The following is a 54,511-nucleotide window of genomic DNA, read 5'->3' as shown; positions in this document are numbered from 1 at the left end:
GACGCGCGTCGGGCCGCCGGCGAGACCCTCGGGCCGCTTGCCGGCGTGCCCCTGGCGATCAAGGACGTCCTCGTCACGACCGACCAGCCCACGACCAGCGGCTCGCGCATCCTCGAGGGGTATCGCTCGCCCTACGACGCCACGGTCGTCGCGCGTTCACGCGCCGCGGGACTGGTCCCGCTCGGCAAGACCAACATGGACGAGTTCGCCATGGGGTCCTCCACTGAGCACTCCGCGTACGGCCCCACGCACAACCCCTGGGACCTCGACCGCATCCCCGGCGGTTCCGGTGGCGGCTCGGCTGCCGCTGTCGCCGCATTCGAGGCACCGCTCGCTCTCGGCTCCGACACGGGCGGCTCGATCCGTCAGCCCGCGCACGTGACCGGCACGGTCGGCGTCAAGCCGACGTACGGCGGTGTGAGCCGCTACGGCGCGATCGCCCTCGCCTCCAGCCTCGACCAGGTCGGCCCCGTCTCGCGGACGGTCCTCGACTCCGGGCTGCTGCACGACGCGATCGGCGGCCACGATCCGAAGGACTCGACGTCGCTGCGCGATGCATGGCCCTCGTTCGCGGAGGCGGCTCGTGAAGGTGCGCGCGGAGACGTGCTCAAGGGTCTCAAGGTCGGCGTGATCCGGGAGCTGCCGGACAGCGGCTTCCAGCCCGGCGTCGCAGCCTCGTTCCGCAGCGCGCTCGCGCTCATGGAGGCGCAGGGCGCGGAGATCGTCGAGATCGGTGCTCCCCACTTCGAATACGGAGTCGCCGCGTACTACCTGATCCTCCCCGCGGAAGCGTCGAGCAACCTCGCGAAGTTCGACTCCGTGCGGTTCGGTCTGCGGGTCACTCCCGACGGCAACCCGACCGTCGAGGATGTCATGTCGGCGACCCGCGACGCCGGTTTCGGCGATGAGGTCAAGCGCCGCATCATCCTCGGTACCTATGCCCTGTCGGCGGGCTACTACGACGCGTACTACGGCAGTGCACAGAAGGTCCGCACGCTCATCCAGCAGGACTTCGCGAACGCCTTCGCCGAGGTCGACGTGATCGCGACGCCCTCGGCGCCGACCACGGCATTCAAGCTCGGAGAGAAGATCGACGATCCGCTGCAGATGTACCTCAACGACATCACCACGATTCCGGTGAACCTGGCCGGCGTCCCGGGCATCTCCATCCCCAGCGGTCTGGCCGATGATGACGGACTCCCCGTCGGCATCCAGTTCATCGCGCCTGCGCGCGAGGACGCTCGTCTCTACAAGGTCGGCGCCGCGCTCGAGACTCTGCTCGTCGACTCGTGGGGTGCGCCGCTGCTCACCCGTGCACCGCAGCTCGCAGGAGGGAAGCGCTGATGGCCGCCGCCAAGCTCATGGACTTCGACAAGGCGCTCGAACTGTTCGAGCCGGTCCTCGGATTCGAGGTGCACGTCGAGCTCAACACCAACACGAAGATGTTCTCCGACGCGCCGAACCCGGCGAACGAGGCTTACCACGCGGCGGAGCCGAACACTCTGATCGCGCCCGTCGACCTCGGTCTTCCCGGATCGCTGCCGGTGGTGAACGAGACGGCGATACGCTCGTCGATCAGCCTGGGCCTCGCGCTCGGCTGCTCGATCGCGGAATCGAGCAGGTTCGCCCGGAAGAACTACTTCTACCCGGATCTCGGCAAGAACTACCAGATCTCGCAGTACGACGAGCCGATCGCCTACGAGGGATCGGTCGAGGTCGAGCTCGAGGACGGCACGCTCATCACGATCCCCATCGAGCGCGCTCATATGGAGGAAGACGCCGGAAAACTCACCCACATGGGTGGGGCGACCGGTCGCATCCAGGGTGCCGAGTACTCGCTGGTCGACTACAACCGCGCGGGTGTTCCGCTGGTCGAGATCGTGACGAACATCATCTACGGCACCGAGCATCGCGCACCGGAGGTCGCCAAGGCATACGTGCAGGCGATCCGTGACATCGTCCGCGGTCTCGGAATCTCCGAGGCCCGGCTGGAACGCGGAAACCTGCGCTGCGACGCGAACGTCTCCCTGCGTCCGCGGGGCACCGACAAGCTCGGCACCCGCACCGAGACGAAGAACGTCAACTCCATGCGCTCCGTCGAGCGGGCCGTGAGGTACGAGATCCAGCGTCAGGCGCAGATCCTCGCCGACGGCGGCACGATCACGCAGGAGACGCGGCACTGGCACGAGGACACCGGCACGACGTCACCGGGTCGTCCGAAGTCGGATGCCGACGACTACCGCTATTTCCCTGAGCCCGACCTGCTGCCCGTGGAGCCGGCCGCCGCGCTGATCGAGGAGCTGCGAGCAGCCCTTCCCGAGCAGCCAGTGGCCCGACGTCGCCGTCTGATGACCGAGTGGGGCTTCACCGACCTGGAGTTCCAGGACGTGCGCAACGGCGGTCTGCTCGAAGTGGTCGAGGCGACCATCGCCGCCGGTGCGACTCCGGCGACTGCCCGCAAGTGGTGGACGGGGGAGATCTCCCGTCTCGCGAACGCGCAGGAGAAGGACGCCACCGAGCTGATCAGTCCGGAGAACGTCGCCGCACTGCAGCAGCTCGTCGACGCGGGTACCCTCACCGACAAGCTCGCCCGCCAGGTGCTCGAAGGCGTGATCGCGGGTGAAGGTACTCCGCAGGACGTCGTCGATGCCCGTGGTCTCGCTGTGGTGTCGGACGACGGCGCGCTCATCGCGGCGATCGACGAGGCCCTCGCAGCCCAGCCCGATGTGATGGCGAAGATCAAGGACGGCAAGGTCCAGGCCGCCGGCGCCGTGATCGGTGCCGTGATGAAGGCGATGAAGGGCCAGGCGGACGCAGCCCGCGTCCGTGAACTCATCCTCGAGCGCGCTGCCCAGTAGCGCGTGGCCCCGGGTCTCCTGTCGGAGGCCCGGGGGAGAATGGTCGTATGGGACACGGTGACGGCAGAGGGCGGATCGTCTCCGCCGCCGACGCCGACGACACCGGGACCCGCATCCTCCACGTCGACATGGACGCGTTCTATGCGGCCGTCGAAGTTCTCGACGACCCGTCGCTGCGTGGTCTGCCGTTGATCATCGGCGCGCCGGACGGCCGCTCCGTCGTCTCGAGCGCCTCGTACGAGGCCCGGCGATACGGCGTACGCGCAGCGATGCCGGTATCGCAGGCGATACGACTGTGTCCGTCCGCACGTATCGTGCCCCCGCACTTCCATCGCTACCAAGAGGTCTCCCGGCAGGTGATGGCGATCTTCGAGTCGTTCACACCGCTCGTCGAGCCGTTGTCCGTCGACGAGGCATTCCTCGATGTGCAGGGTGTGCGCCGTCTCTGGGGCAGCCCTGCGCACATCGCCGAGCTCATTCGCGCGCGTGTGCTCGATGAGGTCGGCATCACCTGCAGCGTCGGGGTCGCCGCCACCAAGCACGTCGCGAAGATGGCTTCGACGATCTCCAAGCCCGACGGCATGCTCGTCGTTGCCGCGAAGGACACGCTCGAATTCCTCGCTCCTCGCCCTGTCCGCGCTATGTGGGGAGTCGGACCGAAGGCGGCCGAGGCACTGGAGGCACGCGGCATCCGCACCGTGAGAGATGTCCGCGAAGCTCCGCGCGACCTGATCGAACGTGCCGTCGGTCCTGCCCTGAGTGCACGCCTTGCGCAGCTCGCGATGGGTGAGGATGCGCGAGCCGTCGATACGGTGCGAGTGGAGAAGAGCATCGGTCATGAGGAGACCTTCGACACGGACATCCTCGATCGTCCGTACCTCCGTGCGGAACTACTCCGACTCGCCGACCGTGTCGCCGCACGGCTCCGCCGCGCTGAGTGGGAGACGACGACCGTCGCCATCAAGATCCGGTTCGACGACTTCCGCACTCTGAGTCGATCTCAGACGCTCAGCGAGCCCACCGCAGTCGGGCAGCGCATCGGAGAGGCTGCGCAGTCACTGTTCGAGCAGATCGACCGGCGCGATCCGGTGCGTCTGGTCGGCGTCAGAGCCGAGAATCTACGACCGGCCGGCGGCGGCGGTCTCGGGCTCTGGGACGACGACGAGGACTGGCGCAGAGTCGAGGGCGCTATGGACGAGGCCGTGGCCCGGTTCGGCACGGCGACCATCAGCCGCGCGCGACACATCGGCCGTGGTGACGGTCGGGGCACCGCGCAGCACCCGAAGGCCCACGGCCTGGATTGATCCCACGCGCGCGCGGTTCCTCGACTAGCGTGGGGGTATGCCGAACATTGCACTGGAACTCGGAAAGCAAGCTGCGTCCTTCGGCGTGAAGAGCGCGTACGGAGAGCCGCAGGATGTCGATGGCGTGAGCATCACTCCGGTGGCGTTCACCTACTCGGGCTTCGGCGGTGGCAGCGGGGACGGTGCAGAGGGCGGTGGCGGTGGCGGTGTCTCCGTGCCGGTCGGCGTCTACGTGCGTCGCGAAGAGGGTCTGCGCTTCGAGCCGAACATCGTCACGCTGCTCGTGGTGGCGGTGCCGTTCGTCTGGGTCGCCGGACGGGCGCTCACTCGCATCATCCGTGCCCTCAAGAAGTGACGATCCGGTCGCGGCCGCGCTGGAGCAGGCCGCGACGCTGATCGAGCGGGATGTTCGCGCCGTTGCCGCTGCGAACCCCGTCGTGCTCATCGATGGCGGCAGCGGCGCGGGAAAGTCGTCGCTCGCTGCGCTGTTGGTACGTCGCTGGCCGGTGGTCGGTCACGTGCAGCTCATCGCACTGGACTCCATCTACCCGGGCTGGGATGGACTCGACGACGGCGCTGAGCGCGCTCTCGACTGGATCCTCCGTCCCCACGGCCGTGGCTATCTCGGCACCTGGCGGCGCTGGGACTGGGCGGCCGGCACCGAGGCGGAGAGTCACGCCGTCGACCCGGCTCTGGGAGTGATCATCGAGGGCAGCGGGATCCTCCGACCCTCGACTGCAGGCCTCGCCGACGTCAGGGTATGGGTGGAGTCGGCAGAGGCGTCGAGGAAGACGCGTGCCCTGGCGCGCGACGGCGACGCCTACCGGCCGCACTGGGAGCGGTGGGCGGCACAGGAACGCCGACACGTCGAGCGGGACAGCCCTCGATCCCTCGCCACGCGAGTCGTCGAGGTTCCTTAGAGGTTCCTATCGTCGTCGGCCTCGTCTGCGGCCTGGATGAGGAGTTCCAGGCGATACCCGAGCCAGTCGTACACGTCGTGGCGACCATCCGTCGAGGTCTGTTCGTCGGACGTGATCCCTAGCCGCGTCGCTATGACGAGGCGAATGGCGGTCAGCGTGCGGAGCCAGGCGTCGATATCCTCCACGAGCACGGCCATCTCTCGCGTCCGGCGCGCTTCCGCCTCGGCGAGGTCATCGCTGGGGAAGTCACCGAGACTCGCACGCGTCCGGCGTGCATCGGCGAGTCGTCGATCGAGGAGGTCATCCCGTGTGCTCTCGGCGAATCCGACGGCGGAGTCCGGGTCGTCGGGGTAGGGGGTGGGCGTGAGCCGGTCGATCGCGGGGTCGCCGACGGCTCTCGATGTGCCGAGCAGCTCGATGAAGTCATCGGTGAGCTTCGCGAGGTGGAGTTCCTCGATTCCGGTGATGGTGACGGTGATCGTGTCCCTGGTCACTGCGAGGCCTTCCTGACTGTCGCCCAGAGGCCGTAGTCGTGCATGGCCTGCGCGTGGACTTCCATGGTTTCGCGCGGACCCGTGGCCACGATGGCATGCCCGTCATGGTGGACAGCGAGCATGAGCGTCGTCGCGTGTTCGAGGGAGTATCCGAAGTACGTGCGGAAGACGCGGACCACGTAGCTCATCAGATTGACCGGGTCGTTCCAGACGACCACCTGCCACGGCTCGAGGGGAGCGGCGCTCAGGTCGGTCACCTCGTCGAGGTCGGGTACCGCGGCGGGGATCGTCATGCCCAGCCCATCTCGTGCAGCTGCGCGTCGTCGATGCCGTAGAAGTGCGCGATCTCATGCACCAAGGTGGTGTGGATCTCGTCGCGGAGGTCTTCCTCGGTCTCACACTGCGCCAGGTGCGGTTCGCGATAGACCACGATGCGATCGGGCAGCTCTCCCATTCCGTATTGGGTCCGGTCGGTCAACGCCAGTCCGTCGTAGAGACCGAGCAGGTCGAGGCTGCCGTCTTCCGGCCGGGCCTCCACCACGAACACGACGTTCTCCAACCCTTCGACCATGTCGTCGGGAAGTTGATCGAGCTCGTCGATCACGAGCGCTTCGAAGGCCGCGGCATCCATGTCCATTCCCTCCAGCCTAGGGCCGGCGGAAGGTCAGTGGAGGAGAACGAGGATCGCGGCCACGACGATGAACAGGGCGCCGAAGACGGTGTTGAGGATGCGCTGCCCGCGTGCGGTGCGCGTGAGACGACGGAACGGGCGTGCGGCCGCAGCGAAGAACCCCCACATCACGATCACGTCGACGACGATCACGGTGGCGATGAGCGTGAGGTACTGGGGGAGCGGCGGCTCGTCCAGCCTGACGAACTGCGGGATGAACGCCAGGAAGAAGACGATCGCCTTCGGGTTCAGGAGATTGACCCAGAAGCCGCGGCGGATCATCGACCAGTGGCTCTCACGGGTGTCGATCGGCACGGGAGCGTCGTCCACCACGACGGCGGGTTTCGTGAGGATGAGGCGGATCCCGAGGAACACCAGATAGGCCGCTCCGGCATAGCGGATGCCGTTGAACAGCACTTCCGAGCGAGATACCAGGAGCCCGACCCCGGCGGCCACGACGGCCACATGAACGATCAACGCGATCTGCTGACCGACGATGCCCCAGATCGAGCGCCGCCAGCCCTGATTCATGGCGTTGGACATCGTGTTGATCGCGCCGGCCCCCGGCGTGAAGCTGATCACGACGGACGCGGTCAGCAACGAGAACCAGACCGCGAGCGACACCTCGTCAGTCTAGGGCGTCGGGGAGGGGCGCTGGTCGGGGGCAGACGCGAAGAAGGCCCGAACCTTGCGATTCGGGCCTTCCTCAGGAGGGTGAGTAACGGGACTCGAACCCGCGACATCCGGCACCACAAGCCAGCGCTCTACCAGCTGAGCTATACCCACCATGTGCCCACCGGAGCGGGCAACCATACGAGTCTATTACATGTTCGGAGTGAACTCGGACACCGTGCGCGAAGCGATCTCACGAGCCTCGTCGCTGGAAGGTCCCGGCTCTTCGACGAACACCGCCTCTCGGTAGTAGCGGAGCTCTCTGATCGACTCGAGGATATCGGCGAGGGCACGGTGACCCCCGTCTTTGGGTGGAGCCTGGAAGAACACCCTCGGGTACCAGCGACGCGAGAGTTCCTTGATGCTCGAGACGTCGACATTCCGATAGTGCAGCCACTGATCCACCTGCGGCATGTACTTCGCCAGGAACATGCGGTCGGTGCCGATCGTGTTGCCGGCGAGAGGCGCCTTGCGCTCGAGCGGCACGAAGCGCTTGATGTAGGCCAGAGTCTGAGACTCGGCTTCTTCCAGCGAGATGCCCCCGGGTATCTCTTCGATGAGGCCCGATGTCTCGTGCATCTTCGTGACGAAATCGTTCATGTGCCCGAGAGCGGTTTCGCTGGGACGTATCACCACCTGAAATCCCGGATCGATGGGGTGGAGCTCGAAGTCGGTGACGACGACGGCGATCTCGACGAGTTCATCGACGGCGAGATCGAGGCCCGTCATCTCGCAGTCGATCCATACGAGACGGTCATTCTCGGACGCAGATACCATGTCGCCATACTATCGACGGGTCCGACATCGCCGACCGGAGCGTGCCTCGTGAATCGTCTGCGCGACCGCGATACTCTAGATCTGTGCGCCTCCGTAGCTCAGGGGATAGAGCAGGAGCCTTCTAATCTCTTGGTCGCAGGTTCGAATCCTGCCGGGGGCACTCCACAGGTTCGGCGATCGCCGAGTGCGATGCCTTTCGGAACGACCCCCGCGCTTCGCGGGCTGCGGCAGTCGTCAGGAATAGCGCAGCACCGCGACGGCGTCATCCGCACGCCAGAACTCGCCGACGACTCGAAACACGCCGGTCGCCAGATGCAGCCGCTCGGCGCGGTACCGGAGCCCGAGGGGGTCAGCGACGATGCGCAGATGACCGAGGACATGCTCTCTCTGGTCCTGGACCCGCCAGAGGTGATCGGCCGCGCGGACGAGATGCTCGCGCGCAGAAGAGAGTCGGGGGGTGGCGAAGGGGACTTCGGGGAGGGAGGTGATCAAGTTGTCGGACATCGGTGCTCCTTTCGTGATTCGAAGATATGACCGACCACCGACATTCGATCTCGCTTTCGCCCGACCCTCATCGGGGGTTTCTCTCCACAGACGAGATCTGGCTCGCTCTCTCCACCGTCTTCGTGTTCCGGGCTCCCCGCCTCCGCCGTGGTCATCCACGCTGGAGAGACCGGAAGGGATCCGGGGGATGAAAGGAAGAGCAACATGATCGACACGCTGACCATCGTGGGAAGAGTCGCCACCGACCCGACGCAGGTCCAGACCGCGGGAGGAGTGCCGGTCACGAACTTTCGTCTCGCCAGCACGCATCGACGATTCGACTCCGCCACCCAGGCATGGACGGACTCGGGGACCAACTGGTTCTCGGTGGCAGCGTTCCGGCAGCTCGGCGAGAACGCCAAGGCCTCCCTGCGGACGGGTGACGCCGTGATCGTGACCGGACGCCTGAAGATCCGCAGCTGGGAGAGCAACGGCAAACACGGCACCAGCGTCGACATCGAAGCTGAGGCGATCGGTCATGATCTGCGGTGGGGCACCACGGCGTATCGACCGCAGCCACGTCCACAGGCCGGAACCACGGACGCGAACCTGGAATCTCCGGAAGATCACACTGCGGAGGGAGGGAGCGAACCACCCGCCGCAGAGACGGCGTCCATGTCGCTCGACCTCGCTTGGGCGGAGCCGACATCGAGCGTGACGGCGGGAGGATGACGGGTCGGCTCCACAGGTCGTGAGTGCGCGGCCGGCTGGTCCGCGCCGGGACGGGAAGGCAGGCGACGTAGACTCGGCACGTGTTTCGTCGATCGGTCTCCTCACCGGCGCGTGCAGCCGGCATCCTGGCGGTCACGGCCGTCACCGCCCTTCTGCTCTCGGGTTGCACTCCGGGCCCTGCGCCCTCGGTGTCTCCGTCGAGCTCGCCATCTGCGGATGCGGAACCGACGACGCCCGCTGCGCCCGTGCTCGTGCCCGACGGCAGCGCAGAAGACAACCTGCCGGTGTTCACCGCGACCGCGGAAGGCATCTGGGCGACGGAACAGCGCGGTTCGGGCCGTGCTTACATCGACGCGCTGATCGGTGCGGGGTTCGATCGGGAGTCGATGCAGGTGACTCAGGACCAGACCACGGTCGGCAACCCTGCAGAGAGTCTGCAGTTCTCCGTGCGCTGGGGGCAAGACGAGTGCCTCGTCGGCCAGGTCGGCCCATCCACCGGGCAGGTCGTCACGGCGGTGCTCCCGCAACTCGCCGAGGGCAGATGCCTCATCGGCACCACACGTCCGATCGACTGGTGACGCGCCAGAGGGCCGGTAGGCTGGAGTGTCGATCTTCGACGCCAACAGAAGGAGCGGTTTTCGGTGGCTGAGTACATCTACTCGATGGTTCGTGCGCGCAAGGCAGTGGGCGAGAAGCTCATCCTCGACGACGTGACCATGGCGTTCCTCCCCGGGGCCAAGATCGGCATGGTCGGTCCTAACGGCGCGGGAAAGTCGACCATCCTCAAGATCATGGCGGGTCTCGACACTCCGTCGAACGGTGAGGCGAAGCTCTCGCCGGGGTTCACTGTCGGCATCCTGATGCAGGAGCCGGAGCTCGACGAGACGAAGACCGTTCTCGAGAACATCCAGGACGGCATCGCGATCAAGGCGAAGCTCGACCGCTTCAACGAGATCTCGGCGCTCATGGCCGACCCCGATGCCGACTTCGACGCGCTTCTCGCCGAGATGGGCTCGCTCCAGGAAGAGATCGACGCGGCCGACGGCTGGGATCTCGACTCGCAGCTCGACCAGGCCATGGACGCACTCCGCACCCCGCCGGGAGACGCGGCGATCGCTCCTCTCTCCGGTGGCGAGAAGCGTCGAGTGGCGCTGGCGAAGCTGCTCCTCCAGAAGCCCGACCTCCTGCTCCTCGACGAGCCGACCAACCACCTCGACGCCGAGAGCGTGCTGTGGCTCGAGCAGCACCTGCAGGCCTACAAGGGTGCCGTGATCGCGATCACCCACGACCGGTACTTCCTCGACCACGTGGCCGAGTGGATCGCCGAGGTCGACCGCGGTCGCCTGATCGGCTACGAGGGCAACTACTCGACCTACCTGGAGAAGAAGGGCGAACGCCTTGAGATCCAGGGAAAAAAGGACGCCAAGCTTGCCAAGCGCCTCAAGGAGGAGCTGGAGTGGGTGCGCTCGAGCGCGAAGGGCCGCCAGACCAAGTCGAAGGCGCGTCTCGCCCGCTACGAGGAGATGGCATCCGAGGCAGAGCGCACCAGGAAGCTGGACTTCGAAGAGATCCAGATCCCTGCCGGTCCTCGCCTGGGAAGCGTGGTCATCGAGGCCAAGAATCTCAAGAAGGGCTTCGATGGGCGCTCGCTCATCGACGGGCTGAGCTTCAGCCTGCCGCCGAACGGCATCGTCGGCGTCATCGGTCCGAACGGTGTGGGAAAGACGACGCTGTTCAAGACCATCGTGGGCCTCGAGCCGCTGGACGGCGGAGATCTGAAGATCGGTGAGACGGTAAAGATCAGCTACGTCGACCAGTCGCGCTCCAATATCGACCCGAACAAGACGCTGTGGGAGGTCGTCTCCGACGGTCTCGACTACATCACCGTCGGCAAGACCGAGATCCCGTCCAGGGCGTACGTCTCGAAGTTCGGCTTCAAGGGGCCGGACCAGCAGAAGAAGGCCGGGGTGCTCTCCGGTGGTGAGCGCAACCGCCTGAACCTCGCGTTGACTCTCAAGGAGGGTGGCAACCTGCTGCTCCTCGACGAGCCGACGAACGACCTCGACGTCGAAACCCTCAGCTCGCTCGAGAACGCACTGCTCGAGTTCCCCGGTTGCGCCGTGGTCATCACCCACGACCGGTGGTTCCTCGACCGCATCGCCACGCACATCCTCGCCTACGAGGGCACCGACGAGAAGCCCGACCAGTGGTACTGGTTCGAGGGCAACTTCGAGGCGTACGAAGAGAACAAGATCGAACGCCTCGGAGCAGACGCGGCCAAGCCGCATCGCTCGACGCACCGCAAGCTGACGCGCGACTGAGCATCTCGTGACCGCGACGCCGGGGCCCCGCCTGCACATCCCGATCCAGCTCCGCTGGGGAGATCTGGATGCGTTCAACCACGTCAACAACACCTCGATGCTGAAGCTTCTCGAGGAGGCTCGCGTGCGAGCATTCTGGCGTGCGGGCCCCGGCGAAGAGGCGCCGTCCACTGCGGTACTCGACTCGGGTATCGACGAGGGGATCCTCACCCTGATCGCGCGCCAGGAGATCGAGTACCTCGCACCCGTGCCCTATCAGCGACGTCCTCTCGAAGTGCAGATGTGGTTCGGCAAGCTCGGCGGATCCAGCGTCGAGGTCTGCTACGAAGTGCACAACGACCCCACGGCGGAGCCTCGTCAGATCTACGCGCGTTCGACGGCGATCATCGTGCTCGTCGATGCGAAGACGGGGCGCCCCACCCGACTCACGCAGGAGATGCGCGACGCGTGGGAGCCGTACGTCGGCGAATCGATCGAGTACAGCCACCGCTGAGGCTGCACGCACCGCTCCCCGGGGAGATGGTCCGACGCCGCTCCGACGGCGCGGGAGTGCCCGGGCCCCGGCGCCAGGGGCGACGGGGTCAGCCCTGGTCGTCGGGCACCCGGATCATGATCTCCTGGGCGACGCTTGCCACGAGCACACCGTCGCGGGTGAAGATCCGCCCGGTGGCGAGCCCTCGGCCGCCGCGGGCGTTGGGCGACTCCTGCACGTAGAGCAGCCACTCGTCGACGCGTGCAGGTCGATGCCACCACATCGCGTGATCGAGACTCGCGACCTTGAGGCCGGGGAGCGCCCAGTAGACCCCGTGCGCACGAAGAATCGATTCCTGGATCGTCATATCGCTGAGGTACGCAAGCGCGGCCCGGTGCAGACGCTGGTCATCGGGAAGCGGCGCGCGAAGGCGCATCCACACGGCCTGCTGCGGGGTGCGGGTGTCACCGCTCGGCAGATACAGCGGCGAATCGAGGTGGCGGATGTCGGCCGCACGTTCGCTCAGCATCCGAACGGTGCCCTCCGGGAGTCCGCTCACGCGATCCTCGTCCGGGGCGAGCGTCTCCGGCGCGGGGATGCCTTCGGGCATCGACGCCGCGTGCTCGACGCCGGGATCTGCATCCTGGAACGAGGCGATCATCGAGAAGATGGGTACCCCGTTCTGGTATGCCTGGGCGCGGCGCGTGGAGAAGGAGCGCCCGTCGTGGATCCGATCGACCGAGATCGTGAGCCCGTGGCTCGCATCGCCGGGGCGCAGGAAGTAGCCGTGCATGGAGTGCACCGCTCGGTCCTCAGGAAGGGTGCGTTCGGCGGCGAGGAGCGCCTGGGCGAGGACCTGTCCGCCGTAGATCCGCCCGCTCGGCATCGGGTGTGAGGAACCGGTGAAGATGTCCTCCGTTGTCCGTGCCTGGGTCGAATCGAGATCGAGTACCTCGAGCAGACGCTCGACGGTCTGGGTGGCGTGGTCTTCCGCGCTCATGGGTTCCTCTCCGCGCCCGGGGCGCCGCTCCGTTGGTAGTTTAGAACGCGTGCCGCATCACCTTCTCCTCGCCGACGCCGACACTGCGAAGGACGTTCTGACGTTCGTGGGTCGAGCCGTCAGAATCACCGACGAAGGGGTACGGCTGCAGGCGTCGGGGGGAGTGCTCGCTCTCACGACCGCCGCGCTTGCTCCTCACGGACTGTTCGATCAGACGCCGACGATCCTCGCGATGCGCATCGTCCACGCCGACCCCGAACTCGAGTGCGATGTCGTCGTCGACCAACTCACTCAGACCGATGTGCTCGAGCGCCTCACGCTCCCGGATACGGGCCTCTCTCCTGCCTGGGCCGGTATCGCTCCACCTCGCGGAGCGTGGGAGCCGACAGCCGTTCTCGACGCCTCGGTGATCGCCCAACGAGCGCAGTGGGGCATTTCCGCCGTGGCCCGCGGCGCGACCCCCGGCGCCGGGGAAGAAGCCGTGCGTGCGCTGCGTGCCGCGATCTGGGGAGAGCCGGACGACGACCTCGACGGGCTCCCGAGAGGTGTCGCCTTCGCTGCGGATGCGATGGGCTTCATCTCCGGCGAGGAGCAGGTATCGGTGACCCGCTCTGGTCGATGGACACGACTGGCCTTCCGACGCGGCCACGTGCTCTCCCGTGGACCGGTCGCCTCGGGACTCACGAGCGTGCGTCACACGGGCTCAGCCGTCTGAACCGCCGCACGCCTTCGCCTCCGCAACGGAGCGGGCACGACCCGCAGCGCGACGAGCCTGCTCACGAGAGCACTGATCCCACCCAGCACCAGCACGAGCCCGAGGACATCGAGAAGCGGGAACAGCCACAGGTCGATCACCCAGTACTTTCCATCGACGGCGCCTCCGAGCAATCCCGGAGTGAGCGGGACGAACACGCCGGCGACGATCACGAGCGTCAGGGGGATCGAACGAAGCCAGATCCGCGGTCTCCGTGCGGCTCGTCGCCGCACCGCCCATCGCGGAGCCCGGAGTGTGGCCACCAGGAGAAGGATCAGCGCGAGACCGGCGAGGGCCGACAAGATCCCGTTCACGATGTTCAGCTGATTCTCGTACGGCTTCGGCGCCACCCCGTCGGCACCGGCGATCAGGTTCTGCACCAGCTCGCCGGGGGAGCCGACGCTGTTGGTCAGCACTACCGCTGCGCGGCCCGTCTCGGGCACGAATGCCATCGCACCCGTGAACGTGGCCAATGTACCGCCGTGAGAAACGTAACCGGGGGCGTCGCCGCCGTCCGGGGCGGTGCGCTGCCAGCCGAGGGCGTATGAGCCGGCACCGGGTTGCGCGGCATGGAGTTCATCGAGCAGAGCACGGTCCAGGACGCTCGCCCCGACCTCTCCCTGCTGGAAACGGAGCCACCGCACCATGTCGGTGAGCGTCGACACCACGCCGCCGTTCCCTCCGCAGCGTCCTGGCATCTCCGGCATGACGTAAGCGAGTCCGAGCACGACGGAGAAGCCGGGCGCGAGCCGATCGACGGCCTGATCGCAGGCATCGACGCTCCGTGAATCGCGCATGCCGAGAGGGACGAAGAGGCGCTGTCGGAGGAAGTCGCGCAGCGACACACCGGAGACGACCTCGATGATGCGGGCTGCGATCGAATAGTTCGTGTTGTGATACTCGAATCGCGCGCCGGGGTCGGCCACCAGTTGCCGGTCTCCGAGTTCCGCCACGACCGCCTCAGTCGACCGCGGGGCGGGAAGCGCGAACTCGTCGTTGGTCCGCAGCGACAGCCCCGAAGTGTGGGAGAGCAGCTGGCGTATCGTGATGTCCTCGTGTCGCTCATCACGCATCGTGAACTCGGGCAATCGGTCGATTACGCGGTCGTCGAGGGTGATCTCCCCCTCCTGGACGAGCAGCATGATCGCCGTCGCGGTCATCGACTTGCTCATCGAGGCGATCCGGAAAGGCGTGTCCGGCGTGATCGCCCGTCCTTCACCGTCGCGCCCACGCACGGTCAGGTCGACCCCTTCATCAGTGAGCACGGCTGCCGCCACACCCGGTGTCGCGAACGCATCCACGTACGCACCTACCGTGCCATCGGAGGGTATCGGTGCGGTCGCGGCGACACCGGGGGCCGCGCTACTCAGGATCAGAGCCGACAGGAGTCCGAGCGTGGTGAGGAGGAGCACGACCCCACAGTAGGAACGAACACGATGCGATTCGAGTGAGGAGCACATCTCTTCGGGTTAGCCCGAACAGGCACGGGGGATGCCCGGAACGCCGTCACAGGGAAAGCAGGAACCGACGTTCTCGGACGGCGACTCAGCCCGAGAGAGCAGCGGCGCGCCCCGCCGTGCGACCGGAGAACAGGCACCCGCCGAGGAACGTGCCTTCCAGCGCTCGGTACCCGTGCACGCCGCCGCCGCCGAAGCCGCTCGCCTCGCCCGCGGCGTAGAGTCCGGGGATCGGCTCTCCGGCCGCGTTCAGAGCGCGGCCTTCGAGGTCGGTGTTGATTCCGCCGAGGGACTTCCGCGTGAGCACGTGCAGCTTCACTGCGACGAGTGGTCCGGCCGCGGGGTCCTGGAGACGGTGCGGTGCAGCGGTGCGGATCAGTCTGTCGCCACGGTAGCTGCGCATCGATCGGAGCATCCCGATCTGCGCGTCCTTCGTGAAGTCGTTCTCCATCTCGCGATCGCGGGCGATCACCTCGCGCCGGACGTTGTCGATGTCGAGGAGCTCGCCGCCCGGGTGTCGCTGCATCTGTTCGAGCAGCGTCTCCAGGTCGTTCTCCACGATGAAGTCCTCGCCCTCGTCGAGGAACGACTGCACCGGCCCGGTGGGTCCCTTGGCGAGGCGCGACTTCACCAGGAGCCCGACGTCCTTGCCGGTGAGATCGGGATTCTGCTCGCTCCCCGAGAGCGCGAACTCCTTCTCGACGATCTGGCGCGACGTGACGAACCACGAATGGTCGTGACCGGTCGTACGCAGATGCTCCAGCGTGCCGAGAGTGTCGAATCCAGGGAACAGGGGCACGGGGAGCCTTTTGCCGGTCGCATCGAGCCAGAGCGAGGAGGGGCCGGGGAGGATGCGGATGCCGTGTGACGGCCATACCGGGTCCCAGTTCGTGATGCCCTCGACGTAGTGCCACATCCGGTCGCCGTTGATCAGTCGGGCACCCGCGGCCTCGCTGACTCCGTGCATCGACCCGTCGACGTAGGCCGGCACGCCGGTGAGCATGTGCTCCGGCGCGGTTCCGAGGCGCGCGGGCCAGGCCGAGCGCACGAGGTCGTGGTTGCCGCCGATCCCGCCCGACGAGACGATCGTCGCCGTCGCAGTGATCTGGAACTCGCCGATGACCTCGCGGGAGGACAGCTCACCGCGCTCCGATCCGCTCGTCGCGAGGATGCTGCCGCGCGCCCCCGTGACCGTCCCGTCGGTGACGAGCAGTTCCGTGACGCGGTGGCGGGGGAGGACCGTGAGTCGTCCCTCCCGTTCACCCTGCTCGACGGCCGCTGCGAACGGTGCCACGATTCCCGGACCGGTGCCCCACGTGATGTGGAAGCGGGGGACGGAGTTGCCGGGACCGATGGCCCCGTACCCGCCGCGCTCCGCCCAACCCACGACGGGGAAGAAGCCGACGCCGCGCTCTCGCAGCCACGCGCGCTTCTCACCGGCAGCGAACTGCAGGTATGCCTCGGCCCAACGACGAGGCCATTCGTCTTCCTGTCGATCGAAGCCGGCATTGCCGAACCAGTCCTGGGTTGCGAGTTCGAGGGAGTCCCTGATGCCGAAGCGCCGCTGCTCGGGGGAGTCGATGAAGAAGAGGCCACCGAAGGACCACCATGCCTGTCCGCCGAGGTTGGTGCGTGGCTCCTGGTCGACGACGATCACGCGTCGACCGCCATCGAGCGCCTCCGCAGCGGCCACGAGACCGGCCAACCCCCATCCGATCACCAGGACGTCTGTGGACAGGGGCGTTGTCGTCATGAGTTCTCCGTTGATTCCTGACGTGAGCGGGTTTCGAGCGTGGGGCGGCCGCCGGGGCCGGCGCCGATGCCGGAAGGCTCGAGTGTGTTCACCATGGCATAGGCGGCGCGCTCCAGGTAGTCCCACAGCGTCGTTTCGTGCAGAGGAGACAACTGTGCCTCGTCCACTGCGGTCCTCATGTGACGAAGCCAACGATCGCGCGCGTCCGCGTCGATGTGGAAAGGCATGTGACGCATGCGGAGTCGAGGATGCCCTCGCGTCTCGCCATAGGTCGTTGGCCCTCCCCAGTACTGCTCGAGGAACATCCGGAGCCGGTCCTCCGCCGGGCCCAGATCCTCTTCGGGGTACATCGGCTTCATCACCGGGTCGAGTGCGACCTCGCGATAGAACACCGAGACGATCTTCCGGAACGTCTCGTGCCCACCGATCTCGTCGTAGAACGTCACTTCTGGCTGCTCCCGTCATCATTCGGCTTCTTGCGGCGCCAGATCCCGCGGTCGGGGATGATCGGCACGCCGGTGACCGCGTTCGGACGGGTCCTGGGCGGGTTGGCGCCGCGCACCCGGCGCGCGCCGTCGAGCCCCGTCGGCACCACATCGACCATCCGGGGTACGCCGATCTCCTTCTCGAGGAGCGCGGCCCGCAGACGGCGACGCAATTCCTGGGCGACGTCGTCCTTCGCGTTGGCGCGGGCTTTGATGACGATGCGCACGACGAGCGCGTCGCCGTCGATGGACTCGAGCCCCCACAACTCCGGCTTCTCGATGATGCGTGTGCGCCACTTCGGGTCTTTCGACAGACCCTGGGCGGTCTCGAGCATGATGTGCTCGACCTGTTCGAGATCGGAGTCGGCCGGCACCCCGATGTCGATGATGGAGCGCGCCCATCCCTGCGACATGTTGCCGATGCGGGTGACCTCGCCGTTGCGCACGTACCAGAGGGTCCCGTTGACGTCGCGTACCTGCGTGATGCGCACGCTGACGTACTCGACCACGCCGCTCGCGAGACCGAGGTCGACCACATCGCCGATCCCGATCTGGTCCTCGGCGACGATGAACATGCCGTTGAGCACATCTTTGACGATGTTCTGGGCGCCGAAACCAAGGCCGGCACCGACGGCCGCAGTCAGGAGGGTCAAGGAACCGAGGAGTGTCGGATTCAGAGCGTTGACGATGAGGACGATCGCGATCACGACCAGCATCACGTTGACGATGTTCTGCAGGATCGTCCCGAGAGTGCGGGTGCGCTGCACCAGCCGCATGTCGGCGAGCGGTGAGCGCTCGAGCGCCTGCGTGTCGTCGACGGATGCCTTGTTCTTGGCGCTGTCGACGATGCGATGCACGACGCGCCGGATGACCAGGCGGAGGATGAGCCCGATCACGATGCAGCTGGCGATGATGAGCGCCACAGTCAGGGCACTCATGCCGATACTTCCGAGCCAGGCGAGCAGCGCCATCACCCAGTCGGGCAGCGGCACGGGTTCAGGCGGAGTGTCTGTCGTGAAGGGGATCATCATCACCCCCGATCCTAGCGATCGGGCCTCTGTGCGGGCTGGGTGGAGGTGGTGCACGAAAACGGAGACCATCTGCCTCAGCTGTGGCATGTCGTGGTGTGGACACGCCCCGGGCGAGGCAGATGGTCTCCGTTTCGGGTGTTCTCCGGGCTCAGTCCTCGGCGTCGCGCGCCTGCGCGGCCAGCGCCCGCTCCACGTCGGCCAGGTTCTCGAGCACGAGTCGGCGCAGTGCCGGCGCAGCGTCCTGGTGGGCAGCGAGCCAGCCACGGGTCGCATCGCGCAGGGCGATGTCGGCCAGTGCCGTCGGGAAGAGTCCGACGATCAGGTACTGCGCGATCTGGTAGGTGCGCGACTCCCAGACGGGGAGCAGCATGTCGAAGTACGCGGGGACGAATTCGCCCAGCACCGCGGTTCCGGCCGGGTGCGTGAAGCCCAGCGCCGCCGAGCGGACGATCGTGTTCGGGGCGTCATCGCGCTCGATGAGTGCTGCCCAGGCCGCCTTCTTGGAAGCCGAGTCCGGCAGGGATGCGCGTGCCTGCGCGGCGAACTCCCCGCCCTTGGCGGTGTTGTCCGCGGCGAGAGCGGCATCGATCGTCGCGGCATCCGTCGCGCCGATCGTGGAGAGGCCCACAAGGAGCTGCCAGTTCAGGTCGGCATCGATCTCCAGCCCGGGCAGGGTGTCCTCGCCGGAGCGCAGACGACCGACGATGCCGGCGTGCTCGGGGGTGACCAGCGCGTTGGCGAAGGCGGTGACGAACTGCAGCTGGCTGTCGCTGCCCGGCTCGGCGGACTCCGCGAGGCTCCACAGGCCGTCGGCGATCTTCAGCCGCGCGGCTTCGCGGTCGGCCGGCGTGACGTACAGCGTCGCCGCGGTGCGCAGCTGGGCGAGCGTGGTGCGAACCGTCGTCGACTCGGTCTCTCGGCTGATGTTGCCCAGCACGAGGTCGATGTACTCCGACGCGCCGGTTTCGGCATCGCGCGTCTGATCCCATGCGGCGCCCCAGACGAGCGAGCGGGCGAGCGGATCGTGGATGTCGGCGAGGTGGGCGATCGCGGTGGCAAGCGACTTCTCGTCGAGGCGGATCTTCGCGTAGGCGAGGTCGTTGTCGTTGAGCAGCACCAGGTCGGGGCGGGCGAGCCCCTGCAGCTCCGGTACCTCGGTGCGGTCGCCGTCGACGTCGACCTCGACGTAATGAGTGCGCGTGAGCGAACCGTCGGTCAGCGTGTAGAAGCCGATTCCGAGCCGGTGCGGCCGGATCGTCGGGTAGTCCGCCGGCGCGGTCTGCGTGATCGCGAAGCGCGAGATCTTCCCGTCGTGGTCCTCGGCGATGACGGGCTCCAGCGTGTTCACGCCGGCGGTCTCGAGCCACTTCTTGGACCACGTGCTCAGGTCGCGACCGCTGGTGGCCTCGAGCTCCGAGAGCAGATCGCTCAGCTCGGTGTTGCCCCAGGAGTGCTTCTGGAAGTACTGCGACACGCCGGCGAAGAACGCCTCGATGCCGACCCAGGCGGCCAGCTGCTTCAGGACGGAGCCGCCCTTGGCGTAGGTGATGCCGTCGAAGTTCACCTGCACGTCTTCGAGGTCGTTGATCTCGGCCACGATCGGGTGGGTGGAGGGAAGCTGGTCCTGTCGGTAGGCCCAGGTCTTCTCCATGGCGTTGAACGTCGTCCACGCCTCGGTCCACTCGGTGGCCTCGGCGGTGGCGATGGTCGACGCCCACTCGGCGAACGACTCGTTCAGCCAGAGGTCGTTCCACCACTTCATGGTGACGAGGTCACCGAACCACATGTGGGCGAGCTCGTGCAGGATCGTGACGACGCGTCGCTCCTTGACCGCGTCTGTCACCTTGCTGCGGAAGACGTAGGTCTCGGTGAACGTGACGGCTCCCGCGTTCTCCATGGCGCCGGCGTTGAACTCCGGCACGAAGAGCTGGTCGTACTTGGCGAACGGGTAAGGAACGCCGAACTTCGACTCGAAGTAGGCGAACCCTTCGCGCGTCTTGTCGAAGATGTAGTCGGCGTCGAGGTGCTGCCACAGGCTCTTGCGGCCGTACACGCCCAGCGGGACGACGCGTCCGGAGGCGCTCGTCAGCTCCGAGAAGGTCGACTCGTACGGACCGGCGACGAGGGCCGTGATGTACGACGAGATCCGCGGGGTCGGCTCGAAGCCCCAGGTTGCGGTGACGTCGTCGTCATGCACGATGGGCTCGGGCGTGGGGGAGTTGGAGACGACCTTCCATGCGGCCGGTGCCGTCACGGTGAACTGGAACGTCGCCTTGAGGTCGGGCTGCTCGAAGACCGCGAACACGCGACGCGAGTCAGGTACCTCGAACTGGGAATACAGGTAGACCTCGCCGTCGACGGGATCGACGAAGCGGTGCAGGCCCTCTCCGGTGTTGGTGTACTCGCAATCCGCGTCCACGACGAGAACGTTCTCGGCCTGCAAGCCGGTGAGCGCGATGCGTGAGTCGGCGAAGACCTCGTTCGGGTCGAGCTGCTCGCCGTTCAGGGAGATCTCCCGCACGTCCCGGGCGATGAGGTCGATGAAGGTGAAGCCCTCGGGCGTCGCGGTGAAGCGCACAACGCTGCGGGAGCCGAACACTTCGGCGCCCTTGGTCAGATCGAGGGCGACTTCATAGGACTGAGTGTCGATGACGTCGCGGCGCTCTTGCGCTTCGATACGGGTGAGGTTCTCTCCAGGCACAGCTGTACTCCCAGGGGTGAGGGGATGTCACCGGGGCTGGGCGCAGTTGGCGCCGACGGCAACCCTGACAGCCTACGCCAGTGCGGCGGATGCCTTCTCGCATCGATGAGGGGAGGGAAACGGATTGAAACGGTCATTGCGCGCACGCCCGCACTCCGTCGAAGTGCGAGGATGGAGGGGTGACTGCGATCGAGCCGAATGTCGTTCCCTTTGCCTCGCCTGCTGCCTCCGGCGGTGCCCCCTTCGTGACCACGCCCGTGGCCTACGACGCGATCCTTCTCGCCGGATTCGGCGGTCCGGAGGGTCAGGAAGACGTGATCCCGTTCCTCCGGAACGTGACGCGCGGGCGGGGAATCCCCGACGAAAGGCTCGAAGAGGTCGCGCACCACTACCGACACTTCGGAGGGGTGAGCCCGATCAACGGGCAGAACCGCGTGCTCAAGCAGGCGCTGGAGAGCGCCCTGACCGAACGTGGCATCACGCTCCCCGTCTACTGGGGAAACCGCAACTGGGCCCCGTACCTGGAAGAAGTCGTGACCGAGGCATCGGCCAACGGTCACAACACGCTCCTGGCCTTCGCCACCAGCGCCTACAGCTCGTTCTCCAGCTGCCGCCAGTACCGCGAGGACTTCGCGCGCATCCTCGAGGAGACGGGCCTGGGCGACACCGTGACGATCGACAAGATCCGCCCCTTCTACGACCACCCCGGATTCGTCGAGGCCTTCGAGACGGGTGTGCGGGAGGCTGTCGAAGGCTTCCTCGCCGAGGGCATCGCGGCGACCGACATCCAGATCCTCTTCTCGACCCACAGCATCCCGACCGCCGATGCCGAGCGTTCCGGCGCACGGGACATCGATTGGGGTGAGGGCGGCGCGTATGCTGCGCAGCACCTTGCCGTCGCCGCCTGGGTGATGGATCGTGTGCGCCAAACGGTGCCCGCGGCAGCCGATGTGTCCTGGGAGCTCGTCTATCAGTCCCGTTCCGGCCCCGCCTCGCAGCCGTGGCTCGAACCCGATGTGTGCGACGTGATCGGCGAACTGCCCGGTCGCGGGCGCAAGGCGGTCGCCGTGGTCCCCGTGGGGTTCATGAGCGACCACATGGAGGTCCTGTGGGATCTCGACACCGAGGCGGCCGAGGCGGCAGAAGAAGCAGGTCTCTCCTTCACGCGCACCCCCACCCCTGGCGTGTCGCCGGCGTTCGTGACGGGCATCGTCGACCTGATCGAGGAACGTCTCCAGGGCCGCCCCAACGAGGAGCGCGCGCATGTCACCTCCCTTCCCGGGGGATTCGATGTCTGTCGCCCCGGGTGCTGCGAGAACATCCGCGCGGGCTTCAAGCCTGCCGCGGCCGGTGTCGCTCCGTGACCTCTCGGTGAAAGGCGCGCACTTCTAGGATGGGAGTCATGCGCATCCACATCGCCACCGACCACGCGGGACTCGACTTCTCCACGCAGCTGCAGGGACACCTGCGCGACTCCGGACACGACGTCGTCGATCACGGGCCGATCGAATACGACGCGGTGGACGACTACCCCGCGTTCTGCATCCGAGCCGCTCAGGCGGTCATCGCCGACCAGCGGGCAGGTGTCGAAGCGCTCGGTGTGGTCTTCGGCGGATCCGGCAACGGCGAACAGATCGCTGCGAACAAGGTCGAAGGTGTTCGTGCGGCGCTCGTCTGGAACCTCTCGACGGCCGAACTGGCCCGTGAGCACAACGACGCCAACGTCATCTCCATCGGCGCGCGTCAGCACACGTACGACGAGGTCACCTCGTTCATCGACCGCTTCATCGAGACGCCGTTCTCCGGCGACGAACGGCACGTGCGGCGAATCGGCCAGATCGCGGACTTCGAACGCGACGGCTCTCTTCTTCCGGACCCTCGGGCCTGAGATGCCCGAGGGTCATTCCGTCCACCGGATCGCTCGCCAGTTCGACCGCAACTTCGTCGGCAAGACGCTGAGCGCCTCCAGCCCGCAGGGGCGGTTCGCCGAAGGCGCGACGGTCCTCGATGGGCGCGCGGCAGTGAGCGTGCAGGCCGTCGGCAAGCAGATGTTCCTCGAGACCGAGGGCGATCTGTGGCTCCGCGTGCACCTCGGACTGTACGGGGCCTGGGACTTCGCGGGCGAGATCATCGTCGACCCGACGATCGCCTCGGCGAACGGGCGGATGGGCCAGACCAACCAGCGAGGTACCGTCCTCGATGAGCCGATCCTCGATGAGGCAGGGGAGAACTCTCTGGCGTCGATCGGAGCGCCTCGGCGTACGCGGGTGCATGTGCGCATGTCGGAGCAGACGAAAGGGCTGGCCGACGAAGGCACGCAGTGGCCTCCACCCGTCGTCGGCCAGGTGCGTCTGCGTCTGATGACCGACATCACCGCGGCTGACCTCAGGGGACCGACAGCCTGCGTGCTGCAGACCCCCGAAGAGATGCTCGCGACCGTCGCCAAGCTCGGACCGGACCCCCTGGTCGGCGATCCGGTCGAGAACGAGGAGCGGTTCGTGCGGGCGGTGCGGAAGAAGCCGACGGTCATCGCTCTGCTGCTGATGGACCAGTCGGTCGTCAGCGGCATCGGGAACGTGTATCGCGCGGAGATGCTGTTCCGGCAGCGCCTGAACCCGCACACCCCCGGCCGGGATGTCCCGGAAGACACCGTGCGCGCGCTCTGGCACGACTGGGTGCGGCTTCTCGCCGTCGGCGTCGAGACCGGGCAGATGATGACGATGGACGGTCTCACCGGCGCGGACTATCGGGCGGCGATGGCCAACCGGGACGACCGTCACTGGGTGTACCACCGCGCAGGTCTGCCGTGCCGCATCTGCGGGACGGAGATCGCTCTCGAAGAGATCGGCGCGCGCAAGCTCTACTGGTGTCCTCGTTGCCAGGCGTGATCACGCCCCCGACAGCGGCATCCGCATCCTAGGCTGATCGAATGCGACAGAATCCCAGCTTCACGCTGGCCGACGTGACCGAGATCCGCCGCGTGATCGAGGCGAATCCGTGGGCGACGATCATGAGTGCCGGCGATGAGGGACTCGTCGCCTCCCACTACGCCGTGCTGCTCGACGAATCGCGCGACGACCTCACCGTCGTCGGACACGTCGGCCGTCCCGACGACCTCCTACACGGACTGGGGCAGCGCGAGCTGCTCGTGGTCTTCCAGGGGCCGCATGGGTACGTCTCGCCGGGCTGGTACGGCGATGTCCCCGCCGTACCGACATGGAACTACATTGCGGTGCATCTGGCCGGCGTGCCCGAGATCCTGACGGCAGAGGACAACCTCCGTGTGCTCGATCAGCTCGTGGCACGCTTCGAGTCCCGCATGCCCGAGCCGCGACAGATGTGGGAGCGCCCGAATGACGACGCCTACGTCGAACGCCTCGCAACAGGGACGGTCGGCTTCCGGCTGACGCCGACCCGCGTCGTCGCCAAGAGGAAGCTCAGCCAGAACAAGCCACCCGAGACGATCGAGACGGTGATCGCCGCTCTGTCGACCGACGGGCCATACTCGAACCCGGCTCTCGCCGCGGAGATGCGGCGTGCGCAGGACGCGCGCCGAGGAGGACGACAGCAGTGACCGAAAGCGGAGCGGCGATCGACACCATCACGGCCGTGCGGATCGCAGGTCCGGGGCGCGAGTTCCTGATGGATGACGAGCCCGTGGACATCTTCATCGCCGATGGGCGCATCGCCGACATCGCGCCGACCGGTGCATTGCCGGCGCGGGGCGAGGTCATCGACGGTGACGGTGCGTGGGCCGTTCCGGGGCTCTGGGACAATCACGTGCACACGGTGCAATGGGCTCTGGCATCGGAAAGGGCACCGCTCGGTCACGCGGAATCCGCCGCCGCTGCCGCCGCGGCGATGAGCGGTGTGGCTCCGCTGCCCGACGGACGTCGTGTCGGCACCGGCTTCCGCGACGCCCTGTGGTCGGATCGACCGTCGCTCGCCCTGCTGGACGCGGCGACCGCCGACATCCCGACCTACCTCATCAACGCCGACGTCCACAGTGTCTGGCTCAACACCGCCGCTCTCGCTCGCGAAGGGTTCCGGAGCGACGACGGTGTGCTCCGCGAGACAGACGCCTTCGAGATCTCGCGGCGCCTCAACGCGGTCGACGCCGCCCACGGCGACCGCGCGATGATGCGCGCCGGCGAGCAGGCTGCCGCGCGCGGCGTCACCGGCCTCGTCGACTTCGACATGGCGTGGAGCGCGGAAGCCTGGCCCCGGCGGGTCCAGGCCGGTTTCGCCTCGCACCGTGTCGAGTTCGCGATGTATCCCTTCGACCTCGACCGCGCGATCGGTGCCGGTTTGCGCACGGGAGAACTGCGTGAGGAAGAAGACGTCCCGAGGCCCGGCCGCGGGCTGGTGCACGTGGGACCACTGAAGATCATCACCGACGGTTCCCTGGGCACCCGAACGGCCGCCTGCTCGCACTCGTACCCCGGTGACCCCGCCAATTTCGGAATGCTCACGGTGCCTTCGGACGAGCTCGTCGCGCTCTTGACCCGTGCGACGGGTGCAGGCCTGGGTGTGGCTGTGCATGCGATCGGCGACAGGGCGATCACGTCGGCGCTCGACGCCTTCACCGCCACGGGCGCCGTCGGATCGATCGAGCACGTGCAGCTCGTGCGGCACACCGATCTCGCGCGGTTCGCGCGCCTCGGGGTGATCGCCAGCGTCCAACCGCAGCACGCGGTAGACGACCGTGACCTGGTGGACCGCCATTGGGCGGAGCAGACCGCGATCGGCTACCCCCTGGCATCGTTGCGCGACGCCGGCGTGCAGTTGCGTTTCGGCTCCGACGCACCCGTCGCCGAGCTCGACCCCTGGCACGCGATCTCGGCAGCGGTGTCGCGCACCGACGACGAACGGACTCCCTGGCACCCCGAAGAACGGATCACCGTCGACCAGGCGCTCGAGGCGAGCGTTCGTTCGTCGCTCCGCCCGGGCGAGCCCGCCGACATCGTCCTCTGCGCCGCGGATCCTCGCACCGCGACGGGAGAAGGGTTGCGAACCATGTCCGTCCGCTCCACGCTGCTGGCGGGATACGTCACGCACAGCGTGTGATGCTCCGACGACACAGCGAAGGGGCGGCCCTCGGAGAACCGAGGACCGCCCCTTCCGAGGTCGATCGGATCAGGCGGCGATGTGCGAGACGAGGAACCAGCGGTCCTTCTCGAGGCCGCGCTGGATCTCGATCGCGACGTCCTGGCTGGTGAGGTCGACCTCGTCGAGGCCTTCGACGGCCGCCTTGACGTCGACGAGGATCGCGTCGATGTCGGAGATGACAGCGCGGATCAGCTCATCGGACTGGGCGAAGCCGGCCGAGACGGAGGTGGAACCCGCCTTTTCGGCGACGGCGCTCACGCGAGCATCGATCGGAAGACCAAGGGCGACGATCCGCTCTGCGGCGGTGTCTGCGAAGTCGCCGGCATGGGCGACGATCGTGTCGAGCAGCTCGTGGACGCCGATGAAGTTGGCGCCGCGGACGTGCCAGTGCGCCTGCTTGCCGTTGATCGTCAGTGCCTGGAGGCCGAGGACGACAGGGGAGAGGAACTGGGCCGCCCCTGCAGCCACGGTCGGGTCGATGGCGGTGGTGGAAACGGTCTGTGCCTTGCTCATCTTGTGCTCCTCCGGAACGGGTTCTCGTATCTGATGAAGACAACGCTACTCAGCCTCAGACATTCCGCAAGCAAGCTGAGGCTCGGCTCACTTCCGCGTGATTCCGCGGAAGTGAGGGTAGTCTCGCCTCATGAGCATCGCGCCAGGAGCCTCCGTCCTCGCACTGCCGAACAGCACGCCGTCGATCGACGCGACAGCTTTCGTCGCGGACGGCGCACGCATCGTCGGGGACGTGTCCCTCGCCGCCGGCTCCAGCGTCTGGTACAACGCCGTTCTTCGAGGCGACTCGGCGGAGATCGTCATCGGACCCGGCTCGAACGTGCAGGACAACGTCTCGGTCCATGTGGACGCGGGACACCCGGTCGTGATCGGCGCGAAGGTGTCGGTGGGACACAACGCCGTCGTCCACGGCTGCACGATCGGCGACGGCACGCTCATCGGGATGGGATCGGTGATCCTCAGCGGCGCTGTGATCGGCGCGAGCTGCCTCATCGCCGGAGGAGCCGTCGTGCTCGGCGGAACGGAGGTGCCGGCTGGTTCCCTCGTCGCCGGCGTTCCGGCGAAAGTGCGTCGGGCACTCAGTGAAGAGGAGCGCGCGGGACTCATCGCCAACGCCGACATCTATCTGGGGCACTCGCAGACGCACTCGTCGGCTACCTCGGCCTGACGGCCCCGGCCGCTAGGCTGGGAGGCGTACGGGGCGGTGGCCAAGCTGGTTAAGGCAGTGGGCTCATAACCCAACGATCGTCGGTTCAAGTCCGACCCGCCCTACTGCTCACCCACAACCGCTCCCGTTCTCCTCAGCCCGAGCATCAGCCGGCATTGCCGCGGGGAGACGAACGGATCCAACCGCTGCATCTCGAGCGGGCCGTCGCTGAGCCGGAGCACATCCCGGACGAGCTGGGCGTGAACGTCGCAGACCAGCGCCTGATCTTCCGCCAACAGCCCCTGATAGCGGCACGGTGCCAGGTCGAAGCGCATTGCCGATTCATCGACGACGGGGTCCAGACCGGCGTCGTCGAGGTGTTCGTAGAGGACGTCGACTTGACGCAGGGCGTCCTCCTCAAGCGCAGTCCGGGCATCGTCCGTCACGGCTCGGAGCATCCGCCCCCGCTCGCTCGCCCCGTCGACGCGCGTGCGGGCGACGGAGTTCGATGCCACGTCGCGAACGGGATGGAACACCACGGGCGGACGCCCCGGGCCGCCCGTGATCACGGTTTCGCTGTGGATCAGCCCCTCGTCCTCCAGCACGCGCAGGTGATCACGGACGGTGTTGAGCGGAATACCGGTCTCCTCAGCGAGCGCACCGGCACGATGCCCCGGCGTCTGCTGAATGGAGTGGAGCAGCCGGAGACGACGCGGCTGGGTGAGTCCTCGGAAGTCGTGGGCACGGCGGGGCATGTGGCGAGGATAGGCGGACCCGAAGAGTCCCGGGCTCCTTTCGACCGGAAAAAACCCGGTGGAAGAAGGAGCATGCATCGCCACTGCAGGAAAGGGTGGGAGAACCATGACGCAGAAGAGAAGGGAAATCATGAAACTCTCACCCGAGTCCGAGGCGGTCGTACGGACGACCGCCGGGGTCGTCGCACAGCACGCGGACGAGATCACGACGCTGTTCTACCGCGAGATGTTCGCCGCACATCCGGAGCTGCTTCATGTGTTCAATCGCGCAAACCAGGCGATAGGGGAGCAGCCCAAGGCACTGGCCGCTTCGGTGGTCGCCTTCGCGGTCCATCTCATCGACCCCGACGCCCCCGACTTCACGCCGGTCATGCGTCGGATCGCGCACAAGCATGTCTCCCTGGGCATCCAGGCACGCCAGTACACGATCGTCGGGCACCACCTCCTCGACGCCGTGCAGACGGTGCTGGGCGATGCCGTCACCTCCGCGGTCAGGGCCGCCTGGGACGAGGTGTACTGGCTCTTCGGCTGTTCGCTGATCGCGGAGGAGGCGAAGCTCTACGCGCAAGGCGGCACGGACCCCGACCGGCCGTGGCGCCCACACCGCGTCGTGGAGCGCGTGGTGGAGTCCGACGACGTCATCTCCCTACTTCTCTCGCCCGTCGAGGGAGAGGTCGCCTCGCACCGTACCGGGCAGTATGTCGCCATCGCCGTGGATCTGCCCGACGGATCCCGTCAGCCGCGCCAGTACACGATCTCCTCCGGGCCGCGCGGCGATTCGTTGCGTGTGACGGTCAAGCGGGTGCGCGGCGAGGGAGACTTTCCCGATGGCCAGGTCTCGACGTGGTTGCACGAACACGCCCATCCCGGCTCCGTGCTCGACGTGTCGCAACCCGCGGGGGACGTCGTGCTCGACGATGCGGAGCACCCTCTCGTCCTGGTGTCGGCCGGGATCGGCATCACTCCCATAGCCGCGATCGTCGAAGACCTGTCACGACGTTCCCCGGGGCGTACCGTTCGGCTCTTCCATGCGGACCGCGCCCACGACACGCACGCGCTGTATCCATCACTTCGTCGTCAGGTGCTCGCGATGGACGATGCCAAGGCGCAGAACTGGTACGCGACCGACGCCGACGTGGCCCCGACCCTGCATCCCGCACTCCCTGGGCGGATGGATCTGACCGACGTCGAGCTGCCGGACGACGCGGTCGTGTTCATGTGCGGGCCACTCGAGTTCATGCGGAACGCGAGAGCGACGCTCCTGCGTCGAGGAGTGCCCGCTGAGCGGATCGCCTACGAGGTGTTCGGTCCCGATCTCTGGCTGCAGCAGCCCGCGTCCGACGCCGCCTGAGGTCGCCGGCACCGGGAGAGGGGCACGGCCGCGCGGATGTCAAGCCCCTCCTCGGCGGTACCGCGCCACGCCATGCTTTCGATGTGCGGCACCGCGCCGCAGAACGGGAGGCACCATGAGCATCGGCAGCGGAATCGCGCTCTTCGTGATCGGGGCGATCCTCGTCTTCGCGATCAACGTCGACGTTCCCTGGGTCGACCTCGACATGGTCGGCTACATCCTGATGGGGGCCGGCGTCGTCGTCTTCCTCATCGGCATCGTGCTGCTCGCACGTCGGCGTCGCACCGAGACGGTGTCGCGCACCTTCGTCGATCCCGCCACCGGAGAGCCGACGACTCGTCGCTCCGTGAGCACCAGCGGCGACGAAGCGGTGTGAGCCCAGCCGCTGACGGCGTCCAGCTCGGAGGGTGACGGGCGCCGTCAGCCGGCGGTGACACTCTCGAGATGTTCCTCGACGAGCGTGATACCACCGCTCGAGCTCGCGGAGTGCGCGAGTTCTTCGATCCATCTCCTGCTCAGCTCGGGCGTCTGCGCATCCTGGAACACGAACCGCAGCGGGATCGAGGGGTGCAACCACAGCGTCGAGCGCCCTGGCGCATCGCCTTCGGGGTGTCGCCAGGAGAGCGTGAAGCTCTCATTCCGTCGCAGCTTGGTGGCGACGACCACCTTCAGATGTGCCAGGGCACGGTCGTCGATGTGAATGGGAGTCTTCGCGTCGCCGTAATAGAGACTGCCCATCAGCAGAGGCACGATTCGGCGGTGTGCGGGGTAGGGACCATGGTTCTCCTCGACGGCATGCTCGAAGGACCGAGAAGGCGGTCCGGGGGTAGTCGAACTCTAGCCAAGGAAGGCTCCGGCGATCGGCACGGAGGCTCGACCCGCCGCACGATGCGAACAGAGTCTTCGTTCCCTGTCAGAGAGGGGGCAGGTGGGGGGTAGCCCCGTAAGCCTCACGGTACGCCGCAACGAAGCGGGAGGAATTGCTGAACCCCCACCGCCGAGCGATCTCGCCCACGGACCGGCCATCGCCGGCGCGGAGATCGCGATGGGCGCCGTCGAGCCGTGCCCGACGCACGGCATCGGCGGGCGTGATGTCCAGAGCGCGCCGGAATGCATACTGCAGCCCCCGCGTGGAGATGAAGGACGCGGCGGCGACATCGTCGATCGTGATGGCGAGATGCGCATTCGCGTCGATATAGGCGAGCGCTCGGCGAACAGTCGCGGGAGCACCGGCACGCTGCGCCGGACGACGCAGCGATTCGGTGAACGTCGTCGGAAAGGCGGCGAGCGTGACCGTCAATGCATGGCGTTCGAGTTCGGCGAGGATCAAGGGTTCGGTGCCCTCGTCAGCGAGAGACCGATCGAGGTATGCGAACATCCGTTCCCAGCGCTGAGAGTCCGTGGCGGAGTGCGGCACGAGTCCCGTGGTGCGGAGTTCGCGTCGATCGTCGCCGGTGATCTGCTGCGCCCGCCGCTGCGCGGAGTGATGATCGAACACGACGGCTCGCACGCGTGCCGCTCGGTCCCACTTCGCTTCCACCTCGGTGCCGTCCGACATCCACACGGATTCCGCGTCCAGGGAATCGCGTCCAGACCACACCCGCGCGTCCGGTGCGTCGACGCGGCACACGAGGAGCTACTCCTGCGGCTCGGCTCGTGAGTGCACCTGCGCCGCGAGACGGTAGTCGATCAGCGACGCCGTCTCGAGTTCCTCGGATCGCCAGTCGAAGCGGAAACTCCGCGGATCCGCGTTCCTGAGTGAGGACGAGGGGACGAACTGCTGCCATGTGGACTCGACCCGTTCGAGATCGACGGACGTGAACTGCATGGGCTGCTCCTTGTGCCTCGCGCCCTGATCCCACTCGAAGGCGCACCATCTGGAGCGTATCCCACGACACCTGTTCCGAGCGGCGCAGCGGCTTCGCATCCGATGACGTCGTCAGTCCGGTACGGAGCCGGCAGCCCGCACCGGCCGGCTCCGTCGAGTACCTCTTCGGGGTCGAGCCGACCGATGCTCACGGAGTACTCGGCGAGCTCGGCCGCGGACGTTCAGGAGAAGGCTCACGGCGACTCGTAGACTCGGAGCATGACCGTGCCTTCTCCGTATGCGGAGCGTCTTCGTCGTCTGCCCGTGCAACGTCATGAGGTCGAGGTGCGCGGGGCGAGCACGGCGTACTGGGCGTACGGTCCTGATGATGCCGAGACCACCGTCATCGCGGTGCATGGGTTCCGCGGTGAGCACCACGGCCTCGAACCGGTGCTCGCATACCTGCCCGAGGTGCGAGTGATCGCGCCCGACCTCCCTGGCTTCGGCGAGTCGGGTCCGCTGCCCGGGCGCCGCCACGATCTCGACGAGTACGCCGGATGGCTCACCGACTTCGCCGCCGAAGTCTCACCCGGTGCTGTCATCCTCGGCCACTCATTCGGATCGATCGTGACGGCTGCGGCAGTGGCGCGCGGATTGCGGACTCCACGCCTGATCCTCCTGAACCCCATCGGAGCGCCCGCGCTCGAGGGCCCCAAGGGGCTCATGACGCGCCTGGCCGTGTTCTACTACGCCCTGGGCGCCCGGCTGCCGGAGAGACTCGGAACCGCACTGCTGCGCAATCGCATCATCGTCCGCGTCATGAGCATCACGATGGCCAAAACGAAGGATCCCGACCTCCGCCGGTTCATCCACGACCAGCACGACACCTACTTCTCCCGGTTCTCCGATCGCGACGTGCTCCGCGATGCGTTCGTCGCGAGCGTCTCGCACGACGTCCGCGAGTTCGCGCCCGATATCGACGTTCCGACGCTGCTGGTAGCTGCCGAACGCGACGACATCACGCCGATCGAAGCCGAACGCAAGCTCGCGACGCTCTTCCCGGACGCGGGATTGGTCGAGATCGCCCACGTCGGGCATCTGATCCACTACGAGACGCCGGCGGAGGCCGCCGGCGCCATCCGGCGCTTCCTCAGGATTCCCGTCGCGCGAGGCCGATGAGCCCCGCCACACGGAACGGGATCACCTCGCCCATGGCGAGTGAGGTCTCGGTGCGTTCCACGCCTTCGATCGACAGGATGCGCGCGTCGGTGTCGAAGAGGTGACGTGCGTCTCGACAGGCGACACGTGCGAGCAGATCGATCGATCCACTGAGCCCATGCGCCTGCACGACTTCGGGAATCCGAGCGAGCTCGTTGATGATGCGGGGAAGCTCGGTCTGACGGACGCCGATGCTCACGAATGCCTGCAACGGGAATCCGAGCACGTCGGGCGAGAACGATCTCTCGTAAGACAGGAAGATCCCACTCTGCTCCAGGCGCGCCATCCGCGCCTGGATCGTGTTGCGGGACAGGCCCAGGTTCTCCGCCAGCGCGACGATGGTGGTCCTGGGGTCGTCGGCGAGTGCGGCGAGAAGCTCGAGATCGATGCGGTCCAGTCCTGGCATAGTGCCAAACCCTAGCAGGGTCGCTCCGACGCAAATTGAGCAACATGCTCAAGCCGTCTCAGAATGCTTGAGCGAGGTGTTGAGCAGACGTACTCTCAGACCATGCCGGTGATGACGCCGGCATCAGTGCGCGGAGCCTCATGAGGGCCGCCGAGGACGAGGAGGACGACGATGTCACCGCAGATCACCCCCATCGCAGACACCGCCCAGGATCTGGAGCTCTCGGAGCGCATCCTGAACCCGGACGGGAGTCGCATCGCGAACCCTCGGCTGGATCCCTTCGTCGCCGACGTCGACGCCGCACAGCTGCGCGCACTGCTCAGGGACATGATCATCCTCCGCCGGATCGACACCGAAGGCGTCGCTCTCCAGCGACAGGGCCAGCTCGGTCTGTGGGCCCCGTGTCAGGGGCAGGAGGCGACGCAGATCGGCACCGCCCGCGCCATCGCGCCCGAGGACTACGTGTTCCCGAGCTACCGCGAGACCGGGGTGATCTACGCGCGCGGTGCACAGCCCGGCGACTATGTGCGCATGTGGCGCGGAGAAGAGGGCGCCGCGTACGATCCGGCCACGCTCGGAGTCGCACCCCTGCAGATCATCATCGGTGCGCAGACCCTGCACGCGGTCGGGTATGCGCTGGGCATCCAGCACGACGGGGCCGACGAGGTCGCGGTGACGTACTTCGGCGACGGTGCCACCAGTCAGGGCGACGTCAACGAGGCGATGATCTTCGCCGCCTCGTACCAAGCCCCGGTCGTCTTCGTCTGCCAGAACAACCACTGGGCGATCTCGGAGCCGGTCGCCGTGCAGTCGCAGTATCCGATCGCCGGTCGGGCGCCGGGCTTCGGCATCCCGAGTGTCCGTGTCGACGGGAACGATGTGCTCGCATGCATGGCCGCCATGCGCTGGGCGCTCGATCACGCGCGTTCGGGCAAGGGGCCCGCTTACATCGAGGCTGTCACGTATCGCATGGGCCCGCACACCACGGCCGATGACCCGACGCGCTACCGCGACCAGGACGAACTCGAATCCTGGCGTCGCCGCGACCCGATCGCACGGCTGGAAGCCTACCTGCGCGCGACGGGAGAGCTGACCGACGAGCACCTCGCCGAGAACCAGTCGGCAGCAGACGAGGTGGCAAAAGAGATGCGCGCCGCGTGCCTGGGCATGGTGACGCGTCCGGCCCTCGCGGTCTTCGACGGCGTCTACGCCGAACCGCACACCGGGCTCGAGCGTCAGCGCGGTGAGTACGCTGCGTACCTCGCATCCTTCGAGGGCGAGGCCGGCGCATGACCGAACTGACCCTCGGAAAGGCGCTCGGCGCGAGCCTGCGACAGGCGATGCGCGATGACGACAAGGTCGTGCTCCTCGGAGAGGATATCGGCAAGCTCGGCGGCGTCTTCCGCATCACGGACGGCCTGCTCGACGAGTTCGGAGCCGCTCGCGTGATCGACACGCCCCTTGCGGAGTCCGGCATCGTCGGGATGGCCGTCGGGCTCGCCTTCCGCGGCTATCGCCCCGTGGTCGAGATCCAGTTCGACGGCTTCGTGTATCCCGCGTTCGACCAGATCGTCGCCCAGGTCGCGAAGCTGCACTACCGCACGCAGGGCCGTGTGAAGATGCCGATCACCATCCGGATCCCGTGGGCGGGCGGCATCGGCGCCGCCGAGCACCACTCGGAGTCGCCCGAGGCCTACTTCGTGCACACGGCGGGGCTCCGAGTGATCGCGGTGTCGAACCCGGAGGACGCGTATCGCAGCCTCCGGCAGGCGATCGCCTCGGACGACCCGGTGATCTTCTTCGAGCCGAAGCGGCTCTACCACCACAAGGGGGAGGTCGACCTGGAGGCCCCGCTCGCCGATGCGCCGCCGATGGGGTTGGCCCGCGTCGTGCGCGCCGGGACCGATGCGACGCTCATCACCTACGGGGCGATGGTGGCCACCGCGCTCCAGGCAGCAGACGCCGCCGAAGACGAGGGCATCGCCCTGGAGGTCATCGATCTGCGCTCACTCTCTCCCGTGGACTACGACTCGGTCGCCGCGTCGGTGCGCAAGACCGGTCGCGTGGTCGTCGCGCACGAGGCCTCTCGTGAGGCCGGCGTCGCGGCAGAGGTGATCGCGAGCATCACGGAGCGCTGCTTCGAATACCTCGAGTCCGCGCCGTTGCGCGTCACCGGACACGACATCCCGTACCCGCCCGCAAAGCTCGAGAAGTATCACCTGCCCGATCTCGATCGGCTGCTCGACGCCGTCGACCGGGTGCTGGACCGACCGAACAGTCTGACGGGAGCAGAAGCATGATCGCGGAGTTCCGCCTTCCGGACCTCGGAGAGGGACTGACCGAAGCCGAGGTGGTCACCTGGCTCGTCGCCCCTGGTGACGCCGTCACGCTCAACCAGACGCTCGCCGAGGTCGAGACGGCCAAAGCGGTCGTCGAGCTGCCGTCGCCGTACGAGGGCACGGTGTCCACGCTGCACGCCGAGGCCGGCCAGACGGTCGCCGTCGGCGCGCCGCTGATCGCCTTCGACGTGGTGGGGGAGAGCGACGATGCACCCACTCCCACGTCGGAATCCGACGAGAAGGCACAGCCGAACCTCGTCGGCTACGGCGCAGCCCCCACGGCCGCAGGCCGGCCTGCGCGACGGGCGCGGCGCATCGGAGGAACACCTGCGCCGGTCGACACTGCAGTTCTCGAGGCCGCACCGCACGACGCCACCCCATCGGCAGCCGTGGATGCGGTGATCGAGCGCCCGCGCTCCACCCCGCCGGTGCGCGCTCACGCCAAGCGTCTCGGCATCGACCTCGTGCTGGTCGCTGCCGAGGTGGGGGATCGAGTCATCACCCGCAGCGACGTCGATGCGTACGCGGAACGGATCGGCGGCCGAGCGGCACCTGCCGACGATGTTCCGGAACTGCCGATTTCCGCCTTGTCGACGCCCACCCCGTCGAACGCGTCAGCGCTCACCGACGCCGAGCGGGAGACCCGCATCCCCATCCGCGGCGTCCGCAAGCACACGGCAGCGGCGATGGTGCAGAGCGCCTTCACGGCACCCCATGTCACGGTCTTCCACACCGTCGACGTGACCGCGACGATGGACCTGCTGTCGAGTCTTCGCGATGATCGCGCGCTCGACGCGCATCGGATCGGTCCGCTCGCGGTGGTCGCGAAGGCCGTCTGCCTCGCTCTCGGACGCACTCCCGGGCTCAATTCGCGCTGGGACGAGGCGGCCGGCGAGATCGTCCAGCACAACTACGTCGACCTGGGGATCGCCGCCGCGACGGACCGGGGTCTCATCGTCCCGATGATCCGTGATGCGGAGCGGTTGACCCTGATCGGTCTCGCAGACGCCGTGAAGTCGCTGGCCGAGGTGGCCCGTTCGGGGAAGACCTCGCCGGCGGAGCTCGCGGGCGGCACGTTCTCGATCTCGAACATCGGCGTCTTCGGCGTCGACGCCGGCACTCCCATCCTGCCTCCTGGGCAGTCGGGGATCCTGGCTGTCGGAGCGGTGCGTCGTCAGCCGTGGGAGCACCACGGCGAGATCGCCCTGCGGCAGATGATGACGCTCAGCCTCTCGTTCGATCACCGACTGGTCGACGGCGCCGAGGGGGCGAGATTCCTCAAGGACGTCGCCGACATCCTCGAAGAGCCCGGGCGCGCGATGCTGCTCAGGTAGTCGCACGCAATGCTGCATCCGCCATCGCGACCAGCACGGTCGCGGTGGCGGAATGCCGTCTGGCGGCGGCGCGTGTGCTGTGCGGGGTCGAGTTGATCAGGCCGAAGCACGCCTGTACCCGCAATCGCAGCTCGTCCTGATCGGCGCCGCCCGGCTTCACGTGCAAGGGCGACAGGGCCGCCATCCACAGCTCGATGTATGCGCGCTGGAGGCGGCGGACCTCGGCGCGATCACCCTCGGAGAGGAACGCGACATCGCGATCCTGCACCTGGATGACCTCGGCATTGCCCAGCGCGAACTCGACATGGAAGCCGATCAGCGCGCGCATCCGCTCATCGGGGGTCGGTGATTCCTCGGAGACCTGCCGTCCACCGCGGATCAGATCCTGGCTCACCTTGACGAGCACCGCTCCGAGCAGTGCCTGCTTGCCGGCGAAGTGACGGTAGACGGCCGGTCCGGACACGCCGACGGCAGCCCCGATGTCCTCCAGACTCACGCCGCTGTAACCGCGCGCGGCGAAGAGCCGCGCGGCAGCGTGCAGGATCGCATCCGACCGCTCAGCCTTGGCACGGTCTCGGGCGGTGACCGGGCTTGTCATCTCAGTTAATCCTCGCTAACCTGAATCAACGGGTTAGTGAACACTAACCGAAAGTGCATGCACCGCGCCAGGGTTCGCCCTCGCGGACGTGGGTCGAGGAGGACGTCACGATGCCGGCAACCCAGGAGTCTCTCGCGCAAGACCTGCGAGACCGCCTCGCGACCGCGGCGCGCGGCGGACCGGAGGCGTCACGAGAGCGCCACGTCGCGCGCGGCAAATTGCTCCCGCGAGACCGCGTCGCTCGGGTGCTCGATGAGGGCAGCCCGTTCCTGGAAGTCGCCCCCCTCGCGGCCGACGGCCTGTACGGGGGCGAGGCGCCCGGTGCCGGGGTGATCGCCGGGATCGGACTCGTCCACGGTCGCCACGTCATGGTGGTCTGCAACGACGCGACGGTGAAGGGTGGCACCTACTACCCCCTCACGGTCAAGAAGCATCTGCGTGCGCAGGAGATCGCCCTCGAGAATCGCCTGCCCTGCCTATACCTCGTCGACTCCGGAGGTGCCTTCCTCCCGAAGCAGGACGAGGTCTTCCCGGATCGGGAGCACTTCGGCCGGATCTTCTTCAACCAGGCGCGAATGTCGGCCGAGGGAATTCCTCAGCTCGCCGCGGTGCTCGGGTCGTGCACAGCGGGCGGCGCGTATGTCCCCGCCATGAGTGACGAGAGCGTCATCGTGCGCGGCCAGGGGACGATCTTCCTCGGGGGGCCGCCCCTCGTGAAAGCCGCGATCGGAGAGGTCGTGACCGCTGAGGAGCTGGGCGGGGGAGAGCTGCATGCACGACGCAGCGGCGTGGTCGACCACCTCGCGGAAGATGACGAGCATGCCCTCGAGATCCTGCGCGACATCGTCGCCACGCTTCCCCCTCCCGCGGCTCCTGCCTGGGACGTGGTGAGCAGCCGCCCGCCGTCAGAGCCATCCAGCCTGTACGACGCGGTTCCCGTCGATGTCAACGCCGCGTACGACGTGCACGAGGTCATCTCGCGCCTCGTCGACGGCGACACCTTCCTCGAGTTCAAGCCCGAGTACGGCACGACCCTGGTCACCGGCTTCGCCCGACTCCACGGGCATCCCGTCGGTATCGTCGCGAACAACGGCGTGCTGTTCAGCGAGTCCGCGCTCAAGGGCGCCCACTTCATCGAGCTGTGCGACCAACGCGGTATCCCGCTGTTGTTCCTGCAGAACATCACGGGATTCATGGTCGGCTCCGACGCCGAGGCCGGAGGCATCGCGAAGGACGGCGCGAAGATGGTCACGGCGGTCGCGAGCACGCGAGTGCCGAAGCTCACGGTCATCATCGGAGGCTCGTTCGGGGCAGGCAACTACTCCATGTGCGGCCGCGCCTACTCGCCCCGATTCCTGTGGACCTGGCCGGCGAGCCGCATCTCCGTGATGGGCGGCGCGCAGGCGGCGTCGGTGCTGGCCACCGTCAAAGAGGATCAGCTGACCGCGCGAGGCGACTCCTGGAGCGGCGAGGACCGTGCGGCGTTCGAGACGCCGATCCGCGAGCAGTACGAGCACCAGGGCGAGCCCTACTACGCCACGGCCCGCCTGTGGGACGACGGGATCGTCGACCCGGCACAGACCCGCGACCTCCTGGGGCTCTCCCTCGATGTCATCTCCCGCAGCCCGCTGCCCGAGCCACGCTTCGGCGTCTTCCGGATGTGAGTGTCTTGTCCATGACCACGACGCCGTCGTCGAACACCGTTTCGTTCCACACCGTTCTCGTCGCCAATCGGGGAGAGATCGCCCGGAGGGTGATCCGCACCCTCCGGGCTCTCGGCATCCGCAGCGTCGCCGTCTACAGCGACGCCGATGCCGCGGCACCCCACGTGCGAGAAGCCGATGCCGCCGTGAGGATCGGGCCGGCTCCGGCCGCGCAGTCCTACCTCGACATCGATGCCGTCATCGCGGCGGCGCGCCGCACCGGCGCGCAAGCCATCCACCCGGGTTACGGATTCCTCTCCGAGAGCGTCGGACTCGCCGAGGCCTGCGCCGAGAGCGGCATCGTCTTCATCGGGCCCTCGGTGAAGTCCTTGCAGATCATGGGCGACAAGGCACGCGCTCGCGAGCATGTGCTGCGCCACGGTGTTCCGGTCGTCCCCGGTTTCGACGCCAAGGGCCTGTCCGACCTCGAGATCGCCGAGGAGGCTCAGAACGTCGGCTATCCGCTGCTCGTCAAGCCCAGCGCCGGCGGCGGCGGGAAGGGAATGGAGGTCGTCGCCGACTCCACGGGGCTGCGCTCTGCGCTCGCTTCGGCCCGACGAGTGGCTGCCGCGGCGTTCGGGGACGACTCGCTCATCCTCGAACGCCTGATCAGACGCCCGCGGCACATCGAGGTGCAGGTCTTCGGAGACGTGCAGGGCACTGTCATCGCTCTCGGCGAGCGGGAGTGCACGCTGCAGCGACGACACCAGAAGGTCATCGAGGAGGCGCCGTCGGCAGGGATCCCCGCGCACACCCGGGAACGGCTGCTCGCGGCGGCTGTCCTCGCGGCCGAGAGCGTCGAGTACGTCGGGGCCGGCACGGTCGAGTTCCTCATCGACGCCGATGAGCCGGAAGAGGTGTTCTTCATCGAGATGAACACCCGTCTTCAGGTGGAGCATCCGGTCACTGAGGAGGTCACCGGACTCGACCTCGTCGCTCTTCAGCTCCGCGCGGCCGACGGGCTTGCGCTCGATGTCACGCCCCGTCTGCGCGGTCACGCGGTCGAAGCACGCGTGTATGCGGAGTCACCCGGGCGCGGCTTCCTCCCCTCCACGGGGAAGGTGCTTCTGTTCGAGCCCCCCATCGGTGTCCGGGTCGACGCGGCGATCGAGACCGGAAGCGAGGTGACCGGCTTCTATGATCCGATGATCGCGAAGGTGATCGCGTTCGCGGACGACCGCGCCACGGCCCTCTCGCGGCTCGACGAGGCACTCGCGCGCACGGTCGTGCTGGGCGTCGAGACGAACATCGCGTTCCTGCGGACCCTCTGCCAGGACGCGCGCGTGATCGCGGGTGATCTCAACACGGGGCTCATCGAGACCCTGCTTCCCCTCGACGCACAGACGCCGTCGACCGCGCAGCTCGCGGCCGCGAAGGATGCGGTCTCAGAGCTCCGCGAGCCGGTGCGGACCAGCCCGCTGTGGCGAGAACTTCCTGGTTGGCGCCTGGGGGCCGAGGACGCGGTGGATGCACCGTTCGTGGCGCTCACGGACGACGACGAAGAGGTCGAACTCCACGACGACGCGAACGCACGATCTCGAGCATCCGTGCGTGCCGCCGTCGACGGCGACGGCGCGGTCTGGGTGGTCGAGGACGGACGCACCGTCCGCCTGCGTCCCCTCGACAGGAAGCAGCGGATGCGGCGTCGGCTGTCCGCTCGCGAGGCGGGATCTGCGGCGACGGAGCCGGAAGGCCGGGCCCCGATGCCGGGCAGCGTCGTGGCGGTCCACGTCGCCGACGGCGAGAGGGTGTCCGCCGGCGACCCGCTCGTCTCGATCGAGGCGATGAAGATGGAGCATCCGGTGCTCGCACCGCACGACGGTGTGGTGCACCTGCTGGTCGCGGTTGGCGATCAGGTGCGGCGCGACCAACCGGTCGCCCGTGTGACGACGGAGGAGAGTTGAACATGGAAGATCTGTCCGAGGAGGAGCGCGAGCTCGCCGCCATGGTGCGGGAGTTCGCGGACAGCGTCGTCGCGCCACAGGCCTACGAGGCCGACCGCACGCATACGCTGTCGATGGACGTCGTGGCGCAGATGGGCGATCTCGGACTGTTCGGTCTGCCGTTCCCCGAGGAGTACGGCGGCCAGGGCGGCGACTACATGGCGCTCGGCATCGCGATCGAGGCACTCGGCCGCGTGGATCAGTCCATCGCGATCACGCTCGAAGCGGGGGTCAGTCTCGGGGCGATGCCGATCTTCCGTTTCGGCACCGAGGAGCAGCGCCGGGAGCTGCTGCCCGATCTGCTCGCCGGACGGGCGCTGGCGGGCTTCGGGCTCACCGAACCGGAGGCGGGCAGCGACGCCGGCGCGACCAGGACCACCGCCCGACTCGACGGCGACGAATGGGTGATCGACGGCTCCAAGCAGTTCATCACCAACTCTGGCACCCCGATCACGCGCTTCGTCACCGTCACGGCCGTCACGGGGAACGAGAACGGGCGCAAGGAGATCTCCACGATCATCGTCCCCAACGGCACCCCGGGGTTCACGGTCGAGGCCCCCTACGACAAGGTGGGGTGGAACGCCTCCGACACGCATCCGCTGACCTTAGACGGGGCGCGGGTGCCCGCCTCGAACCTGCTGGGTGCACGGGGGAGCGGCTTCCGCAGCTTCCTGAGCATCCTCGACGAAGGCCGCATCGCGATCGCGGCTCTCTCGACGGGTGCGGCGGAGGGCTGCCTGGAGGCGGCCGTGGACTACGCGAAGAGCCGCACGATCTTCGGTGCCGCCTTGAGCACCCGCCAGAACGCCCAATTCACCTTGGCGCGAATGCGCGCTCGGGTGCACACCGCCCGGCTCGCCTGGCGTCACGCGGCGCGGCTGCGGGATGCGGGCAAGCCGTTCGCCGAGGCAGCTGCCATCGCGAAGCTCGTCGGAGGAGAGGCCGCGATGGACAACGCCAGGGATGCGACGCAGATCTTCGGAGGAAACGGCTTCATGAACGAGTTCCCCGTCGGACGCCACTACCGCGACTCCAAGATCCTCGAGATCGGCGAGGGGACCACCGAGGTGCAGCTCCTCGTCATCGCGCGCGGTCTGGGACTCGCCGGGTAGCGTGGCGATATGACGACGCACGACATCCTCCAGCGGGGGCTGTACTACGAGGAGTTCGCGGTCGATGCCCGCTACCTGCATCGCCCCGGACGCACGGCGACCGAGGCCGACAACGTACTGTTCACGACGCTGACCATGAACACCCAGGCGCTGCACCTCGACGCCGCGTTCGCCGACGCTCAGGATCCGTTCCGCGCGCGACTGATGAACTCGATGTGGACGCTGTCGACGATGGTGGGCTCATCGGTCGCGCAGTTGACGCAGGGGACGCTCGTGGCACAGCTCGGTTTCGGCGACGTGACCTTCCCTCATCCGCTGTTCGCCGGTGACACGCTCTACACCGAGAGCGTCATCGTGGAGAAGCGGCTCTCCTCGTCCCGACCGGGGCAGGGAATCGTGAAGATCGCGCACACCGGACGCAACCAGGACGGGACGGTCGTCGCCACCGCCGTGCGCTCGGTGCTCGTGCACTGCAACCCGGAAGGATCCGCATGACCTTCGACCTCGGGCCGGCTCTGCTGTTCTGCCCTGCCGATCGCCCCGAGCGCTTCCGGAAGGCCGTCGAGCGCGCGGATGCGATCATCCTCGATCTCGAGGATGCAGTGCTCCCTGAGGCGAAGGATGCTGCGCGCCGGAACATCGTCGAGGCCGATCTCGACCCCGCCCGCGTGATCGTGCGTGTGAACGCCCTGGACAGCGAAGCCTTCGCGGCCGACCTCGCGGTACTGGCGCAGACGGAGTTCCGCACGGTCATGGTGGCCAAGACCGAGAGCGTGGAGAGCCTGTCGGCGTTCGATGAGCGGTACTCGCTGATCGCCCTGTGCGAGACCGCCGTCGGCGTGCACGCGGCAGACCGCATCGCCGCGCACCCACGGGTCTCCGCGATGATGTGGGGGGCCGAAGACCTCGTGGCCTCACTCGGAGGCACCGCGTCGCGGAATGCCGAGGGCGTCTATCGCGACATCGCCCGCTACGCCCGCGCGCGCATCCTCCTCGAGGCGGGAGCGCACGGGAAAGCCGCCATCGATGCGGTGCACATCGACCTCGAAGACGCCGAAGGGCTCGAGCGCGAGGCCACGGATGCCGCGGCATCGGGCTTCCGCGCGACGGCGTGCATCCATCCGAGCCAGGTAGCGGCGATCCGAGCGGCCTACCGGCCGGACGACGAGACCGTTGCCTGGGCCCGAGCCGTCCTCATCGCAGCAGAAACCGAACGTGGTGTGTTCCGCTTCCAGGGGCGCATGGTCGACGAACCGGTGCTCCGGCACGCGCGTTCGGTCGTCTCCCGCGCCGGCTGACCACCGCCTCCGCTGATCAGAGAAGCATCTGATCAGAGGACCGGAGACTCCTCGAGCAGCCGAAGATATCCGGGGGCTGCGACGAAGCGATGCGCCGAGCCGTTCTGCAGGACTTCCCCCTCCCGGGGGAGCGTGCCGCCCGAGACGTGGTCGATCACGGCGCGGATCACTCCACCGTGGGCGACGACGATGACCGACTCCGCCCGAGGGGTCGACCGTCGACGTGCCTCGCGTGCGATCGCGTGCAGCGCCGCGATCGCGCGTTCCCCGACCTCGTGCAGGGACTCGGCGCCGGGGACCTCCGCATGCCAATCCCCGTAGGTCCTGATGTAGTCCGGAACGAGCATGCCCTCGCCCTCGCCGAATTCGCGCTCCCGGATGTCGGGGACGACTCCGGCGACCTCCAGCCCCAGCCGATCCGCGATGATCTCCGCGGTCTCCTTCGCCCGCAGCAGCGGGCTGGTGTAGACGGCATGATGGGTACCGGCGGCGAGCTTCTCCGCCGCCCACCGGGCGTCTTCACGGCCGGTCTCGTTCAGTGGGATGTCGGTGGAGCCCTGGATGCGCTTGGCGAGGTTCCAGTCGGTCTGACCGTGGCGGACGAGGGTGAGATGGGTCACGAGAGGAGTTCCTGGAGTGCGGGGAGCACGTCGCTGGTGCCGGCGGCGATGGTGACATGCGCCCAGGCATCCGCGCGCGTCGGCTCACGGTTGACGATGATCAGCGGGATGTTGCGGCGGCGGGCACGCTCGACCAGGCGCACACCGGAGTTCACGACCAGCGACGAGCCGGCGACGATCAGCGCACTGCTGGAGCGCAGCAGCGACTCGGCAGCGCGGAAGCGGTCCTGCGGCACGTACTCGCCGAAGAAGACGACATCGGGCTTGAGCATGCCTCCGCAGACCGTGCACGCGGGAACGATGAACCCCTCGGTGCTCTCGGGGAGAACGTCGCCGTCGGGCGCGAGAGCGACGTTCTCCGGCACCGTGATCCACGGATTGAGCTCCTCGATCTGCACGGCCACGTCGCGACGGTCGAACACCTGGCCGCACCGGAGACACAGCACGCGACGCATGGTTCCGTGCACCTCGATCACGTGCGAGCTCCCGGCTCGCAGATGCAGGCCGTCGACGTTCTGCGTGATCACTCCGGACACCGTGCCGGCCGCTTCGAGCTGTGCCAGCGCGATATGTCCCGCGTTCGGCTCGGCACTGGCGAAGGCGCGCCAGCCGAGGTGACCTCCGACCCAGTACCGTCTGCGCGCGGCCTCATCGCCCAGGTACGTCTGTATCGTCATCGGGTCGCTGCGGGTCCTGGCACCTTCGCCGCGATAGGCGGGGATGCCGGAATCGGTCGAGATGCCGGCACCGGTGAGGAGTGCGATGCGCTTCTCGCGCAACAGCTCGGCGGCGTGGGCGACGGTGGCCGACAGCTCGGCGGGATTCGACACGCTCACAGGACCTCCTCGAGCGAGTCTACGGTGCGGGGACGAGGGGCGCTCTCCTCGACGGTGTCGCCGGGGGGACTCGGTGCGATGCGATCCGCGGGCGATGGCAGAGTGGACCTGTGGAACTGCTGCCTGTGACCGAAGCCGACGACCGACGCCTCGACGACTACCGCGGACTCACCGATACCGCCCTTCGCGCTCTGTCCGAACCGGCGGGCGGTCTGTACATCGCAGAGTCGACGAAGGTGATCGCCCGTGCGGTGGCGGCCGGCCATCGTCCGCGCTCCGTCCTGGTGCAGGAGCGTCGGGTCGAGGACATCCGGAAGATCGTGGGCGACTTCGACATCCCGGTGTACGTCGTCCCGGATGAGATCGCGGAAGACGTGACGGGCTTCGCCGTGCACCGGGGGACGATCGCATCCATGCATCGCCCGGAGTTGCCGTCGGTACGCGATGTCATCGAGGGCGCATCCCTGGTCCTGATCCTCGAGAACCTCGGCGATCACACCAACGTCGGCGCGGCATTCCGCGCGGCTGCCGGGCTCGGCGCCGATGCGGTGCTGGTGTCGCCGGGGGGAGCGGACCCTCTCTATCGTCGCAGCGTGCGCGTCAGCATGGGGACCGTGTTCCAGGTGCCGTGGACACGTATCCCCGACTGGGATTCCGCCATCGCGGACCTTCACGCCGCGGGTTTCGACATCGCGGCGCTGGCGCTGCGTGACGACGCAGTGACGCTCGACGCCTACGCCGCCGATCGTCCGGCCCGCGTCGCCCTGGTCATGGGTTCGGAGGGCGACGGCCTCTCGCGGGAGGCGATGGACGGTGCGGACACCGTCGTCACCATCCCGATGTCCGGCGGGGTGGACTCGCTCAACGTGGCGTCGGCCGCCGCGGTCGCACTCTGGGCGATGAAGGCCTGACCCGCTCAGTCCTTCTCGGGAAGGCTCTGCTCGGAAAGGAACACCGGCGAGGGCTCCGGACGCTTCGCTGCGAGGTTGTCGCCGGATGATTGGTGCCGCAGCCGCCGGAGCACCCACGGCACCAGGTGTTCACGCGCCCAGCCGAGATCCTCCGCCCGCGCCTCGCGCCACGTCCGCAACGGGAACGGTTCGGGCTGCATGGCCTCGAGATCGTTCGGCACGTTCAGAGCGCGCAACGCCATGCGGGCCACTTCGTGGTGCCCGAGCGCGTTGTAGTGCAGGCGGTCGTCGTCGAAGAAGCGCATGTCCTGCACGACCTTGAGCGCCCACTGATCGGCGACGATGCAGTCGTGCCGTTCGGCGATGGCACGGACGTTCTCGTTGTAGATGGCGACCTTCCCGCGGAATGCGCGGAACACCGGGGTGAAGCCCGTGTCGATGCCGGTGAAGAGCAACACGGCCGCTCCGGTCGATGCCAGGCGGGCCACGGCGTCTTCGAGCTGGCTCGCGATGGCGTCTGGGTCGGTGCCGGGGCGGATCACGTCGTTGCCGCCGGCGCAGATCGACACCAGGTCGGGGCGCAGCGCGACGGCGGGCTCGATCTGGTCGGCGACGATCTGAGCGATCAGCTTTCCACGCACCGCGAGGTTGGCGTAGGCGAAGTCGTCGACCTGTGCGGCGAGAACCTCGGCCACGCGATCGGCCCAACCGCGATGGCTGCCCGGATGGGCGGGATCCGGGTCGCCGATGCCCTCCGTGAACGAATCGCCGACCGCGACGAAACGTCGCCACGGGTGTGCGCTCTCGTTCGGCACGTAGGGGGTCCGAGTCGAATCCTGGTCGGTCATCCAGCTCTCCTTCGCGAACGTCGTGCGCGCGGTGGTGACCCGCGGCGCAGTGTCAGAGCCTACCCGCACGCATGCGTGCGGGGGAGGGGCACGCGCGGGAACCGCGGCGAGTGATCCGGTGTCCCCGGCAGCGATTATCGTGGACTCGATGCTCTCTCCGTCCTTTCCTCAGCGTGCCCCTTGGGGAACCGCGAACAAGCTGCGCGCCTGGCAGCAGGAGGCCCTCGAACAGTACTTCGCAGCGGATCAGCGCGACTTCCTCGTGGCCGCCACCCCGGGCGCGGGAAAGACCACCTTCGCCCTCACCCTCGCGGTCGAGCTCATGCGCATGGGCGAGGTCAACCGCATCATCGTGGTGGCGCCGACCGAGCATCTCAAGACGCAATGGGCCGATGCGGCCGCCCGCGTGCACATCCGTCTCGACCCCCGTTTCCGCAACAGCGACTGGGCGCCGGCGCGGCACTACCACGGCGCTGTCGTGACGTACGCGCAGGTCGCGGCGAAGTCGTCGGTGCACCGGCATCTCACCGAAGACGCGAAGACGCTGGTGATCCTCGACGAAGTCCACCACGGTGGCGATGCGCTCAGCTGGGGCGACGCCATTCGCGATGCCTACGGTCCCGCCAAGCGGCGCCTCCTGCTCTCCGGCACGCCGTTCCGCAGCGACACGGCTCCGATCCCTTTCGTCGAGTACCACCCCGACGAATCCGGTGCACGGATCTCCCGCACCGACTACAACTACGGCTACGGCCGTGCGCTGGCCGACGGCGTCGTCCGCCCCGTCCTGTTCCACATGTACGCCGGCAAGATGCGCTGGCGCACCACCACGGGCGACGAGCTCGAGACGCACCTGGGTCAGGACAACACGAAGGATGTGACGTCGCAGGCCTGGCGCACCGCACTCGATCCCGAGGGTGACTGGATGCCGGCCGTGCTGTCGGCTGCGGACCGGCGCCTCACCGAGATCCGCCACCACGTCCCCGATGCCGGCGGTCTCGTGTTGGCGACCGATCAGACCGTCGCACGCGCGTACGCCAAGATCCTGCACAGCATCACGGGGCAGCAGGCGACGGTCGTACTCTCAGACGATGCGACCGCCTCGGAACGCATCGAGAAGTTCAGCGCGAACGACTCCCGCTGGATGGTGGCTGTGCGCATGGTGTCGGAGGGTGTGGACGTTCCGCGCCTCGCCGTCGGTGTGTACGCGACCTCGTCATCGACTCCGCTGTTCTTCGCGCAGGCCATCGGGCGATTCGTGCGAGCCCGACGCCGTGGCGAGGCAGCCAGCGTGTTCCTTCCGCAGGTCCCCGTGCTCATGGGCCTCGCGAACGAGATGGACAAGCAGCGCGACCACGCACTCGACCGCCAGTCGAAGGAAGACGACGGCCTGGAGGACTCGCTGCTCGAGAGCGCGAATCGCGAGGAGGAGACCTCCGACGCGCTGACCCAGGAGTTCAGCTATCAGGCGCTCTCGTCCGTCGCGCACTTCGACAGGGTGGTGTTCGAGGGGCAGGAGTTCGGGCAGCTCGCAGAACCCGGCACACCGGAAGAAGAGGAGTTCATCGGGTTCCCCGGTCTTCTCGAGCCCGAGCACGTCCACGAACTGCTCATGCAGCGCCAGTCCCGCCAGTCACGTCTACGCGAGGCACGGGAAGCCTCGGCGGAGCCGACAGACACGACGACGCTGCCCGCACCCCTGCACCGCACCCTCAAGGAGCAGCGACAGCTTCTGAACAGCCTCGTCGGCCTCTACGCACGGCAGAAGGGCGAGCCCCACGGCGCGGTGCATGCCGAGCTGAGGCGGATCTGCGGCGGGCCCGCGGTCGCGCAGGCCACCGTCACCCAGCTGCAGTCGCGCATCGAGGTTCTCCGCAAGCGCGTGCGTTCGTGACGATGTTGTCGGCGGTGTCTCCGCACCCATAGAGCATCGTGCTTCGGATCCCCGAAATGCTGTCAATCCGCGTCTGAGCAGGGTCCCTGCGATCCTTCGGAGCTAGCGTTGAACGGTTGCCCGCGCACGGGCACCGTCACTTCTGGAGGATCCATGACAGCCCCCGCTGCAGTCGACCCGACGCCCGCCGATCGCCGGCGCTGGGCGCGCTATCTCGTCGAGGAGCGTGCCGAGGGCGCCGTCTATCAGAAGCTCGCCGCGCGCCGAGAAGGCGAGGAGCGCGACATCCTGCTCAGTCTCGCCGAAGCCGAACGCCGCCATGAGCAGCACTGGCTCGATCTCCTCGGCGCGGAGCCGAAGCGACTTCCCCGAGCCGGGGTGCGCTCGCGTCTCCTCGGCTGGATGGCCGGTCGCTTCGGGTCCATCTTCGTCCTCGCCCTCGCCCAGAGCGCCGAGGCTCGCTCGCCCTACGACGCGGAGCAGTATGCCACTCCCGCGATGCGGGCCGATGAGAAGGTCCACTACGAGGTCGTCCGGGGACTCGCCGCGCGAGGCCGCAGACGCCTCTCCGGCTCTTTCCGGGCCGCGGTCTTCGGAGCGAACGACGGTCTCGTGAGCAACCTCGCTCTCGTCCTCGGTATCGGCGCGACGGGCGTGAGCTCCGGCTTCGTGCTCTTCAGCGGCATCGCCGGACTCCTGGCAGGAGCATTGTCGATGGGGGCAGGCGAGTTCGTCTCGGTGCGTTCCCAGCGCGAGCTGCTCGCGGCCACCGAGGCGAACGAGGACGCCCATGCGGCCGCCGGCGATCTCGATATCGACGAGAACGAGCTCGCACTCGTCTACCGCGCACGCGGAATGGAGCAGGAGGAATCACTGGCACGCGCCAGACGCATCGTGACCGCTGCACAGGCCGGTGTCCGCCAGACCGCGACCGGGCCGGTCAATCTCCAGGGCGGCGACGACCACGAGATCGTCGGCAACGATTGGACCGCCGCGATCTCGAGCTTCCTCCTGTTCGCCTCCGGAGCGATCATCCCCGTCCTGCCGTGGATCTTCGGACTGCAGGGAACGACGGCCGTCGTCGTCGCCCTCGTCCTCGTCGGCATCGCGTTGCTGAGCACCGGTGCGATGGTGGGTGTCCTCTCGGGCGGGCCGCCTCTGCGTCGCGCTCTCCGTCAGCTCGCCATCGGTTTCGGCGCAGCGGCCATCACGTACCTGCTCGGCCTTCTGTTCGGAGTCAGCGCAGCCTGATCGTCGCGGGTGGGGGTGCGCGCGTGCCTCCACCCGCTGCCGCATCCGCCGCAGACGACGAAGCCCGCCGACAAACGAAGAAGGCCCCGGATCAGTGGATCCGGGGCCTTCTTCTTCCTGTGCGCGGAGGGGGACTTGAACCCCCACGCCCTTACGGGCACTACGACCTCAACGTAGCGCGTCTACCATTCCGCCACCCGCGCAGGTTTTGGATGATCGTTGCCGACCGAAGAATGACATTACCACGTCCCCGGCGGCCTCTCGAACCGAGGCGCACGCCCGGGCGTGGCGCGCGCTTTCGATAGCCTGGACCCATGACCGATCCGACTCTTGCGGAGGTCGTCCGCATCGCGAGCGACCTGATCCGCTTCGACACCTCCAACTTCGGAGGAGGCAACGCGAAGGGCGAGCGTGAGGCCGCGCAGTACGTCGGGGCCTACCTGGAGGAGCTCGGACTCGACGTCGAGTACTACGAGCCGATCCCTCGCCGCACCAATGTGATGGCGAGGGTGCCCGGGCGCGACAGGGACAAGCCGGCCCTCGTCGTGCACGGCCACCTCGACGTCGTTCCCGCCATGGCCGAGGACTGGAGCGTCGACCCGTTCGCCGGCCTCGTGCAGGATGGAATGCTGTGGGGCCGCGGCGCCGTCGACATGAAGAACATGAATGCGATGATCCTCACCTCGGTCGCCGAGATCCTGCGCGCGGGGGAGCAGCCGGAGCGCGATCTGGTGCTGGCGTTCTTCGCCGACGAGGAGAACGGCGGTGTCGAGGGGTCGGCGCTCGTCGTGCAGAACCACCCGGAGTGGTTCGAGGGCGCGACAGCCGCGATCAGCGAAGTCGGCGGCTACTCGATCACGGTCGATGACCGACGTGCGTATCTGCTGCAGGTGGGGGAGAAGGCCCTGATCTGGATCCGGCTCGTGGCGAAGGGCCGCGCGGGCCACGGAAGCCGTCTACACGATGACAACGCCGTCACGAAGCTCGCTGAGGCGGTGGCGGCGATCGGACGCACCCGGTGGCCGATCCGACTGACATCGACGACCAGGGCCCTGCTGGAAGGCCTGAGCGACCTCACCGGACGCAGCGTCGACGATCCCGATGCCCTCGCCTCGGCCGCGGGCCCGGCCGAGGCCTTCCTCCGGTCCTCTTTCCGTACGACGACGAACCCGACGGCGTTGACGGCGGGCTACAAGCACAACGTGATCCCCGAGCGCGCCGAGGCGCTCATCGACGTGCGCGTGATCCCCGGCACCGAAGACGATGTCCTCGCCGAGTTGCAGCAGATCGTCGGCGACGAGATCGTCATCGAGACGGTCGTCCGCGACATCGGAATGGAGACGCCGTTCGAGGGCGAGTTGGTGGAGGCGATGGTCGCCAGCATCGGCCGTCACGACCCCGGGGTACCGGTCATCCCGTACCTGCTCGGCGCCGGCACCGACAACAAGGCTCTGGCGTACCTGGGCATCACCGGCTACGGCTTCGCACCGCTGAAGCTCCCGGCCGACCTCGACTTCACGGGTATGTTCCACGGAGTCGATGAGCGAGTACCCGTAGAATCGCTTGTCTTCGGCCAGCGGGTGCTGACCGATCTGCTGCGCACGTACTGAGCGCCGCGCGCTCCGTGCCTCCCTGAACTGAAAGCTCTCCATGCACCTGCTCGAAGCACTGATCCTCGGCATCGTCCAGGGACTCACCGAGTTCCTTCCGATCTCCTCCAGCGCTCACCTGCGCATCCTCGGAACGTTCCTCCCCTCGGGGGAGGACCCGGGGGCCGCGTTCACCGCGATCACCCAGATCGGCACCGAGGCCGCCGTGGTGGTGTTCTTCTGGCGTGACATCGTGCGCATCGTCACGCAGTGGTTCCGGTCGCTCGTCGGCAAGGCTCCGCGCAACGATCCGGACGCCAGGATGGGCTGGTTGATCATCATCGGCAGCATCCCGATCGTGGTCCTCGGACTCCTGTTCCAGGATCAGATCGAGACCGTGCTCCGGTCGATGTGGATCGTCGCCGTCATGCTGATCGTCTTCGGCATCCTGCTCGGCGTCGCCGACTACGTGGGTGCGAAGCGCCGCAAGCTCGACGACCTCACCTACCCGCACGGCATCGCCTTCGGATTCGCGCAGGCGCTGGCCCTGATCCCCGGGGTCTCCCGCTCGGGCGGCACCATCACAATGGGGCTCTTCCTCGGCTACGAGCGTGCGGCTGCGGCGCGCTACGCCTTCCTGTTGGCGATCCCCGCGGTCTTCGGCAGCGGGTTCTATCAGGTGTTCAAGAGCTGGGACGAGCCGTCGTTCTTCTCCTTCGGCGACACCCTCGCCGCGACCGGAATCGCCTTCGTGGTGGCACTGGGCGTGATCGCGTTCTTCATGAACTGGATCTCGAAGCGCAGCTTCCTGCCGTTCGTGATCTACCGCATCCTGCTGGGCACCGTGCTGTTGGTCCTGCTCGGCACTGGCGTGATCGCCGCCTGACCCGCGCTCAGCGCTTGCGGTCGCCCGGGCCGTCGTCCCGGCGGCGCAGATAGCGCTCGAACGCCTGGGCGATCGCATCGCCAGATGCCTCGGGGGAGTCCCACGTGTCGCGGGTGCGCTCGAGCTGACGGATGTACTCGGCCATGTCCTCGTCCTCGGACGCGGCGGCGTCGATCGACGCCTCCCACGCCGCGGCCTCCGTGCGCAACGCCGTACGATCGACGTCCACCCCCGTGAGCTCCTCGAGCCGATCGAGGAGCGCGAGCGTCACCTTCGGCGAGGGGGTCGCGCTGGCGACGTAGTGCGGCACGCTCGCCCACAGGCTCGCCGTGGGAATGCCGGCGTTCTCGGCGAAGTGCTCGAAGACGGTGAGGATCCCGACCGGACCCTCATACAGCGAGCGCTCCAGCCCGTGCGCCTCGCGCACCTGCTCGTTCTGGCTCGAGGCGAAGATCGAGATGGGCCGCGTGTGCGGCACGTCGGACAGCATCGCTCCGAGGGTCACGAGAGCGGTGATGTCGTCGCGCAGGGCGATGTCGATGAACTCGGAGGCGAAGGCCTGCCAGGTACGCGCGGGTTCGGCGCCGGTGAGCAGCCAGAACTCGGGGCCGGGGCCGGGATCGCGGGGACGCCAGAGTCCTGCCTCCGGCCAGGTCAGTTGGCGACGGCCTTCCGCATCCATCCGCGTCGAGGGACGCGTGTACTGGTAGTCGAAGTACAGCTCGGGGTCGACGGAATGCACGAGATCGTACTCCGACGAGGAGCGCAGCGCCTCGATGGCGCTGCTGGCCGCTTCACCCGCGTCGTTCCAGCCGTCGAAGGCGGCGATGACGATGCGCGGACCGAGAACATCCATCGAGGGCTCCCTTCGAGATCGCGGTCGTGATCCTTCCAGGCTAGTCCGCGAAGGCGGGATGCGGGCGGCACCACGGCTAGCATGGGTTCAGTGAGCAGAAAGCCCAGCGCGGTCCTTTGGGACATGGACGGAACACTCGTCGACACCGAACCGTATTGGATGGCGGCCGAGACGGCGTTGGTCGAAGCGTTCGGCGGTTCCTGGACCCACGAGGATGCTCTGCAGCTCGTCGGCAGCGGTTTGATCGACAGCGCCGTGATCCTGCAGAACGCCGGTGTCGCGATGGAAGCCGAGGCGATTGTCTCCCACCTCACAGACGTCGTGCAGGAGTCTCTCCGCACGCAGGGCGTCCCGTTCCGCCCCGGTGCGCGCGAGCTGCTCCGCGACCTCCGCGAGGCGGGCATCCCGACCGGGCTCGTGACGATGTCGCTGCGTCGGATGGCGTTGAACGTGGTTGATCTGATCGACTTCGAGGCGTTCGACATCGTCGTCGCGGGAGATGACGTCGACAACCCCAAGCCGCACCCGGAGCCGTACCTGCAGGCCGCCGCCCTCCTCGACGTCGACATCGCCGAGGTGATCGTCATCGAGGATTCACCCACCGGCGTCCGTGCCGGCCTCGCGTCCGGAGCGCTCACTCTCGCCGTTCCGCACATCGTTCCGTTGGATCACCTCGGCGCTCACGAGCTGTGGTCGACGCTCGCCGGCAGAGGCGCCGCCGACCTCACCGATCTCTTCGACAGCAGCACCGCCGCGACAGGAGCCACCCGATGACCGATTCCCGAGTACCGCGGCCGAGCGGCCCGTTCCGCGCCGGCGATCGCGTGCAGTTGACGGGACCGAAAGGCCGTCTGCACACCGTGACTCTTCGCGAAGACGGCGAGCTCCACACACACCAGGGCGTGCTCCGTCATCGCGATCTGATCGGACTGCCCGACGGCTCCGTCGTCGCGAACAGCTCTGGCCATGACTATCTGGCACTGCGTCCCCTGCTGCGGGACTTCGCGATGTCGATGCCGCGCGGCGCAGCGATCGTGTACCCCAAGGACGCGGCTCAGATCGTGATGCAGGCCGATATCTTCCCGGGGTCGGTGGTCGTCGAGGCCGGCGTCGGATCCGGCGCCCTCTCGCTCTCGCTCCTGCGGGCAGTGGGTCCGGCGGGAAAGCTCATCTCATTCGAGCGTCGCGAGGACTTCGCCGACGTGGCGCGTGGCAACGTGGAGACGTTCTTCGGCGAACACCCCGACACCTGGCGCGTGGTCGTCGGTGATCTCGTCGAGGCTCTGCCGAAGGAATCCGCTCCGGCCTCGGTCGATCGCGTGGTCCTCGACATGCTCGCGCCGTGGGAATGCATGGATGCCGTCGCCGAGGCCCTCACCCCGGGCGGAGTCGTGCTCTGCTACGTGGCGACCGCGACGCAGCTCTCCCGCGTGGCCGAGTACATCCGCGGTACGGGACTCTTCACCGACCCCGATGCCTCCGAGACCATGGTTCGCGGCTGGCACGTCGAGGGTCTCGCCGTGCGCCCCGACCATCGCATGGTCGCGCACACAGGGTTCCTTCTCACCGCGCGCAGACTCGCGCCGGGCGCCGTCGCCCCATCGGTGAAGCGGCGGGCTTCCAAGAGCAGTTACGGCGACGAAGACGTGGAGGCGTGGACCCCCGGCGCCGTCGGCGACCGCGAGATCAGCGACAAGAACCTGCGCAAGCGCGCGCGGGAAGCGGAGAAGGCCGCCGAAGGGGCGCGCCTGGCTGCCGCATCGCGCGATTCCGGGCACGTGACGGAATAGACTGGAGCGCGTGCGTA

Annotated in this window: 58 protein-coding genes and 4 tRNA genes (2 of these 62 only partly in view); 37 read left to right on the top strand and 25 right to left on the bottom strand. The window is 67.7% G+C overall.

Annotation, left to right across the window (positions count from 1 at the left end; all coding sequences use genetic code 11):
* The 5 genes in view from gatA to ACIQLD_RS02780 are tightly spaced (at most 47 nt apart) and all read left to right on the top strand, a layout consistent with a single transcriptional unit that may run on beyond the window.
* A protein-coding gene (gene gatA / locus ACIQLD_RS02800; RefSeq protein ID WP_402604728.1) for an Asp-tRNA(Asn)/Glu-tRNA(Gln) amidotransferase subunit GatA crosses the window boundary here: on the top strand, positions 1–1,344 show its 3' portion. It extends 174 nt beyond the left edge of the window; only the last 1,344 of its 1,518 coding nucleotides appear in the window; the start codon falls outside the window, past its left edge; its stop codon occupies positions 1,342–1,344.
* A complete protein-coding gene (gene gatB, locus ACIQLD_RS02795; RefSeq protein WP_402604725.1) occupies positions 1,344–2,858 on the top strand; it encodes an Asp-tRNA(Asn)/Glu-tRNA(Gln) amidotransferase subunit GatB in 1,515 nt (504 codons plus the stop codon). The genes gatA and gatB overlap by 1 nt, the downstream gene beginning before the upstream one ends.
* A gap of 47 nt (positions 2,859–2,905) precedes the next feature.
* Positions 2,906–4,162, top strand: coding sequence for a DNA polymerase IV (gene dinB / locus ACIQLD_RS02790; RefSeq protein WP_402604722.1), 1,257 nt, complete (start codon positions 2,906–2,908; stop codon positions 4,160–4,162).
* 37 nt (positions 4,163–4,199) lie between these two features.
* Positions 4,200–4,517, top strand: coding sequence for a hypothetical protein (locus ACIQLD_RS02785; RefSeq protein WP_031206169.1), 318 nt, complete (start codon positions 4,200–4,202; stop codon positions 4,515–4,517).
* Positions 4,501–5,082 (top strand): hypothetical protein, encoded by a 582-nt coding sequence (locus ACIQLD_RS02780; protein WP_402604719.1) that lies wholly within the window; start codon positions 4,501–4,503, stop codon positions 5,080–5,082. Before ACIQLD_RS02785 ends, ACIQLD_RS02780 begins: the two co-directional genes overlap by 17 nt.
* Here ACIQLD_RS02780 and ACIQLD_RS02775 read toward each other — a convergent pair.
* The 6 genes from ACIQLD_RS02775 to orn all read right to left on the bottom strand — a co-directional run bounded on the left by ACIQLD_RS02775 (position 5,079) and on the right by orn (position 7,695).
* A complete protein-coding gene (locus tag ACIQLD_RS02775) occupies positions 5,079–5,576 on the bottom strand; it encodes a DUF2017 family protein (RefSeq protein WP_402604717.1) in 498 nt (165 codons plus the stop codon). The genes ACIQLD_RS02780 and ACIQLD_RS02775 overlap by 4 nt on opposite strands.
* A complete protein-coding gene (gene clpS, locus ACIQLD_RS02770) occupies positions 5,573–5,869 on the bottom strand; it encodes an ATP-dependent Clp protease adapter ClpS (protein WP_402604714.1) in 297 nt (98 codons plus the stop codon). The genes ACIQLD_RS02775 and clpS overlap by 4 nt, the downstream gene beginning before the upstream one ends.
* Positions 5,866–6,213: a metallopeptidase family protein gene (locus tag ACIQLD_RS02765; RefSeq protein WP_402604712.1), complete on the bottom strand. Its 348-nt coding sequence runs from the start codon at positions 6,211–6,213 to the stop codon at positions 5,866–5,868. The genes clpS and ACIQLD_RS02765 overlap by 4 nt, the downstream gene beginning before the upstream one ends.
* 27 nt (positions 6,214–6,240) lie before the next feature.
* Entirely contained in the window at positions 6,241–6,870 is a 630-nt protein-coding gene (locus ACIQLD_RS02760; protein WP_402604710.1) for a LysE family transporter, read from the bottom strand.
* Between the two features lie 89 nt (positions 6,871–6,959).
* Positions 6,960–7,032 (bottom strand) — tRNA-His (locus ACIQLD_RS02755).
* Between the two features lie 36 nt (positions 7,033–7,068).
* Complete coding sequence (gene orn, locus ACIQLD_RS02750; RefSeq protein WP_402604708.1) at positions 7,069–7,695, bottom strand: oligoribonuclease; 627 nt, start codon at positions 7,693–7,695, stop codon at positions 7,069–7,071.
* Between the two features lie 87 nt (positions 7,696–7,782).
* Here orn and ACIQLD_RS02745 point away from each other — a divergent pair.
* Positions 7,783–7,855, top strand: a tRNA-Arg gene (locus ACIQLD_RS02745).
* Positions 7,856–7,929: 74 nt separating this feature from the next.
* On the opposite strand, the gene ACIQLD_RS02740 is transcribed toward ACIQLD_RS02745, so the two are convergent.
* Positions 7,930–8,199, bottom strand: coding sequence for a hypothetical protein (locus ACIQLD_RS02740; protein ID WP_402604705.1), 270 nt, complete (start codon positions 8,197–8,199; stop codon positions 7,930–7,932).
* Between the two features lie 204 nt (positions 8,200–8,403).
* On the opposite strand from ACIQLD_RS02740, the gene ACIQLD_RS02735 reads away from it, so the two are divergent.
* The 4 genes from ACIQLD_RS02735 (at position 8,404) to ACIQLD_RS02720 (ending at position 11,724) form a co-directional block, all read left to right on the top strand.
* On the top strand, positions 8,404–8,910 hold the full coding sequence (locus tag ACIQLD_RS02735) for a single-stranded DNA-binding protein (RefSeq protein WP_402604703.1): 507 nt from the start codon (positions 8,404–8,406) through the stop codon (positions 8,908–8,910).
* Positions 8,911–8,990: 80 nt separating this feature from the next.
* Complete coding sequence (locus ACIQLD_RS02730) at positions 8,991–9,488, top strand: DUF6993 domain-containing protein (RefSeq protein WP_402604701.1); 498 nt, start codon at positions 8,991–8,993, stop codon at positions 9,486–9,488.
* Between the two features lie 63 nt (positions 9,489–9,551).
* Positions 9,552–11,231: an energy-dependent translational throttle protein EttA gene (gene ettA / locus ACIQLD_RS02725; protein WP_017830677.1), complete on the top strand. Its 1,680-nt coding sequence runs from the start codon at positions 9,552–9,554 to the stop codon at positions 11,229–11,231.
* A gap of 7 nt (positions 11,232–11,238) precedes the next feature.
* Positions 11,239–11,724, top strand: a complete 486-nt coding sequence (locus ACIQLD_RS02720; RefSeq protein WP_402604699.1) for an acyl-CoA thioesterase — start codon at positions 11,239–11,241, stop codon at positions 11,722–11,724.
* Positions 11,725–11,812: 88 nt separating this feature from the next.
* Here ACIQLD_RS02720 and ACIQLD_RS02715 read toward each other — a convergent pair whose 3' ends face one another.
* Positions 11,813–12,703, bottom strand: a complete 891-nt coding sequence (locus ACIQLD_RS02715; RefSeq protein ID WP_402604697.1) for an acyl-CoA thioesterase — start codon at positions 12,701–12,703, stop codon at positions 11,813–11,815.
* A 49-nt stretch (positions 12,704–12,752) separates the two neighbouring features.
* Between ACIQLD_RS02715 and ACIQLD_RS02710 the strand changes: the two genes are divergently transcribed.
* Complete coding sequence (locus ACIQLD_RS02710; RefSeq protein WP_402604695.1) at positions 12,753–13,418, top strand: hypothetical protein; 666 nt, start codon at positions 12,753–12,755, stop codon at positions 13,416–13,418.
* Here the strand turns inward: ACIQLD_RS02710 and ACIQLD_RS02705 are convergent.
* The 5 genes from ACIQLD_RS02705 to pepN form a co-directional block, all read right to left on the bottom strand.
* The gene (locus ACIQLD_RS02705; protein ID WP_402604693.1) at positions 13,397–14,869 is read right to left on the bottom strand and encodes a serine hydrolase domain-containing protein; all 1,473 of its coding nucleotides are present in this window, start codon (positions 14,867–14,869) and stop codon (positions 13,397–13,399) included. The genes ACIQLD_RS02710 and ACIQLD_RS02705 overlap by 22 nt on opposite strands.
* 133 nt (positions 14,870–15,002) lie before the next feature.
* Positions 15,003–16,667: an FAD-binding dehydrogenase gene (locus ACIQLD_RS02700; protein ID WP_402604691.1), complete on the bottom strand. Its 1,665-nt coding sequence runs from the start codon at positions 16,665–16,667 to the stop codon at positions 15,003–15,005.
* Complete coding sequence (locus ACIQLD_RS02695; RefSeq protein WP_021200519.1) at positions 16,664–17,113, bottom strand: globin; 450 nt, start codon at positions 17,111–17,113, stop codon at positions 16,664–16,666. The genes ACIQLD_RS02700 and ACIQLD_RS02695 overlap by 4 nt, the downstream gene beginning before the upstream one ends.
* Positions 17,110–18,183, bottom strand: a complete 1,074-nt coding sequence (locus tag ACIQLD_RS02690; protein WP_402604689.1) for a mechanosensitive ion channel family protein — start codon at positions 18,181–18,183, stop codon at positions 17,110–17,112. The genes ACIQLD_RS02695 and ACIQLD_RS02690 overlap by 4 nt, the downstream gene beginning before the upstream one ends.
* Before the next feature lie 148 nt (positions 18,184–18,331).
* A complete protein-coding gene (gene pepN / locus ACIQLD_RS02685) occupies positions 18,332–20,884 on the bottom strand; it encodes an aminopeptidase N (RefSeq protein ID WP_402604687.1) in 2,553 nt (850 codons plus the stop codon).
* 179 nt (positions 20,885–21,063) lie between these two features.
* Here pepN and ACIQLD_RS02680 point away from each other — a divergent pair, with 179 nt between their 5' ends.
* The 5 genes from ACIQLD_RS02680 to ACIQLD_RS02660 are packed head-to-tail and all read left to right on the top strand — an operon-like array spanning position 21,064 to position 25,951.
* A complete protein-coding gene (locus ACIQLD_RS02680; protein ID WP_402604685.1) occupies positions 21,064–22,248 on the top strand; it encodes a ferrochelatase in 1,185 nt (394 codons plus the stop codon).
* Positions 22,249–22,286: 38 nt separating this feature from the next.
* Positions 22,287–22,772: a ribose-5-phosphate isomerase gene (locus tag ACIQLD_RS02675; RefSeq protein WP_402604683.1), complete on the top strand. Its 486-nt coding sequence runs from the start codon at positions 22,287–22,289 to the stop codon at positions 22,770–22,772.
* A gap of 1 nt (position 22,773) precedes the next feature.
* Positions 22,774–23,772: an Fpg/Nei family DNA glycosylase gene (locus tag ACIQLD_RS02670; protein ID WP_402604681.1), complete on the top strand. Its 999-nt coding sequence runs from the start codon at positions 22,774–22,776 to the stop codon at positions 23,770–23,772.
* A gap of 41 nt (positions 23,773–23,813) precedes the next feature.
* Complete coding sequence (locus ACIQLD_RS02665) at positions 23,814–24,458, top strand: FMN-binding negative transcriptional regulator (RefSeq protein ID WP_402604679.1); 645 nt, start codon at positions 23,814–23,816, stop codon at positions 24,456–24,458.
* A complete protein-coding gene (locus tag ACIQLD_RS02660; RefSeq protein ID WP_402604677.1) occupies positions 24,455–25,951 on the top strand; it encodes an amidohydrolase in 1,497 nt (498 codons plus the stop codon). Before ACIQLD_RS02665 ends, ACIQLD_RS02660 begins: the two co-directional genes overlap by 4 nt.
* A 69-nt stretch (positions 25,952–26,020) precedes the next feature.
* On the opposite strand, the gene ACIQLD_RS02655 is transcribed toward ACIQLD_RS02660, so the two are convergent.
* A complete protein-coding gene (locus ACIQLD_RS02655) occupies positions 26,021–26,506 on the bottom strand; it encodes a Dps family protein (protein ID WP_402604675.1) in 486 nt (161 codons plus the stop codon).
* Positions 26,507–26,636: 130 nt separating this feature from the next.
* Here ACIQLD_RS02655 and ACIQLD_RS02650 point away from each other — a divergent pair, with 130 nt between their 5' ends.
* Positions 26,637–27,173: a gamma carbonic anhydrase family protein gene (locus tag ACIQLD_RS02650; protein ID WP_402604673.1), complete on the top strand. Its 537-nt coding sequence runs from the start codon at positions 26,637–26,639 to the stop codon at positions 27,171–27,173.
* 30 nt (positions 27,174–27,203) lie between these two features.
* Positions 27,204–27,277, top strand: a tRNA-Ile gene (locus ACIQLD_RS02645).
* On the opposite strand, the gene ACIQLD_RS02640 is transcribed toward ACIQLD_RS02645, so the two are convergent.
* Complete coding sequence (locus ACIQLD_RS02640; protein ID WP_402608478.1) at positions 27,275–27,985, bottom strand: helix-turn-helix domain-containing protein; 711 nt, start codon at positions 27,983–27,985, stop codon at positions 27,275–27,277. The genes ACIQLD_RS02645 and ACIQLD_RS02640 overlap by 3 nt on opposite strands.
* Positions 27,986–28,013: 28 nt before the next feature.
* Here ACIQLD_RS02640 and ACIQLD_RS02635 point away from each other — a divergent pair, with 28 nt between their 5' ends.
* Positions 28,014–29,258 carry a globin domain-containing protein gene (locus ACIQLD_RS02635; RefSeq protein WP_402604671.1) on the top strand — a complete coding sequence of 415 codons (1,245 nt, stop codon included), beginning with the start codon at positions 28,014–28,016 and terminating at the stop codon, positions 29,256–29,258.
* 115 nt (positions 29,259–29,373) lie between these two features.
* Positions 29,374–29,634 (top strand): DUF6458 family protein, encoded by a 261-nt coding sequence (locus tag ACIQLD_RS02630; protein WP_021200531.1) that lies wholly within the window; start codon positions 29,374–29,376, stop codon positions 29,632–29,634.
* Between the two features lie 44 nt (positions 29,635–29,678).
* Here the strand turns inward: ACIQLD_RS02630 and ACIQLD_RS02625 are convergent, their stop codons facing one another.
* The 3 genes from ACIQLD_RS02625 to ACIQLD_RS02615 all read right to left on the bottom strand — a co-directional run bounded on the left by ACIQLD_RS02625 (position 29,679) and on the right by ACIQLD_RS02615 (position 31,086).
* Positions 29,679–29,996, bottom strand: a complete 318-nt coding sequence (locus ACIQLD_RS02625; RefSeq protein WP_402604669.1) for a hypothetical protein — start codon at positions 29,994–29,996, stop codon at positions 29,679–29,681.
* Positions 29,997–30,171: 175 nt separating this feature from the next.
* Positions 30,172–30,816: a helix-turn-helix transcriptional regulator gene (locus ACIQLD_RS02620; protein WP_402604667.1), complete on the bottom strand. Its 645-nt coding sequence runs from the start codon at positions 30,814–30,816 to the stop codon at positions 30,172–30,174.
* Positions 30,817–30,894: 78 nt separating this feature from the next.
* Complete coding sequence (locus ACIQLD_RS02615) at positions 30,895–31,086, bottom strand: hypothetical protein (RefSeq protein ID WP_402604664.1); 192 nt, start codon at positions 31,084–31,086, stop codon at positions 30,895–30,897.
* A gap of 258 nt (positions 31,087–31,344) precedes the next feature.
* On the opposite strand from ACIQLD_RS02615, the gene ACIQLD_RS02610 reads away from it, so the two are divergent.
* Positions 31,345–32,244: an alpha/beta fold hydrolase gene (locus ACIQLD_RS02610; RefSeq protein ID WP_402604662.1), complete on the top strand. Its 900-nt coding sequence runs from the start codon at positions 31,345–31,347 to the stop codon at positions 32,242–32,244.
* Here ACIQLD_RS02610 and ACIQLD_RS02605 read toward each other — a convergent pair.
* Positions 32,216–32,689, bottom strand: coding sequence for an Lrp/AsnC family transcriptional regulator (locus ACIQLD_RS02605; RefSeq protein ID WP_028501915.1), 474 nt, complete (start codon positions 32,687–32,689; stop codon positions 32,216–32,218). The genes ACIQLD_RS02610 and ACIQLD_RS02605 overlap by 29 nt on opposite strands.
* A gap of 171 nt (positions 32,690–32,860) precedes the next feature.
* On the opposite strand from ACIQLD_RS02605, the gene pdhA reads away from it, so the two are divergent.
* Genes pdhA through ACIQLD_RS02590 form a run of 3 tightly spaced genes read left to right on the top strand, consistent with a single transcriptional unit; the run spans position 32,861 to position 36,362 of the window.
* The gene (gene pdhA, locus ACIQLD_RS02600) at positions 32,861–33,982 is read left to right on the top strand and encodes a pyruvate dehydrogenase (acetyl-transferring) E1 component subunit alpha (protein ID WP_402604660.1); all 1,122 of its coding nucleotides are present in this window, start codon (positions 32,861–32,863) and stop codon (positions 33,980–33,982) included.
* Positions 33,979–34,989 carry an alpha-ketoacid dehydrogenase subunit beta gene (locus ACIQLD_RS02595; protein WP_402604658.1) on the top strand — a complete coding sequence of 337 codons (1,011 nt, stop codon included), beginning with the start codon at positions 33,979–33,981 and terminating at the stop codon, positions 34,987–34,989. The genes pdhA and ACIQLD_RS02595 overlap by 4 nt, the downstream gene beginning before the upstream one ends.
* Complete coding sequence (locus ACIQLD_RS02590; protein ID WP_402604655.1) at positions 34,986–36,362, top strand: dihydrolipoamide acetyltransferase family protein; 1,377 nt, start codon at positions 34,986–34,988, stop codon at positions 36,360–36,362. The genes ACIQLD_RS02595 and ACIQLD_RS02590 overlap by 4 nt, the downstream gene beginning before the upstream one ends.
* Here the strand turns inward: ACIQLD_RS02590 and ACIQLD_RS02585 are convergent.
* Positions 36,355–36,960, bottom strand: a complete 606-nt coding sequence (locus ACIQLD_RS02585; protein WP_402604653.1) for a TetR/AcrR family transcriptional regulator — start codon at positions 36,958–36,960, stop codon at positions 36,355–36,357. The two genes, ACIQLD_RS02590 and ACIQLD_RS02585, sit on opposite strands and share 8 nt — an antisense overlap.
* Positions 36,961–37,070: 110 nt before the next feature.
* Between ACIQLD_RS02585 and ACIQLD_RS02580 the strand changes: the two genes are divergently transcribed.
* Genes ACIQLD_RS02580 through ACIQLD_RS02560 form a run of 5 tightly spaced genes read left to right on the top strand, consistent with a single transcriptional unit; the run spans position 37,071 to position 43,016 of the window.
* Entirely contained in the window at positions 37,071–38,624 is a 1,554-nt protein-coding gene (locus ACIQLD_RS02580; protein ID WP_402604650.1) for a carboxyl transferase domain-containing protein, read from the top strand.
* Between the two features lie 11 nt (positions 38,625–38,635).
* Complete coding sequence (locus ACIQLD_RS02575; protein WP_402604647.1) at positions 38,636–40,567, top strand: acetyl/propionyl/methylcrotonyl-CoA carboxylase subunit alpha; 1,932 nt, start codon at positions 38,636–38,638, stop codon at positions 40,565–40,567.
* 2 nt (positions 40,568–40,569) lie between these two features.
* Complete coding sequence (locus ACIQLD_RS02570) at positions 40,570–41,718, top strand: acyl-CoA dehydrogenase family protein (RefSeq protein ID WP_402604644.1); 1,149 nt, start codon at positions 40,570–40,572, stop codon at positions 41,716–41,718.
* A 9-nt stretch (positions 41,719–41,727) separates the two neighbouring features.
* Positions 41,728–42,213, top strand: a complete 486-nt coding sequence (locus ACIQLD_RS02565; RefSeq protein WP_402604641.1) for a MaoC family dehydratase — start codon at positions 41,728–41,730, stop codon at positions 42,211–42,213.
* Positions 42,210–43,016: an HpcH/HpaI aldolase/citrate lyase family protein gene (locus ACIQLD_RS02560; RefSeq protein WP_402604639.1), complete on the top strand. Its 807-nt coding sequence runs from the start codon at positions 42,210–42,212 to the stop codon at positions 43,014–43,016. Before ACIQLD_RS02565 ends, ACIQLD_RS02560 begins: the two co-directional genes overlap by 4 nt.
* A gap of 32 nt (positions 43,017–43,048) precedes the next feature.
* On the opposite strand, the gene ACIQLD_RS02555 is transcribed toward ACIQLD_RS02560, so the two are convergent.
* Together ACIQLD_RS02555 and ACIQLD_RS02550 are read right to left on the bottom strand one after the other, a co-directional pair.
* Entirely contained in the window at positions 43,049–43,636 is a 588-nt protein-coding gene (locus ACIQLD_RS02555) for a histidine phosphatase family protein (protein ID WP_402604636.1), read from the bottom strand.
* Positions 43,633–44,472, bottom strand: coding sequence for a Sir2 family NAD-dependent protein deacetylase (locus ACIQLD_RS02550; RefSeq protein ID WP_402604634.1), 840 nt, complete (start codon positions 44,470–44,472; stop codon positions 43,633–43,635). The genes ACIQLD_RS02555 and ACIQLD_RS02550 overlap by 4 nt, the downstream gene beginning before the upstream one ends.
* Before the next feature lie 110 nt (positions 44,473–44,582).
* Here ACIQLD_RS02550 and ACIQLD_RS02545 point away from each other — a divergent pair, with 110 nt between their 5' ends.
* The gene (locus ACIQLD_RS02545) at positions 44,583–45,383 is read left to right on the top strand and encodes a TrmH family RNA methyltransferase (protein ID WP_402604632.1); all 801 of its coding nucleotides are present in this window, start codon (positions 44,583–44,585) and stop codon (positions 45,381–45,383) included.
* Positions 45,384–45,388: 5 nt separating this feature from the next.
* Here the strand turns inward: ACIQLD_RS02545 and ACIQLD_RS02540 are convergent, their stop codons facing one another.
* Positions 45,389–46,231 (bottom strand): SGNH/GDSL hydrolase family protein, encoded by an 843-nt coding sequence (locus ACIQLD_RS02540; protein ID WP_402604630.1) that lies wholly within the window; start codon positions 46,229–46,231, stop codon positions 45,389–45,391.
* Between the two features lie 148 nt (positions 46,232–46,379).
* Between ACIQLD_RS02540 and ACIQLD_RS02535 the strand changes: the two genes are divergently transcribed.
* Entirely contained in the window at positions 46,380–48,122 is a 1,743-nt protein-coding gene (locus ACIQLD_RS02535; protein WP_402604628.1) for a DEAD/DEAH box helicase, read from the top strand.
* A 153-nt stretch (positions 48,123–48,275) separates the two neighbouring features.
* A complete protein-coding gene (locus ACIQLD_RS02530; protein WP_402604626.1) occupies positions 48,276–49,373 on the top strand; it encodes a VIT1/CCC1 family protein in 1,098 nt (365 codons plus the stop codon).
* A gap of 120 nt (positions 49,374–49,493) precedes the next feature.
* Here ACIQLD_RS02530 and ACIQLD_RS02525 read toward each other — a convergent pair.
* Positions 49,494–49,576: transfer RNA gene (locus ACIQLD_RS02525), tRNA-Leu, on the bottom strand.
* Positions 49,577–49,687: 111 nt separating this feature from the next.
* Between ACIQLD_RS02525 and ACIQLD_RS02520 the strand changes: the two genes are divergently transcribed.
* On the top strand, positions 49,688–50,983 hold the full coding sequence (locus tag ACIQLD_RS02520) for a M20/M25/M40 family metallo-hydrolase (RefSeq protein WP_402604623.1): 1,296 nt from the start codon (positions 49,688–49,690) through the stop codon (positions 50,981–50,983).
* Between the two features lie 40 nt (positions 50,984–51,023).
* Entirely contained in the window at positions 51,024–51,848 is an 825-nt protein-coding gene (locus ACIQLD_RS02515) for an undecaprenyl-diphosphate phosphatase (protein ID WP_021200554.1), read from the top strand.
* Positions 51,849–51,855: 7 nt separating this feature from the next.
* Here ACIQLD_RS02515 and ACIQLD_RS02510 read toward each other — a convergent pair whose 3' ends face one another.
* Entirely contained in the window at positions 51,856–52,704 is an 849-nt protein-coding gene (locus ACIQLD_RS02510) for a PAC2 family protein (protein ID WP_402604620.1), read from the bottom strand.
* Positions 52,705–52,785: 81 nt separating this feature from the next.
* Here ACIQLD_RS02510 and ACIQLD_RS02505 point away from each other — a divergent pair, with 81 nt between their 5' ends.
* The 3 genes in view from ACIQLD_RS02505 to ACIQLD_RS02495 are tightly spaced (at most 10 nt apart) and all read left to right on the top strand, a layout consistent with a single transcriptional unit that may run on beyond the window.
* Positions 52,786–53,478, top strand: a complete 693-nt coding sequence (locus ACIQLD_RS02505; RefSeq protein ID WP_402604618.1) for an HAD family hydrolase — start codon at positions 52,786–52,788, stop codon at positions 53,476–53,478.
* Positions 53,475–54,494 (top strand): tRNA (adenine-N1)-methyltransferase, encoded by a 1,020-nt coding sequence (locus ACIQLD_RS02500; protein ID WP_402604616.1) that lies wholly within the window; start codon positions 53,475–53,477, stop codon positions 54,492–54,494. The genes ACIQLD_RS02505 and ACIQLD_RS02500 overlap by 4 nt, the downstream gene beginning before the upstream one ends.
* Positions 54,495–54,504: 10 nt before the next feature.
* A protein-coding gene (locus ACIQLD_RS02495) for a hypothetical protein (protein ID WP_402604613.1) crosses the window boundary here: on the top strand, positions 54,505–54,511 show its start. It continues 905 nt past the right edge of the window; the window shows 7 of its 912 coding nt (coding positions 1–7); the start codon lies at positions 54,505–54,507; the stop codon falls past the right edge of the window.

The sequence above is a fragment of the Microbacterium sp. NPDC091662 genome, from assembly GCF_044756705.1.
In the GTDB taxonomy this organism is placed as follows: Bacteria; Actinomycetota; Actinomycetes; order Actinomycetales; family Microbacteriaceae; genus Microbacterium.
The sequence above is the reverse complement of the archived record's forward strand: the minus strand, read 5'-3'. Positions and strand labels throughout refer to the sequence as shown.

Coding starts and splice junctions, on each gene's coding strand:
- gatB (WP_402604725.1), top strand. CDS start 1,344: ATGGCCGCCGCCAAGCTCATGGACTTCGACAAGGCGCTCGAACTGTTC.
- dinB (WP_402604722.1), top strand. CDS start 2,906: ATGGGACACGGTGACGGCAGAGGGCGGATCGTCTCCGCCGCCGACGCC.
- ACIQLD_RS02785 (WP_031206169.1), top strand. CDS start 4,200: ATGCCGAACATTGCACTGGAACTCGGAAAGCAAGCTGCGTCCTTCGGC.
- clpS (WP_402604714.1), bottom strand. CDS start 5,869: ATGACGATCCCCGCCGCGGTACCCGACCTCGACGAGGTGACCGACCTG.
- ACIQLD_RS02765 (WP_402604712.1), bottom strand. CDS start 6,213: ATGGACATGGATGCCGCGGCCTTCGAAGCGCTCGTGATCGACGAGCTC.
- orn (WP_402604708.1), bottom strand. CDS start 7,695: ATGGTATCTGCGTCCGAGAATGACCGTCTCGTATGGATCGACTGCGAG.
- ACIQLD_RS02740 (WP_402604705.1), bottom strand. CDS start 8,199: ATGTCCGACAACTTGATCACCTCCCTCCCCGAAGTCCCCTTCGCCACC.
- ACIQLD_RS02735 (WP_402604703.1), top strand. CDS start 8,404: ATGATCGACACGCTGACCATCGTGGGAAGAGTCGCCACCGACCCGACG.
- ACIQLD_RS02715 (WP_402604697.1), bottom strand. CDS start 12,703: ATGAGCGCGGAAGACCACGCCACCCAGACCGTCGAGCGTCTGCTCGAG.
- ACIQLD_RS02700 (WP_402604691.1), bottom strand. CDS start 16,667: ATGACGACAACGCCCCTGTCCACAGACGTCCTGGTGATCGGATGGGGG.
- ACIQLD_RS02690 (WP_402604689.1), bottom strand. CDS start 18,183: ATGATGATCCCCTTCACGACAGACACTCCGCCTGAACCCGTGCCGCTG.
- ACIQLD_RS02675 (WP_402604683.1), top strand. CDS start 22,287: ATGCGCATCCACATCGCCACCGACCACGCGGGACTCGACTTCTCCACG.
- ACIQLD_RS02670 (WP_402604681.1), top strand. CDS start 22,774: ATGCCCGAGGGTCATTCCGTCCACCGGATCGCTCGCCAGTTCGACCGC.
- ACIQLD_RS02665 (WP_402604679.1), top strand. CDS start 23,814: ATGCGACAGAATCCCAGCTTCACGCTGGCCGACGTGACCGAGATCCGC.
- ACIQLD_RS02655 (WP_402604675.1), bottom strand. CDS start 26,506: ATGAGCAAGGCACAGACCGTTTCCACCACCGCCATCGACCCGACCGTG.
- ACIQLD_RS02650 (WP_402604673.1), top strand. CDS start 26,637: ATGAGCATCGCGCCAGGAGCCTCCGTCCTCGCACTGCCGAACAGCACG.
- ACIQLD_RS02640 (WP_402608478.1), bottom strand. CDS start 27,985: ATGCATGCTCCTTCTTCCACCGGGTTTTTTCCGGTCGAAAGGAGCCCG.
- ACIQLD_RS02635 (WP_402604671.1), top strand. CDS start 28,014: ATGACGCAGAAGAGAAGGGAAATCATGAAACTCTCACCCGAGTCCGAG.
- ACIQLD_RS02630 (WP_021200531.1), top strand. CDS start 29,374: ATGAGCATCGGCAGCGGAATCGCGCTCTTCGTGATCGGGGCGATCCTC.
- ACIQLD_RS02625 (WP_402604669.1), bottom strand. CDS start 29,996: ATGGGCAGTCTCTATTACGGCGACGCGAAGACTCCCATTCACATCGAC.
- ACIQLD_RS02620 (WP_402604667.1), bottom strand. CDS start 30,816: ATGTCGGACGGCACCGAGGTGGAAGCGAAGTGGGACCGAGCGGCACGC.
- ACIQLD_RS02615 (WP_402604664.1), bottom strand. CDS start 31,086: ATGCAGTTCACGTCCGTCGATCTCGAACGGGTCGAGTCCACATGGCAG.
- ACIQLD_RS02610 (WP_402604662.1), top strand. CDS start 31,345: ATGACCGTGCCTTCTCCGTATGCGGAGCGTCTTCGTCGTCTGCCCGTG.
- ACIQLD_RS02605 (WP_028501915.1), bottom strand. CDS start 32,689: ATGCCAGGACTGGACCGCATCGATCTCGAGCTTCTCGCCGCACTCGCC.
- pdhA (WP_402604660.1), top strand. CDS start 32,861: ATGTCACCGCAGATCACCCCCATCGCAGACACCGCCCAGGATCTGGAG.
- ACIQLD_RS02595 (WP_402604658.1), top strand. CDS start 33,979: ATGACCGAACTGACCCTCGGAAAGGCGCTCGGCGCGAGCCTGCGACAG.
- ACIQLD_RS02590 (WP_402604655.1), top strand. CDS start 34,986: ATGATCGCGGAGTTCCGCCTTCCGGACCTCGGAGAGGGACTGACCGAA.
- ACIQLD_RS02585 (WP_402604653.1), bottom strand. CDS start 36,960: ATGACAAGCCCGGTCACCGCCCGAGACCGTGCCAAGGCTGAGCGGTCG.
- ACIQLD_RS02580 (WP_402604650.1), top strand. CDS start 37,071: ATGCCGGCAACCCAGGAGTCTCTCGCGCAAGACCTGCGAGACCGCCTC.
- ACIQLD_RS02575 (WP_402604647.1), top strand. CDS start 38,636: ATGACCACGACGCCGTCGTCGAACACCGTTTCGTTCCACACCGTTCTC.
- ACIQLD_RS02570 (WP_402604644.1), top strand. CDS start 40,570: ATGGAAGATCTGTCCGAGGAGGAGCGCGAGCTCGCCGCCATGGTGCGG.
- ACIQLD_RS02565 (WP_402604641.1), top strand. CDS start 41,728: ATGACGACGCACGACATCCTCCAGCGGGGGCTGTACTACGAGGAGTTC.
- ACIQLD_RS02560 (WP_402604639.1), top strand. CDS start 42,210: ATGACCTTCGACCTCGGGCCGGCTCTGCTGTTCTGCCCTGCCGATCGC.
- ACIQLD_RS02540 (WP_402604630.1), bottom strand. CDS start 46,231: ATGACCGACCAGGATTCGACTCGGACCCCCTACGTGCCGAACGAGAGC.
- ACIQLD_RS02535 (WP_402604628.1), top strand. CDS start 46,380: ATGCTCTCTCCGTCCTTTCCTCAGCGTGCCCCTTGGGGAACCGCGAAC.
- ACIQLD_RS02530 (WP_402604626.1), top strand. CDS start 48,276: ATGACAGCCCCCGCTGCAGTCGACCCGACGCCCGCCGATCGCCGGCGC.
- ACIQLD_RS02520 (WP_402604623.1), top strand. CDS start 49,688: ATGACCGATCCGACTCTTGCGGAGGTCGTCCGCATCGCGAGCGACCTG.
- ACIQLD_RS02515 (WP_021200554.1), top strand. CDS start 51,024: ATGCACCTGCTCGAAGCACTGATCCTCGGCATCGTCCAGGGACTCACC.
- ACIQLD_RS02510 (WP_402604620.1), bottom strand. CDS start 52,704: ATGGATGTTCTCGGTCCGCGCATCGTCATCGCCGCCTTCGACGGCTGG.
- ACIQLD_RS02505 (WP_402604618.1), top strand. CDS start 52,786: ATGGGTTCAGTGAGCAGAAAGCCCAGCGCGGTCCTTTGGGACATGGAC.
- ACIQLD_RS02500 (WP_402604616.1), top strand. CDS start 53,475: ATGACCGATTCCCGAGTACCGCGGCCGAGCGGCCCGTTCCGCGCCGGC.